This is a genomic window from Alcanivorax hongdengensis A-11-3, assembly GCF_000300995.1.
Lineage (GTDB): Bacteria > Pseudomonadota > Gammaproteobacteria > Pseudomonadales > Alcanivoracaceae > Alcanivorax > Alcanivorax hongdengensis.
This window is the reverse complement of record NZ_AMRJ01000001.1, coordinates 280956-337298: the sequence shown is the minus strand read 5'-3', so window position 1 is coordinate 337298 and position 56343 is coordinate 280956. Positions and strand designations below refer to the sequence as shown.

The following is a 56343-nucleotide window of genomic DNA, read 5'->3' as shown; positions in this document are numbered from 1 at the left end:
CATCCATCTTCCCCAACCAGGATGTGACGGCTGCCGACGTGATGACCCATATCAACCAGGTCATGCAGAAGGACAGCACCCTGTCCAAGTACGTCACCGCCTGAACCTGACAGGCTGACCCCCGGCCCCGCCTTCTGGCGGGGCCTTCTATTCAGGGCGCCCGTTGCGCCCGGTATTAACGGATTTTTCCTGATGCGCACTGGACTGCTGTGTGTGCTGCTGGGCTGGTGTTTGCCGGTTATTGCTGCTGCCTCTTCGACGCCTTCCATTCAGGATATGGCCGCCATGCCGCGCTGGCAGGCGTTGTTGCATATCAACCCCGGCGCCACCCTGCGCGATCGTCACAAAAGCTATGTGGACGATAAGCATTTTTTCTTTGCCGATAACGGTGCCAGCGACCCGCAGGCGGAACTGCAGGCCAGCATCAAGGCGCTCAAGCCGGCCGACAGTCCGGCCCGCTGCCGTTTCCCCGCCCGCTATCGGTTTATTGCCGGCCAGCTCGGCTGGCAGGACCCGGCTCCGTTTGCGCAGTGCCCTGATTACCTGCAATGGCGCCAGGCCGTGCATGCCAAACGGGCGGTGCTGGTGTTCCCGGCCTCCTATCTGAACAGCCCGTCGTCCATGTTCGGTCATACCCTGCTGCGCCTGGACCAGGGCGATGATGATGCGGTCTGGCTGTCCTGGGCGGTCAACTTCGGGGCCGTGACCACCGGCAAGGACAATTCCCTGCTGTATATCTACCGGGGGCTGGCCGGTGGCTATCCCGGCCGTTTCAACCTGGTGCCCTACGTCAAGAAAATCCAGGAATACTCCCACATGGAAAATCGGGACATGTGGGAATACACCCTGGATCTGACCCCGCAGCAGATCGACTGGATGATCGATCATCTCTGGGAACTGAAAGACATCAATTTCGATTACTACTTCTTTGATGAAAACTGTTCCTTCCGCCTGCTGGAACTGGTGGAGGTGGCCCGGCCGGGCGCGGATCTGCTGGACGGCTTGCGGCTGGCGGAAGTGCCGGTCAATACCGTGCGCACCCTGGATCAGAAAGGCTTTGTCACGGCACGCCATTACCGGCCCTCCAAGGCGGTGGAAATGGATGTGCTGCGTCGGCGGTTGAGCCGCGACCAGCAGGCCCTGGCGCGCCGGCTTGCCGATGACCCGTCACTGGCGAACGGTGATGCTTTCACGTCGGCCAGCCAGGGTGAACAGGCGATCATGGCGGAGCTGGCCTACCGCTACCTGCGTCTGATACATCGCAAGGAAGCACGCACCGAGGAGGTGGCCGGGCGCTCCTTCGCGTTGCTGACCCTGATGAACAAACTGCCGGCCACCGAGCCGCCGGTGCCGGCCCACGTGGAAGCACCGGAAAAGGGCCATGGCACCCAGATGCGGGCGGTGGCCGGTGGCCAGCACGAGAGCGATGATTTCGGCGAACTGACCTACCGCTTCACCTACCACGACCTGCTCGATAATGCCTATGGATTCCTGCGCGGCGCGCAGATCGAGGGCCTGGGCATGACCCTGCGCAGCACCGAATCCGGGGCCGCCAAGCTGCAGGATCTGGATGTGGTCAGCATTCGTTCGCTGGCGCCCCGTGACCGCTTTATCAAGCCGATCAGCTGGGACGTGAAAGGCGGTATTGAACGGGCCTGGGCCGGCCGTTATCGCCTGGCCCGCTATGTGCAGGGTGGCGCCGGCGCCAGCTGGCGACTGGGGGCGCTGCAACCCTATCTGCTGGGCAGCCTGCGGGTGGAAAACAACAGCGAGTTCTCCAGTTTTGTCACACCGGGAGCCGGTGTGGAGAGCGGAATCCTGTATCATCGCGGAGCCTGGCAAGGACAGCTCGGCACAATCGGGCATTACTTTACCAATGGTGAATACCGCTACACCTCTCAGCTGGCCGTGCAATGGGCACTGACCCGCCAGCAGGGGTTGCGCGCCGTCTTCGAACGAGATGACTGGCAAGGTGGCGGTGAAGACGAGTTCAAACTGCAATGGCGATGGTATATCGATTAGCGCTGGCGGCCCTGCTTGTGACGGGGCTGGCCGGCTGCAGCAGCCTGTTTTTCTACCCCATGAAACCCTGGGTACAGAACCCGGAAAACCAGGGGCTCAGCTATGAGGACGTGGTGCTGATCCACCCCAAGGGGCTGCGTCTGGATGGCTGGTGGCTGCCGGCCCAGGGGCCGGTGAAAGGCACCGTGTATTTCCTGCATGGCAATGCCCAGAACATCAGCACCCATCTGGGCAATGTGCAGTGGCTGCCGGCACGGGGCTATAACGTTTTCCTGCTCGATTACCGGGGCTATGGCCTGTCCGAGGGCAAACCTAAGCTGCCGGAAGTGTTTGATGATATCCAGCTGGGCCTGGACTGGTTGCGTCATGCCGATCGCACCCAGGGCAAGCCGCTGATTGTGTTTGCCCAGAGCCTGGGGGCGGCCATGGCCACCCGGGTCTTGGGAGAAGACGCCAATGACGGGGCGGCCGACTGCGTGGTGCTGGAGGCCTCCTTCGCCAGCTACAAGGATATTACCTCTGATGTGATGAAGCGCAGCTGGTTGCTGTGGCCGCTGCGCTGGCTGGTGGTGCCGGCCATGCCGTCCCGGGAACTGGACCCGGTCAATCAGGTAGCCGGTATTGCGCCGACGCCGTTATTGGTAATGCATAGCGAGGATGACCCGGTGGTGCCCTTCCGTCAGGGGCAGGAATTGTTCGCCGCCGCCGGGCAGCCCAAGGTCTTCCAGCGGTTACGGGGCGGCCATATCCAGGCCACCCGTGACCCGGCTGTACAGCAGCGCATCATCGATTTTCTGGATCGCCATAACTGCGCCGCCGCGCCGCCGGCACCGTCGTCGAGCCCGCCGCCGGCCAATCCGGTACCGGATGCTACCGCGGAACCGGGTGCGGCAACCGACGCCTACCGCTTCTGAATAAAAAAAAGGCCGCTTTATGCGGCCTTTTTTATTCCTGCAGATCCTGTCCATCCGCTTCTTCTGCGGGTGGCCTGCGCACCAGCCGGGCCGCCAGCAGACCGGCCTCGAACAGTAACCACATGGGCACTGCCAACAGGGTCTGGCTGATCACGTCCGGGGGGGTCAGCAGCATGCCGATCACGAAGCAGCCGACCACCACATAGGCCCGGGCGCTGCCCAGTTTTTCCACCGTGGTGATGCCGGTGGCCACCAGCAGCACAATGGCAATGGGGAGCTCGAAGGCGAAACCGAAGGCCAGGAACAGGGCCAGAACGAAGTCCAGGTAGCTGCTGATGTCGGTGGACACCGCCACGCCTTCCGGGGCAATGGTGGTGAAGAACTTGAACATCAGCGGGAAGACCACGAAGTAGGCAAAGGCGGTGCCAGCATAGAAGAGCACCACGCTGCTGGTCAGTAGCGGCACGGCCAGGCGTTTTTCATGGCGGTACAGGCCCGGCGCGATAAAGGCCCAGGCCTGATGCAGGATCACCGGCATGGACACAAAGATGCTCAGATAGAGGGTTAACTTGAACGGCGCCAGAAACGGCGAGGCCACGCCGGTGGCAATCATGTGGGTGCCGGCGGGCATGGCGTCCATCAGTGGTTTGGCCACCAGGGTGTAAAGCTCGCGGGAAAAATAGAACAGGCACAGGAAGATCACGAAGATCGCCAGTACCGAACGCAGCAGCCGATTGCGCAGCTCCAGCAGGTGGGCCATCAGGGGCTGGCCGTTATCGTTGTGGGCGTCAGTCATGGCTGGACGTGTCCCGTTTGGCATCCTGCTTCGTCGAGTCCGGTTTTTCAGGCAGGATACTGTGCTCGCCGGCGGTGTCGGGTTTGCTCAGGCTGTCCTTGGCCTGGCGGATGCTGTCTTCATCCAGGCCCATTTCGCGCATCTGCTTTTCCATGCGCTCGCGCATGTCCTGGGTCAGGGCTTCGCGTTCCAGCTCGTTGCGCAGGTGGTTGAATGTGGCGCGGGCACGGCCCATCCACAGGCCCAGCGTGCGTGCGACCTGGGGCAGACGTTCGGGGCCCAGTACCACCAGGCCGATAACAAAAATCAGCGCCAGCTCGGCAAAGCCGATATCAAACATGGAAACCTCCCGAGGGGGTGGGCGTCAGGCCTGATCCTTGTTCTTGTCGCTTTGCGTCTGGCTGGCCTTGCCGTCTTGCTCGTCGTCGGCCAGGCGTTTTTGTTCCTGCTCCTGCTCGCCTTCCTTCATGGCGCTCTTGAAGCCTTTGACGGCGCCACCGAGATCACCACCGATATTGCGCAGCTTCTTGGTGCCAAACAGCAGGACGACAATGGCCAGGAGGATCAGTAACTGCCAGATGCTGATGCCGGATAACATGGGCTCTCTCCGATAGTGTTTGAATGCCGTGCTCAGTGGCGTGACTGGCGGGCGGCTTTTTCGTCATGGCCGGACAGGCCAAAGCGGCGTTCCAGCTCTGCCAGAACCTTGTCCGGGTGTTCCCCCAGTTTGGCCAACATCACCAGGCTATGGAACCACAAATCCGCGGTTTCACTGATCAGGGCCTGGTGATCGCCGCTCACTTCCGCATCGCGGGCGGCAAGAATGGTTTCCACCGCTTCCTCGCCGACCTTTTCCAGGATCTTGTTGAGGCCCTTGGCATAGAGGCTGGCCACGTAGGAGCTGTCCGGGTCGGCGCCCTTGCGTGATTCCAGTACCTGGTGCAGCTCGCTGAGAATATCTGACATAGTTTATCGGTTTGTTGGTGGTCGGCGGTGGTGTCTGCGTCTATCGGGCACCTGTGTTTGCAGGCCCCTGTAGCAGCCCTGTCAGGCCACACAGTCTAGCGCCGCCAGCTCCAACCCACCAGTAGCACGGCCGCGCCGGCCAGTGGCCAGCTGGCCGGGCTGGCCAGCCACAGGGCGGCCCCGGCGGTGGCCAGCCCGGCAAGGCCGGCCAGCAGCTTGTGGCGATGACGAATTAGCGTTTGTTCCAGTCGGGCTTCCAGTCGATCCTGCTGGTAGGGCAGGTCGCGCAGGCTTTCCAGACCGTCGCGCAGCAGGTCGGGCATGTCTGGCAGTTGCGCCGTCCATTCGGGCAGCCGATTCTGCAGTTTCTTGAGGGTGGCGGACGGGCCGTATTCAGCCAGCATCCAGGCTTCCAGCAACGGCCGGCCGGTATTCCAGATATCCAGCTGCGGGTAGATGCTGCGGCCCAGCCCCTCGATATGCACCAGTGTCTTCATCAGCAGGATGTACTGCACCGGCATTTCGATATGGTGGGTGCGGGCCAGGTCGAACAGTTTCATCACCAGCGGGGCAAACTCCAGCTGGTCGAGCTGGGCCGAGCGCACCGGTTCCACCAGGTCCACCACGGCCCGTTCGAAGCGTGGCCGGTCGATGGGGCTGGTGTTCCAGCCGGCGCGGATCACGGCGTCCACCAGGGCGCTGTAATCCTCGCGCATCACCGCCAGCACCATGCGGCCGAGCACGTTCAGATCGTCCTTTGACAACCGCCCGGCGATGGCGGCGTCCACGGCCATGTACTGGGGTGACTCGGGGTGCTCAGGGTTGACGAAAATGTTGCCCGGGTGCATGTCCGCATGGAACAGGTTGAAGCGGAATACCTGGGAGAAAAAGATCTCCACACCCCGTTCCGCCAGCACTTTCGGGTCGATGCCAGCGGCCCGGATGCGCTCGATATCATTGACCGGGATACCGTAGATGCGGTCCATGATGATCAGTCTGGAGGTGGACAGCGAGGTGTGAATGGCCGGGATATACAGCAATGGGCTAAACAGGAAGTGACGGCGCATGGCCTCGCTGTTGCGTGCCTCGGCGGCCAGGTCCAGTTCGCCGAGAATAATATCCTGGTAATCGCGCACCACCTGGGCCGGGCGGAAATAGCGGGCATCCGCCCACAGTCTTTCCAGCCAACGGGCACCAAAAGCCATCACCTTCAGGTCCCTTTCCACGGTGGGGCGGATATCCGGGCGCAGTACCTTGGCGACCACCTCCTGGCCGTTGTGAAGCGTGGCCGCATGGACCTGGGCCACGGAGGCGGAGGCCAGCGGCACATTATCAAAGTGGCTGAATACCTGGTCGAAGGGTTCCGGTAGCTCCGACTCCACAATGGCGCGGGCCTGTTCGCCATCGAACGGTGCCACCTGGTCCTGCAGACGGGCCAGGGCGGCGGTCCATTCCGGGGGCAGCATGTCCTGGCGGGTGGCCAGCAACTGGCCGAACTTGATGAAAATCGGGCCCAGCCTTTCCAGGGCCAGCTGCAGCCGTTCCCCCTCGCTGAGCTTGCCGGTGCCCGGCCAGCTGGAAGGCACCAGAAACTGCAGGATCAGCAACAGGCCACGGGCCGGGTGTGGCGGAAGCAGGGAAATCAGGCGGTAACGGCACACCACATGGGTGACTACCAGTATGCGGGTCAGAGGCAGCATCAGTGGCGGGGGCCTTCTTCGGTGGGGGTCATGCGATTTCGCAACTGGCGGATGCGGGCTTCCAGGCGGTCCACGTCCATGCGCAGCTCATCCACATCCTGGCCGAATTCATAGACATCACGGCGGCTTGGTGTCAGGCCGGATTCATTGGCCATGTAGTCACCCAGCTGTTCGCCCAGGCGGCTGGCGGCCTGGCGGGCCCAGCCGAACAGCCGGCGGGCGCCGCTGTCCAGTTGCTGGGCCAGCTCCGAGCCGGTGATCGGCTCAAGCAGTGCCCCCCAGTCTATTTGCAGCTCGCGGGCCAGTTCCTGCAGGTCCTGCAGCAGTTCCCGGTTGCCGTTGATGGCCACCGGCCCGCCAATCAGACCCGGGCGGGTGCGCCAATCCAGCAGGACCGCGGCCAGGTCCACCGGGTTGCCGCTGACACTCACGTCAGCCTGGGCATCGCTGCGGTGATAGAGCTCCACGCCGTCTTCCACGATCAGGGCAAATACCGCCAGCGGCGGCAGCGTCACCTCGATGGCCACCAGTCGGCCGGCATGCACGGCCAGCCTCTCCGCGGTGGCCGGGTCCGAGCGCAGGGCGGTGTTGATGGCGCGCTCCACCGTGGCCAGGGCGGTGGTGGAAATCAGGCCGGGAGAGCGGGATTGATCCTTGAGGCTCAAAATTTGAATCCCCTGTGCAGGGCGACAATGCCGCCGAGCATATTGAAGTATTCACTGCGGGCAAAGCCGGCGTTGTCCATCATGCCCTTGAGGGTGTCCTGGTCCGGATGCATGCGGATGGACTCGGCCAGGTACTGGTAGCTGTCGGCATCGTTGACGATCAGTTTGCCGAGCTTCGGCCAGACCGCGAAGGAATAGGCATCGTAGGCTTTGGCCAGGTGCTTGTTGACCGGCGTGGAGAACTCCAGCACCAGCAGGCGGCCACCGGGCTTGAGTACGCGCAGCATGGAACGAAGGGCCGCGTCCTTGTCGGTAATGTTGCGCAGACCGAAGGCAATGGTCACGCAGTGGAAGCTGTTGTCCTCGAACGGCAGGCACTCGCCGTTGACCTGGGTCACCTGGGTATTATGGCTGCAGCCGGCGTCGAACAGCCGGTCACGGCCCACCGCCAGCATGGCGTCATTGATGTCGGCCAGCACCACCTGGCCGTTTTCGCCCACCAGCCGGGAGAACTTGATTGCCAGGTCGCCGGTACCGCCGGCCAGATCCAGCACCTTGTGGCCCGGCCGCACGCCGGCCAGCTCGATGGTCATGCGTTTGAGCAGGCGGTGGCTGCCCATGGAGATCAGGTCGTTCATGACGTCGTACTTGCCCGCCACAGAACGGAATACCCCGGCCACCTTCTGCTGCTTTTCCTGCCAGGGTACCTGCTGGTAACCGAAGTGCGTGACCTTGTTGTCGTCGTTCATGTTAGTCCTCAAACGGGGCGGGGTGATGGGCGAAGACCTTGTCCATGATGGCCTCTTCGCGGGCGGCCAGCTGCTCCAGCAGCAGGCCCACGCTGGGCACCGGCTTCATCACCCGGAAACTGCGATCCATGAAATCATACAGGTTCGCAAAGCCCGCCGCATGGGCCGGTTTGCGCACCATTTTGAAGGTCGTTTGCAGCATGCGCGAGCGGATGTAACGGTCCAGCCGGTGGCCCAGTTCGGCCACCAGTTGCAGCTGGCGTTGGCGGTCGGCGCGGTGGCCTTCCTGCCGGAAGGCAGCCAGGTAGCTGGCCTCGTCCAGGGGCTGCTCCAGGCGCTCGCCCAGGTGGGTGGTGATCGCCTCGTCCAGTTCCTGGGTGAGGATGGCCGCTTCCAGGGCACTGGCGGAGGTGGCCATGACCTTGTCGGGCAGCAGTCTCATGGCCTTGGGCAGGGCGCGGCGGATATCGCGGGCCACGGGCAGCAGATCACGGCCGCCGTAGACATCCACCAGCAGAAAGTCGATGCCCGGTGCGGTGGCGGTATCGTCAAGCAGATGGCGGTGGGTGTGGCGCAGACGCTGGCTCTGCCAGTCCTGCAGACGCCGCAGCCGGGCCAGGAAGACGGCATCGTCGTCGTGCTGGCGCAGGGCAAAGAAGCGTTCCAGATAGTGCTGAAGTTGTTCGCCGGCGGTCATGGTGTTTCCTCCGGCGCAGGATGATAGCAGGAAAGCGCCCGGACGTCGGAAGTCTGACGTCCGGGCAGGCCCGGGCCCTAGAGAATGTAGCGGCTCAGGTCCTCGTCGTCCGCCAGTTCACCCAGGTAGCGGTCCACGGCTTGCGCATCCAGTACCAGAGGCTTGTCGTGGTACTGGGTGGCCAGGGAGTCGGCGTCGAAGCTGATCTCTTCCAGCAGTTTCTCCAGCACCGTATGCAGGCGACGGGCACCGATGTTTTCGGTGCGTTCGTTGACCTGCCAGGCCACTTCGGCAATGCGGCGAATGCAGTCGTCGGTGATTTCCAGATTGAGGCCTTCGGTTTCCAGCAGCGCCTTGTACTGCTCGGTGAGCGAGCACTTGGGTTCGGTGAGAATGCGCTGGAAGTCTTCCGGGCTCAGGGCGCTCAGTTCCACACGAATCGGCAGGCGGCCCTGAAGCTCGGGGATCAGGTCGCTGGGTTTGGCCAGGTGGAAGGCCCCGGAGGCAATGAAGAGGATATGATCGGTCTTCACCATGCCGTACTTGGTGGTCACGGTGGAGCCCTCGATCAGTGGCAGCAGGTCGCGCTGCACGCCTTCGCGGGAGACATCGGTGCCACCGCCCTCGCCACGCTTGGCGACCTTGTCGATTTCATCCAGGAACACGATGCCGCTGTTTTCCACCGCGTCGATGGCCTGCACCTTGAGTTCGTCTTCGTTGACGAAGCGGGCCGCTTCCTCGTCGCGGATCAGCCGATAGGCTTCGCGCACTTTCAGCTTCTGGGTCTTGCGGCGCTGGTTGCCTCCCATCTTGGAGAACATCTGCTGCAGCTGGCTGGTCATTTCTTCCATGCCCGGAGGGGCCATGATGTCGATGCCGCTACCCTGGCTGAGCAGGTCCACTTCGATTTCCTTGTCGTCCAGCTCGCCCTCGCGCAGTTTCTTGCGAAAGATCTGGCGGGTCTTGCTGTCAGTGCTGTCCGCCGGGTTGCCGTCGTCGCCGCGGGCGGCGGGCAACAGGGCGTCGAGGATGCGGTCTTCGGCGGCGTCATCGGCCTGGGAGCCGACCCGGGCGATTTCCTTCTCGCGCAGCATCTTGATGGCCATTTCCACCAGATCACGGATGATCGATTCCACGTCGCGGCCCACATAGCCCACCTCGGTGAATTTGGTGGCCTCGACCTTGATGAAGGGTGCGTCGGCCAGTTTGGCCAGGCGGCGGGCGATTTCGGTCTTGCCCACGCCGGTGGGGCCGATCATGAGGATGTTCTTGGGGGAGACTTCGGCACGCATTTCCGCCGGCAGCTGCATACGGCGCCAGCGGGTACGCAGCGCCAGGGCGACGGCTTTCTTGGCGGCATCCTGGCCGACGATATGGCGATTGAGTTCGGAAACAATATCTTTGGGGGTCAGCGTGGCCATATTAACCGTCCAGCTCCTCGAAGGTGTGGTTGTGGTTGGTGTAGATGCAGATATCACCGGCGATGGTCAGTGCCTTTTCCACGATTTCGCGGGCGGACAGGTCAGTGCTTTCCAGCAGGGCGGTGGCGGCCGACTGGGCGAAGGGGCCGCCGGAGCCAATGGCAATCAGGCCGTGTTTTTCCGGCTCGATCACATCACCGTTACCGGTGATGACCAGGGAGTTGTCCTTGTCGGCCACGGCCAGAAGGGCTTCCAGGCGGCGCAGGGCCCGGTCGGTGCGCCAGTCCTTGGCCAGCTCCACGGCGGCCCGTACCAGGTGCCCCTGGTGTTTTTCCAGTTGTGCTTCAAAGCGTTCGAACAGGGTGAAGGCGTCGGCGGTGCCGCCGGCAAAACCGGCAATCACCTTGCCGTGATAGAGGCGGCGCACCTTGCGGGCGTTGCCTTTCATGACGGTGTTGCCCAGGGATACCTGGCCATCGCCACCGATGACCACGTTGTTGCCCCGGCGAACGGAAACGATCGTCGTACCGCGATACTGCTCCACGGGAGTTCTCCTTTTATCTCGTAGAGAGGGAGGTAGGGGCGGGGGAGAGCGTATTCAAGGGAAGAGGGGGAATTGATAATGGATAATTGACAGTTCGCGAGCCGGCTTGCTGTCAGGCAAGTGCAGGGCGCCACGGCCATGGCCCTGTCGGGGACGTTACCCGCAGAGGGCCAAGGCAGGTCATGGCGCCGTTATCAATTACCCATAGCCGCACCGTCGCCTGATGAGCCCCTCAGCAGGGGCGCCATCACTTCTTGATCTTGATCGGCAGGGTCTCCACGCCGTTGGCGGCCAGTTTGTCCTGGGCGCTGTGCATGGCGTTGACGCTGTTGTAGGGCCCGATCATCACGCGATGCCAGGTGTCGCCGCTTTCCAGGCTCACCGCCTGAACGCTGGCCTCGAAACCCTTGAGGATCAGCTCGGCGCGGCGACGGTCGGCGTCATCTTCCCCGCGGAAGCTGCCGGCCTGCAGCATGTAGCGATCGCCGTTGCTGCTGGTCTTGTCGCTGGTGCGGTTGGACGCCGTGTTCTGACTCTTGCCGGTGTCTGCGGGTTTGCTGGCGGTCTTGTTGCTGTTGCGCTCTTCATCCCGCTCGTTCTGCGGCACGATCACTTCCATCTTCGGTAGCACCGCATAGAAGTCGAACTTGGGCTCGTCCTTGCCCTTGGCGGTCTTGCTGTCGGCGTCGGGTTTTGTGTCGTTTTTCGGGGCCGCTTTCGGATGGTCCACGGGGATCTTCACGGCTTGCGGGTGTTCCAGCTGGGTTTTGCCCAGATGAAACAGAAAGGCCACAAACAGGCCGACCATCAGGCCGGTGAACAGCCAGACCCAGCCGGGTACCTGGCGCTGACTGGATTTCTTTGCGGCCGGGCGGCGGCCGCTGCGGCTGGCGCCGCGGCGGGTGTTCTTGGCCATTACATGCGCTCCAGCGGGCTCAGGCCCAGCAATTCCATGCCTTGCTTGAGAGTCCGTGCGGTCAGGGCGGCCAGCTTCAGGCGGCTCTGTTTGAGCGCCGGGTCATCGATGCTGAGAATCGGGCAGTGCTCGTAGAAGCTGGAGAACAGCCCTGCCACATCGTAGAGGTAGGCGCACAGCAGGTGCGGCTGGCCCTTGTCGGCCACACTTTGCAGGACTTCACCGAACTGTACCAGCCGGGCGGCCAGAGCCTGTTCGGCGTCGTCGTTGAGCTGGAAGTCACCGCTCACCGCATCCATGGCCAGGCCGGCCTTGCGGAATACGCTGGCCACCCGGGTGTAGGCGTACAGCAGGTAGGGCGCGGTGTTGCCCTCGAAGCTGAGCATCTGGTCGAAATTGAAGATGTAGTCGCTGCTGCGGTTCTTGGACAGGTCGGCATATTTTACCGCGCCGATGCCCACGGCCCGGGCGATGCTGCGCAGTTCGTCCTCGTCCAGCTCGCCGCTCTTTTCGCTGACCAGGGCGTAGGCCCGTTGTTCGGCCTCGTCGAGCAGGTCGATCAGTTTCACGGTGCCGCCGTCACGGGTCTTGAAGGGCCGTCCATCCGGGCCGTTCATGGTGCCAAAGCCCATGTGTGCCAGTTCGGTGGCCTCGGGTACGAAGCCGGCCAGCTTGGCCAGGGCAAACATCTGCTGGAAGTGCAGGGCCTGGCGCTGATCGACGAAGTAGAGCATGCGATCGGCGCCCAGGGTGCCTGCCCGGTAACGCAGGGCGGCCAGGTCGGTGGTGGCATACAGGTAGCCGCCATCGGCCTTCTGCACGATCACCGGCAGCGGGTCGCCGTCCTTGTTCTTGAACTGGTCCATGAACACGCACTGGGCGCCCTGGTCTTCGCTGAGCAGGCCTTTGGCCGTGAGGTCGGCGACCACCTGGGCCAGGTCATCGTTGTAGGCGCTTTCGCCGCGCACGTCGCTCGGCGTCAGGCTGACACCAAGTCGGTCGTAGACCGCCTGGCAATGGCTCAGGGAAACGTCATTGAACTCGCGCCACAATTTCAGGCAATCGGCATCGCCGGCCTGCAGTTTGACCACCAGACCGCGGGCGCGGGTGGCGAAGTCTTCGGATTCGTCAAAGCGTTGCTTGGCGGCGCGGTAGAAGCCTTCCAGATCGCCCAGTTCACGGGACAGCTCGGCGGCGCTTTCTTCGTGTTTCTGCTCGTCCAGGTAGGCCAGCAGCATGCCGAACTGGGTGCCCCAGTCGCCCACGTGGTTCTGGCGGACCACCTGGTGACCGAGGAACTCCAGGGTGCGTACCACCGCATCGCCGATGATGGTGGAGCGCAGATGGCCCACGTGCATTTCCTTGGCCAGGTTGGGGGAGGAGTAGTCCACCACCACCGTCTGTGGCGCGCCGCGCGGCACCGCCAGGTGGGCGTCGGCCAGGGCCGCGTCCAGCTGGCTGTTGAGGAAGTCCTCCGCCTGGAAGAAGTTGATGAAGCCGGGCCCGGCGATGTCCACCTTTGCCACCGCGCTGTCCGCTGGCAGGGCGGCAATCAGCGCCTCGGCCAGGTCGCGGGGCTTCATGCCGGCGGGCTTGGCCAGCATCAGCGCGATGTTGGTGGCGAAGTCTCCGTGGCTCTTGTCCTTGGTGCGGTCAATCTGCACCGGGCGCTTGGCGTCCGCCGGCAGTGTGCCGGCGGCAATCAGGGAATCCAGGGCGGATTCGATCAGGGCGATCAGGCGTTCTTTCATGGCGTTCTTTCGTGGTGGGCGTCTGGCCGTTCAATTGGCCGGCGATTGTACGGGAAAAGGGGCGAAAATGCTTGCCCCGGTCGGTGGGTATGAGGCTGTGGTCTGACTGGCTGCGACGCAGACAGGGGCGTCGGTCTTCCGACATCGGACGTCAGACTTTCACAGCATGTCGATCGGGTCCACGTCGATGTGCCAGCGACACTGGCGGCCGGCGGGCAGGGCACGGGCCTGCTCCAGCAGGGCGTCGATGGCGCCGTGCAGGGGCGGGCGCTGGTCGGCCTGTAACAGTAGCTGGGCGCGAAAGCGCCCGGCGCGTTTTTCCATGGGCGCCGGTACCGGCCCCAGCAGGTGTACGCCCTCCGGCATTGTCATGTTGCTGAGTTGCTGCAGGAAGTCCATGGCCTTGCCCAGGGTCATGGCCTCGCAGCGCATCAGTGCCAGGTGGCCGAAGGGCGGCAGGCCGGCCAGCTGCCGGTCGGCCAGCAGGGTGGTGGCCAGGGCGCCGTAATCGCCGCTGGCGGCCTGTTGCAGTAGCGGGTGGTCCGGATGGCGGCTTTGCAGCAGCACCCGGCCGGCGCCTTCCCGACCGCTGCGCCCGGCGACCTGCAGCAGCAGCTGGGCGGCCTGCTCCGGGCCGCGGAAGTCGGCGCTGAGAAAGCCGGCATCCATATCCAGAATCACCACCAGCGCCAGCTTCGGGAAGTGGTGGCCCTTGGCCAGCATCTGCGTGCCTACCAGCACCGCCGGGTCACCGGCCTGGATGCGTGCCAGCTGGGCGTCCAGGGCGCCCTTGCGGCGGGTGGCATCGCGGTCAATTCGGATCACCGGCACCTCCAGGGCATCGTTGAGCAGGCTTTCCAGCTTTTCCGTGCCGCTGCCGGCCTCCTGAATCGCCGCCGAGCCGCAGTCCGGGCAGCGGCTGGGTACCCGCCGATGGCTGTCGCAGTGGTGGCAGCGCAGGCTGTTGTCGCTGCGGTGCCAGGTAAAGAAGCTGTCGCAGCGCGGGCATTCCGCCTGCCAGCCGCAATCCTGGCAGAGAATCATGGGCGCATAGCCGCGCCGGTTAATGAACACCAGCGCCTGCTTGCCGGCGGCCACGCAGTCCCTGAGGGCCTGCAGGGAGGTGGGCAGCAGGGGCTGGGCCGGGCTGGCGCTGCGCGCATCCAGCACCTCGATGGCCGGGCGGCGGCTGTCACTGGCCTGGTGGCTCAGGCGCAGTTCCCGGTAGCGGCCGGTGCGGGCCAGATGCAGGGTTTCCAGCGCCGGGGTGGCGCTGCCATGAATCACCGGAATGGCCAGCTGCTGGGCGCGCCAGGTGGCCAGGTCGCGGGCATGGTAGCGAAAGCCGTCCTGCTGCTTCAGGGAGCCGTCGTGGGCCTCGTCAACAATGATCAGGCCCGGGTTGGCCAGCGGCGTGAAGATCGCCGAGCGGGTGCCGATCAGGATGCGCGCCTGGCCGTCGCGGGCGGCCAGCCAGTTATCCAGCCGCTCCCGGTCGGTGAGGCCGGAGTGCAGGGTGATTACCGGCACCGTGAAGCGCTGGCGGAAGCGCTGCACGGTCTGCGGGGTCAGACCGATTTCCGGCACCAGTACCAGTACCTGCTTGCCGGCTTCCAGTACCGGCGCCATGGCCTGCAGGTAGACCTCGGTCTTGCCGCTGCCGGTGATGCCATCCAGCAGGAAGGGCACAAAACCGTCGGCGTCGCGAATGGCGGCGATGGCGCGGCGCTGTTCCGCATTGGCGGGCAGGTGGGTCTCTGCCAGCAGCTCCCTGGGGGAGGAGGGGGCGGTTTGTTCTTCGCGTTGCTCCGCCCAGCCCTTGTCGCGCAGGGCGGCCAGCGCCTGGCTGGACACGTCCAGGGCGGCGAGCATGGGCGGGCTCAGGCCTTTGGGGTGTTCGCGCAGTACGGTTAACGCCTCGAGCTGGCGTGGCGCCCGACCGAGCTGGTCGTCACTGACATGCTGGCCCCGCTCGGTGAGGTGCCAGCGCAGGGCCTGGCGGGCCTGGGCGTCCTGGCCCTGGCGCAGCAGGCCGGGCAAGGCGTAGTTGAGCACTTCGCCAAGTGGATGGTGATAGTAGCGGGCGGCCCGTTCGCACAGGGCGTACAGCTCGGCGGGAATCACCGGCTCGATATCCAGCACCGCCTTGACGGCCTTCAGTTTCGGGTAATCGCTCTGTCCGTGGCCGTGCACCACGCCGATCAGGGTGCGCCGGCCGAAGGGTACCTGCACGCGGCTGCCCTGTGCCGGCGGTATGTCGCCGGCATACAGGTAATCAAAGCAGCCTGGCAGGGGAACCGGCAGGGCAATTTGCAGGGTCGATTTGGTCGGCACGGAGTTTCCTGGGTCTGCGGTACGTGTCGAAGACAGTGATGGTCAGGCTTGCCGGGCTTAATGGCGCTTGCGCATTGGTGTCAAGCTGTTATGATTCGCCTTCTTTTTACCAGGCGCAAGCCGTGTGGTGCCCGTCGCAGAGCCGGGTAGCGACACAAGCAGGAGCTTAGCAATGAAACCAGAGATCCATCCCGAATACCAGGCAGTCACGTACACCTGCAGCTGTGGCAACGTGATTGAAACCCAGTCCACCCGCAGTGGCGACATGGCCCTGGACGTTTGTTCCGCCTGCCATCCTTTCTATACTGGCAAGCAGAAGCAGGCCGACAGCGGTGGCCAGATCGACAAGTTCAAGCAGCGCTTCGGCATGATGCGCAGCAAGAAGGGCTGATAGCCTCTTCAACCGGCATTATGAAGACTTGTGAAAAGCACCCTGCCGGGTGCTTTTTGCTTTAAGACCTTGCGTACACAGTGTATATCCCGACCAGGGAGCAGTGGAGACCACCATGTCCGAGGATTTGAAAACGGCGGCTCTGGAGTACCACGCCAAGCCGCGTCCCGGGAAAATCAGTGTTGAGGTGACCAAGCCGGCCGCGACCAGCCGTGACCTGAGTCTGGCCTACAGCCCGGGTGTGGCAGAGCCGGTGCGTGAAATCGCGCGTGAGCCGGAGCTGGCATACCGTTTTACCTCCAAGGGCAACCTGGTGGCGGTGATCAGTGACGGCACCGCGATCCTCGGTCTGGGCAATCTGGGTGCGCTGGCCTCCAAGCCGGTGATGGAAGGCAAGGGGATCCTGTTCAAGCTGTTTGCCGGTATCGACGTGTTTGATATCGAGGTGGACGCGGAAGATAGCCAGGCCTTCATCGATACGGTGATGCGTATTCATCGCACCTTCGGGGGCATCAATCTGGAAGACATCCGTGCGCCGGAATGCTTCGAGATCGAGCGCATTCTCAAGGAGCAGTGCGATGTGCCGGTATTCCATGATGACCAGCACGGTACCGCCATTGTGGTCGGCGCCGGCCTGCTCAATGCGCTGGAGATCCAGAAGAAGCGCATCGAGGACATCAAGGTAGTGTGCGTGGGTGCCGGTGCCGCCGGGGTGGCCTCCGTGCGGCTGCTGATCGAAATGGGCGCACGCAAGGAAAATATCCTGGTGCTGGATCGCAAGGGCGTGATCCACAGCCGTCGCGATGACCTGAACCAGTACAAGGCGGCGCTGGCCAACGATACCGACAAGCGCACTCTGGACGATGCGGTGGAAGGCGCTGACGTGTTCATCGGTGTGTCCGGCCCGGATATGCTGACGCCGGAAATGGTCAAGACCATGGCCGACAAGCCAATCATCTTCGCGCTGGCCAACCCGGACCCGGAAATCCGCCCGGAGGTGGCCAAGGAAGCGCGCCCGGATGCCATCGTCGCCACCGGTCGTTCCGACTTCCCCAACCAGGTAAACAATGTGCTGTGCTTCCCGTACATGTTCCGTGGGGCCCTGGACGTGCGCTCTACCTCCATTAACGAGGAAATGAAGATCGCCGCGGTGCACGCCATTGCCGAGCTGGTGCGTGAGGCGCCGCCCCAGGAGGTGCTGGACGCCTATGGTGGCGAGCCGCTGACCTTCGGGGCCGACTATATTATTCCCAAGCCCAATGACCCGCGACTGCTGGGTCGGGTGTCGGCGGCCGTGGCCAGGGCTGCGGTGGATTCCGGCGTGGCTCGCAAGGGCTACCCGTCCCACTACCCGCTCAATTCGCTGGACGAGATCTTTCCGGCGCTGTAAACCGGCGCGGACGGAATGCAAAAAAGCCACCTTCGGGTGGCTTTTTTTATGGTGCTGGATCGCCCAGAAAAGCATTGTCACCGACGCCGGCCGGGCCGGCGCCGGTGAGCCGGATCAGAAGATCTGTTCCGGCGAGCTGTGCTTGCCATTGGGGCCCAGCGGAGGCTCCAGATCGGGTACATCGTCGTTGCGGAAGTACTCCAGGATGGCATTGGGGTTGTTGGCCCGGGCGCGCAGGCCGCTGTCCGGGTCGATGCGAACGGCGGTAATCCCTTCAGGCTGCGGCAGGTCGTGCTCGGGCACCCCTTTGAGGGCCGGGCCCATGTAGTCGATCCAGATGGGCAGGGCGGCACGGCCGCCGTACTCGCCCCAGCCCAGGGTCGACGGTGTGTCAAAGCCGACCCAGACGGTGGCGACCAGATCCGGTGAGAAGCCCGAGAACCAGGCATCCACCTGATCATTGGTGGTGCCGGTCTTGCCGGCCAGGTCGTCACGACCCAGTACCCGGGCGCGGGTGCCGGTGCCGCGTTTGATCACATCCTTCATGATCGAATCCATCAGCCAGACAATACGGGCATCGACCACCCGTGGTGCGACCACCGGTGGCGGCTGGATGGTGGGCGGGGGGGTGTTGTCCGCTTTTTCAGCGTGAGGCATTTCCTCTTTCTGCAGCAGGCTGGTGAGGCTGGGTGCGCTGCTTTTCTCAGGCTTGATATCTGCCACTTCCGGTGCCTTTTCCGCCTCGGCGGTGGGCTCGCAATCCTGGTCGCAGAAGGTCACTTCCGGTGCTTTCCACAGCACATGGCCGTTGCCGTCTTCGATGCGGCTGATGTACCAGGGTTTAATCCGGTAGCCGCCGTTGGCGAGGATGCTGTAGGCCGTGGCAATTTCCATGGGGCTGACGCTGGCACTGCCCAGGGCCAGGGACAGATCCCGCTGGAACCGGTCGGTGGGCAGGCCGAAGCGCTTGAGGGTGTCCATGGCCTGGCTGATGCCGATCTGACGCAGGATACGGATGGAAACCAGGTTCAGGGACCGATACAGCGCTTCACGCATGCGCACCGGGCCGTAGAACTTGCCGCTGGCGCCGGTGGGGCGCCAGGCGGTTTCCAGCTTGTCATCATCGAACACCACGGGGGCATCATTAATGATGGAGGCCGGCGTGAAGCCGTTTTCCATGGCCGAGGTGTAGATGAAGGGCTTGAACACGGAGCCGGCCTGGCGCTCGCTCTGGATAGCCCGATTGAACTTGGAAACGGCGAAGCTGTAACCGCCCTGCAGGGCCTGCACCGCGCCGGTTTGCGGGTCCAGCGAGACCAGCGCGGACTGGGCCTTGGGCAGCTCGGCCAGACGCCAGCGGCGCTCTTGGCCCTTGCCCACCGGGCGTACGTAGATGATATCGCCGGGTTTCATGACATCAGCGGTCTGGCTGGGGGCATCGCCCACATACTTGTCATTGATCTGTGGCTTGGCCCAGTTGATGTCGTCCCAGGCCAGCTGTGCCCGCTTGCCGTCCCGGAACAGGATGTCGGCCTGCTGGTCGCTGATGGTGGTGACCAGCACCGGGCGCAGTGGGCCCACCTGCTTGTAGTCCTGCAGCAGGGCGGTCCATTTGGCCACACGCGGATCCTGGCCGGTAATGGTCAGCTCCGGCGCCGGCTCACGGGCGGCTTCTTCGGCGGGCAGTGGTTTGTCATCCGGTTCCGGCAGGGCCTTGTCGTCCGCGTCGGTGGCGGCAGGCAGGTCGGGCAGCTGGCTGATGTCCACCTGGGCCAGAGGGCCGCGATAGCCGTGACGCTCGTCATATTCATGCAATCCCTGGCGCAGGGCATGAACCGCTTCCTGCTGGCGTTTGCTGTCCAGGGTGGTGATGATGCGGATGCCGTCGGTGTAGATGTCGCCGGGCACCAGCTTGCTGGCCTGGATACGGGCCATCTCGCCCAGATAGGCCGCTTCCACTTCCGGCCTGGCCGTGTGGTAACGGGCGGTCACCGGTGCTGCCTGGGCCGCCTGCCGCTGCTCGGCGGTAATGGCGCCCAGCTTTTCCATGCGCTGGAGAATCCAGTTGCGACGGATGCGGGCCCGCTGGGGATTGGTGATCGGATTATAGGCGGATGGCGCCTTGGGCAGGCCGGCAATCATGGCCCACTGGGGCAGGTCCAGGTCGCCAATGTCCTTGCCGTAGTAGACGCGGGCGGCGGCCTCGGCACCGTAGGCCCGGTGGCCCAGGTAGATCTTGTTCAGGTAGAGCTCGAGGATTTCTTCCTTGCTGAGCAGGCGCTCGATCTGGATCGCCAGTACAATCTCGTTAAACTTGCGCAGGAAGCGCTGGTCGCGGCTGAGGAAGAAGTTACGAGCTACCTGCATGGTGATGGTGGAGCCGCCGGAGCGGATCTCACGGTAGCGCACCAGTTCCACGGCAGCCCGTACCAGGCCCTTGAAGTCCACCCCGTGGTGGCTGAAGAAATGTTCGTCTTCGGCGGCGAGCACCGCGGAGATGAAGGGTTTCGGTAATTCGTCGTAGGATACCGGCTGTCGGCGTTTTTCGCCGTATTCAGCAACAAGCTTCATATCCTGGGTGTAGATCCGCAGTGGAATCTGGTATTCCACTTCCCGGATCTGGCCTGCCGGCGGGAGTTGCGGCGCCAGATACAGGTAACAGGCCGCCAGTACGGCCAGGCCGCCGCCGGCGCCGGCGAGGATGAGCATGAAGAGGTAGCGAATCCAGGGGGGTAATGACATAGCAATGGCAACTACTGGCTGGGATCGGTAAAAAGGCCTACTGGGCCCGTGAAGTGGGTCATTATATGGCGGAAAGGTTATTGTGATCTAATATCTGTTCTGTTATTACTAACTCCTAAAGTGATTCGACATAAAAAACACGTAAGTGTATCTTTCTCAACAAAAAACACTTTAATAACAACCAAACGGGACGACGACAGTGCTGCCTTTCCTCAGAAAAAAGGCCCAGACACTACTGGGGATCGACATCAGCTCCACGGCCGTCAAGCTGCTGGAACTGTCCAAATCAGGGAACCGCTACAAGGTGGAGAGCTACGGTGTTGAGCCCCTGCCTGCCAATGCGGTTGTCGAGAAGAATATCAGTGATGTGGAAGGGGTGGGAGATGCGATTGCCCGCCTTGTGAGCCGTGCCCGTCCCGGAGTCAAAACCGCGGCGGTGGCCGTATCCGGGTCCGCCGTCATCACCAAGCTGATCGAAATGGAAGCCTCACTCACCGAAGACGAGATGGAGGCCCAGCTCAAGAACGAAGCCGATCAGTACATTCCCTATCCCATGGATGAAGTGCGCATGGACTTCCAGGTGGTCGGCCCGGTGGAGGGTAACGACGAGCGCGTGGAAGTGCTGGTGGCGGCTTCGCGTACCGAGAATGTGGAAATGCGCACCGATGCCCTGGAAATCGGTGGTCTGCAAACCAAGGTGGTGGATGTGGAGGCCTATGCGATGGAGCGGGCCTACCAGCTGGTGCTACCGACCCTGCCCAATGCCGAAGAGCTGGAGACCGTGGCGGTATTCGATATCGGTGCCACTATGACTACCCTCAACGTGTTTCATCAGGGCCGCAGTGTTTATACCCGAGAGCAGCTGTTCGGCGGCAAGCAGCTCACCGAGGAAATCCAGCGTCGTTACGGGATTTCCATGGAAGAGGCAGGGCTTGCCAAGAAAACCGGCGAATTGCCCGATGATTACCAGAGCGAAGTGCTTGGGCCTTTCAAGGATGCCATTGTTCAGCAGGTGAATCGTTCCCTGCAGTTTTTCTATGGCTCCACCCAGTTCAATGAAGTCGACTATATCCTCCTGGCCGGTGGTTCGGCGTCCATTGCCGACCTGGCGGACCTGATTCAGGAGAAAGTGGGGGCCGGCTGTTCGGTGGCCAATCCGTTCACCGATATGGCGCTGGGGAGCAAGGTAAGCGCTTCGGCCATTGCCAATGACGCGCCGGCGCTGATGATCGCCTGCGGCCTGGCGTTGAGGAGCTTTGAGCAATGACAACAACAATTAACCTGCTGCCCTGGCGGGAAGAGCGGCGTCAACAACAGCAGCAGGAATTTATTGCGTTGCTGGTACTGGCGGTTATTGTCGGGGGGCTGATTTTCTGGTTGTGGAAGGGGCATGTAGAGCAGCAGGTGGCTGACCAGCGTGCGCGCAACAATTTTATTGAACAAAAGACATCGGAGCTTGATAAGAAAATCTCCGAGATCAAGGACCTCAAGGCGCGCCGCGATGAGCTGGTGGCTCGAATGAAGGTAATCCAGGATCTGCAGGGTAATCGCCCCACTATCGTCTATGTGTTTGACCAGTTGGCTCGCACGCTACCTGATGGGGTTTATTACACCTCGGTTGAGCGAAAGGGCGACCTTTACACTATTCAAGGGGTTGCCGAGTCCAATAATCGAATTTCTCGTCTGATGCGGAATCTGAGCAATTCTGCCTGGTTTGAAGATCCTGCACTGCAGAAGGTGGAAGCCCAGGATGAAGGCAGTCAGGCCAATACCTTTAGTCTGACCGTCAAGCAATCATCTCCTAACAGCAAAAAAGAGGAAAAAGAACAATGAAAGCCTCTGAGCTGAAAAATCTGGACCTGCGGGAGTTGATGGATGAGCTCAACAGTCTCGATTTCGAGAATGTGGGCGGTTGGCCGACTCCAGTAAAAATCGGTGCTGCTGTTCTGGTGCTGGTGCTAGTGGTCGTGCTGGGCTATTTCTTGTCTATCAGTGATGCCAAGGATCGTCTGGCTTCCGAGCAGCGCGAAGAGCAGAGTCTTCTCAAGAGTTTTGAATCAAAGGCTTTTGAAGCTCATAACCTGGATCAATATCGCGCACAGTTGGCAGAAATGGAGCAAACCTTCGGAACACTCCTGCAGCAGCTTCCGAAAGATACCGAGGTGCCTGGCTTGCTGGAGGATATTACTCATACCGGTCTGGGTAGTGGCCTTGAGTTCGAAACAATTGAACTGAAAAACGAAGCGAAAAAGGAGTTCTACACCGAGCTTCCCATCGATATCAAGGTAGTTGGGGACTATCACGGTTTCGGTTCCTTTGTGTCCGGAGTGGCTGCGTTGCCGAGGATCGTGACGCTCCACGATTTCCATATCGGTTACAAGGAAAGGCAGAAAAAAGGGCTGATCAGAGACCCCAGTAACCTGGAAATGGAAATTACTGCCAAGACTTATCGCTATGCCTCTGGCAATGATGACAAGAAAGACAACAAAAAATCCGGGGGGCGCAAATGAACATGATGTGCAAAGCTTTTTTGTGCGCCTTCCTGGCTCTATCGTCATTGATGATGACCGGGTGTAGTTCCGGTGCCAACCTTAACGAGCTTGACGCTAGGTTGAAGGAGATCGAGGTCAGGCCGCGCGGTCGTATTGAGCCGCCGCCGGAGTTCAAGCCGATCGCGACCTTTGCCTATTCAGCGCATCAGTTGCGCTCACCCTTTAGCCCCCCCAAGGATCAGAAGGTTCTTGCCGCGCCGGAAGGACGCAAGGTCGAGCCCGATCTGGATCGGCCAAAGGAATATCTTGAGCGCTTTTCTCTGGATACACTGAAAATGGTGGGCACCATTACCAAGCCGAATCAGCCCTTGCAGGCACTGATTGAGGACCCGTCCGGGGCGGTAACACGCGTTAAGCCGGGCAGTTATCTTGGCAAGAATTTTGGCAAGGTGACCAGTGTCTCTGATGTGAAGATCGGTTTGACTGAAATTGTACCGGATGGACGGGATGGCTGGGTGGAACGCACCAGTAGTCTCTCCATTTCCGAATAACAGCCGCTGGGGATCCAGTTATGAAACAAGCAACATTGACAATAAAAAAGACCGCTTCCCGGCGTCTGGCAGGTCTTCTGCTGGGAAGCTTCCTTGCCTGTTTGTCGTTGGCCGTTCAGGCCGGCACCCTGAAATCTATTGAGGCAAATGCTCTTTCAGGGGACGGTATGGAGGTCCGCCTATCCTTCGATGGCGAAGTGCCCAAGGTAAAAGGCTATAGCATTGAGAAGCCCGCGCGTATTGCACTGGACTTGCTGGGGGCGGACAGTGCTGTAAAGGAAAAGCGTCAGAACCTTGGCTCCGGTAATGTTCGAAGCGTCACTGTTGTGGAAGCCAAGGATCGCACTCGCCTGATTTTCAATCTTGATGATCTTACCGGTTATTCAACGTCTGAGGATGGTAATGATCTGGTGATTCGTCTGGGGCATGACCAGGTGGCCAGTGAAGATGCGTCACAGCAGAAAGCCGCTGCTCCTGCCCAGGCAGCGATCAATAACGTGGACTTTCGCCGCGGCGATAATGGTGAGGGGCGAGTGGTTGTGAGCTTGTCCAGCCCTTCTATTCCTGTTGACGTACAGGAAGAGGGTGGTCGTATTGTTGCCAGGTTTGTTGGTGCAGGTGTTCCTAATAAGTTGCTGCGGAAGCTTGATGTTACCGACTTTGCCACGCCGGTGAAGATGGTCGATACCAAGGTCAGCGATGGAAGCACTATCATTACGATCGAGCCGACGGGTACCTGGGAGTATCTGGCATACCAGGCCGACAACGAGTTCAGCATCAATGTGAAGCCAATTAGCAAGTCCGAGGCAGCACAAAAGAAAAAAGATAATTTCGAATATACCGGTGAAAAGCTGTCCCTGAATTTCCAGGACATCGAAGTGCGTTCCGTATTGCAGTTGATCGCTGATTTTACCGGACTGAACCTGGTGGCTTCCGACGCCGTGCAGGGGCGTATCACTTTGCGTCTGCAAAATGTGCCCTGGGATCAGGCGCTTGACCTGATTCTTAAAACCAAGGGGCTGGACAAGCGCAAGGTGGGTAATGTGTTAATGGTCGGTCCGGCGGATGAAATCGCGGCCCGTGAACAGCTGGAACTGGAAAGCCAAAAGAAAATTGAAGCTCTTGCGCCCTTGCGTACCCAGTATTTCAAGATCAACTACGCCAATGCAGAGGATTTGAAAAACCTTCTTGCCAGTGCAGGTGGCAAGGCGGCGTCACTGACCACCGAGCGCGGTTCTGTGGTGGTCGATAAGCGAACTAACACGCTGATTGTTCAGGATACCCAAGCCAAGCTTGCGGAAATTCAGGGCCTGATTAAACAGCTGGATGTGCCTGTCAAGCAGGTGTTGATCGAGGCGCGTGTAGTTGTGGCCAGTAATGACCTTTCCAATGAGTTCGGTGTGCGTTGGGGTGGGCTCGGTTATGATGGCAACAGTCTTGCTAACAAAGGGGAGACGGCGGCTTTTTCTGGCCGACTCACATCATTGCGTGAGCTGCATTATGCCAATGTAGACCGACAGAATGATGGCTCTTTGGGTACGATGAAAAAGTTTGATAAGAACACCAATAATGATTTGGTTGTCGACCTGGGTGTGGATTCTTCAAACGCATCCCGCTTTGCGGTGGGCTTCACGTCATTGTCTTCCGGTCTGATTGAGCTCGAACTCTCCGCCCTCGAAGCTGAGGGGCATGGCGAATTGGTTGCCACACCTAAAGTGCTCACTGCTGACCAGCAGCCGGCGGTTATTGCTTCCGGTCAGCAGGTGCCTTTTGAGGTTGCAACGTCATCAGGTGCAACGTCTATCGACTTTGTTAATGCAGAATTGCGGCTGGAGGTGACGCCTCATATCACCCCTGATGGTAATATCGTTATGACGCTGAAGGTTAATAATGACTCTTTTGCTGCGGATGGTTCCCAGGCGATTAATACCAACCGTGTCGAAACCTCCGTGCTTGTTAATGATGGCGAAACGGTGGTGCTTGGTGGTATCTTCCAACAGCAAAAGACCAATGCGGTGACGAAAACCCCGTTCCTCGGGGATTTGCCCTGGATTGGTACTCTTTTCCGCAAGACCGTCAAGCGCGATAATAAGCAGGAACTGCTGATCTTTATCACGCCGCGGGTAATGAAGGACGCTGTGGCAAATCGGTGAATCAGAAAGACTTACCCTCCCTTTTCCTGGTGGGGCCCATGGGTGCTGGCAAAAGCACCCTGGGCCGGCACCTGGCTCAACAACTGGATTTCCCTTTCTACGACTCCGACCGGGTGATTGAAGAAAAGACCGGCGCGGACATCCCGTGGATTTTCGACATGGAAGGTGAGGCCGGCTTTCGCCGCCGCGAGGCGGAGGTGATTGACGAGCTGACCCGGCTGCCCGGTATCGTGCTGGCCACCGGCGGTGGTGCGGTAACCACACCCGAGAACCTCGGCTATCTGCACCAGCGCGGTTGCGTGGTCTACCTGTGGACGCCGGTGGAGGTGCAGCTGGCCCGCACCCGTAACGACAAAAACCGCCCCCTGTTGCAAACCGAGGATCCCGAGGCCCGCCTCCGTGCCCTGTTTGCCGAGCGGGACCCGCTCTACCGCAAGGTGGCTCACCATGTGGTGTCCACTGCCTCCGGCAACCTCAAGAAAGTCAGCGATGATGTGCTTGCCTGTTTGACCTCTCACCCGGCCCGCGGATAATACCGTTACTCAAGGGGCGCGGTCGTGCGCCAGCAATCCGGGCTTTCAGGAGTAGTAATGCGAACATTGCAGGTGGCGTTGGCCGAGCGCAGTTATGACATCCATATTGGTGCCGGCCTGCTGTCGACCTTTCCGCTGGCGGACAAGGTGCGTGGCAACCAGGTCATGGTGGTGACCAATGAAACCATTGCCCCCCTGTATCTTGAGGCGGTGACCTCGCGCCTCTCCCATCTGCAGTGCGATACCCTGGTATTGCCCGACGGCGAGAAATTCAAGACGTTGGAAACCCTGGAGCGCATTTTTGATGCCCTGATGGCCCGGGGGCATTCGCGAACCACGACCCTGATTGCCCTGGGCGGCGGGGTGGTGGGTGATATGGTCGGCTTCGCGGCGGCCTGCTATCAGAGAGGGGTGGATTTCATTCAGGTGCCGACAACGTTGCTGGCCCAGGTGGACTCCTCGGTGGGGGGTAAAACGGCGGTCAATCACCCCCGTGGCAAGAACATGATTGGTGCCTTCCATCAGCCCAGTCTGGTGCTGATTGATACCGACGTGCTGGATACCCTGCCAGAGCGGGAGTTGGCGGCGGGCCTGGCGGAGGTGGTCAAGTATGGTCTGATTCGCGACCCGGCATTTTATGCCTGGCTGGAAACCCGCAGCGCAAAACTGTTGTCCAGAGACAGGGAGGCCCTGTCCGAAGCCATCTACCGCAGCTGCCTCAACAAGGCCGAGGTGGTTGCCGATGATGAGACCGAACAGGGTAATCGCGCACTGCTGAATCTGGGCCACACCTTTGGCCATGCCATTGAAACGGCCACCGGTTACAGTGAGTGGCTCCATGGTGAGGCCGTAGCCACCGGCATGTTGATGGCTGTGCATCTTTCCGCTGAGCTGGGTTGGGTCGAGAGTGACCTGATCGGCCGATTGCGCGATCAGCTGCACGCCTGGAAGCTGCCAACGGCGGTGCCTTCGTCCATGACGCCGGCCCGCTTCATGGAGTTGATGGCGCTGGACAAGAAAGTACAGAACGGGCGCCTGCGCCTGGTGTTGCTGCGGGCGCTGGGTGAGGCGGTGGTCACCGCCGACTATGACCCGCAGGCATTGCAGCGAACGCTGGAGGCTTTTTGTGAGCGATGATACGGAGATTTTCTACAGTGGTGCCTCCCGGGGAGATTTCCTCGAGGCGCTGACTGCCCATGCCCTGCAAGGCTCCACCGTGGTGCTGGAAGGGGATGAGGGGAGTGGCGTGTCCACCTTGCTGGGGCAGTCGGTGATGGCCCTGCTCGACGACATGGAAGTGGTCCGTGTGGATGGCGGTGAGCCCCATGACGGTTCCCTGGTGGTCAATGCATTGCTCCAGCATTTCGATATCGAGCGTGACCAGCTTGCCGAGACCTTGCGTAATGCCCTGGCCCATGGCCGTCTGGTGGTGATTGCCGACAACGCCCAGGATCTTTCCGATGATGCCCTGATGACCATGGGCTCGCTCAAGCAGAAGCTGTCCGGTCGCCTGGCCTATGTGTTTGGCGGCATGCCGGGCACCGCCGAGCGGGTCAAAGGGGCAGATCTGCTGGTCGATGACATCCTCGATCTGCCGGAACTGAATGCCGCCCAGGTCAGCGACTTTGCCGCGCTAATGGGCTTTGGTCCCCAGGATGACGAGCGCGCCGAAGCCCTGCGTGAGGCGAGCGCAGGCCTGCCCGGGCCGTTACTGGAGCAGCTCCAGCATGCGCCGGTGGCGGAAGCCATCGCCGTGGACCCGGAAGACCGGCGCCCGCCCCCCATGGGCAAACAGGAAGACAAGGCGCTGCCCTGGCGGCATATGGCGGCGGTGGCCGGGTTGCTGGTACTGGTGATCATTATCTGGGGCGCGCTCAGCGACAACGATAGCGACACGGTTGCCACCAACACCACCAAGGCCGTGGCGCTGCCGGTGCCCAAAGAACCGGAAACGTCGCCGGAAGACATTACTCCGATGAAACCGAGCATGAAGCCGGTGGCCAGGCTGGAAGACCTGGAGGCCCGCGAGGAGCAGGCTGCTGAGGCAGCGTCGGCCCGCGAGTCTGATCAGACGGCGGTGGCGGATCAGGAGCCGGTGCAAACGGACACCGGCGTCACCGTGGCCGCGGTGAAAGACCCGGTGATGCAGCGTCCGCCGGCGCAGCAACAGCGGCCCGTCGAGGTGAAGCCCGAGCCCGAGCCCGAGTCGGCGCCGGCGGCGGTGAGCAAGCCGGCACCGGCCGACAAGCCGGCGGATACCGTGGCGGCCAGCAAGCCGCAGCTGAAGGGGCTGGATGCGGACCTGGGCTACCGGCAGGAAGATTGGCTGGCAACCCTGGACGACGGTCGCTGGTTCTTGCAGATCACTGTCACCAGCAAGGAAGCCAATGCCCGTGGTGTGCTTGATCGGCTGGATCGCAAAGGCGCCTACTACCGGGCTAAACGTAATGGCAAGTCGGTCTACCTGGTGCTGGCCGGTGACTATGCCAGCCGTCAGGCGGCGCTGGATGCCAAGGCCGGGTTGCCGGAAAACCTGCGGGCGGCCGGGCCGTTTCCCCGCAAGATGGCGGATATTCGCAAAGAACTTTAGGTTATGACGGGAATGCCGAATTTCGCGTTAAATCTCGGTTGATTGGCGAAATTCGGCGAAAATGGGTGGCTTTTTCAGGCTGAGTCGGCATAAAAACCGCCCTCGGGCCGGTGTTTTTTCGCGTTCAATTTGTCGCCTAACCTCGCAATGTGTAGAATGCATATCCCTTTTTTGCCGTCACCGCTTTCCTGACGCCATTAGCCTTCTGTAAGTCTCTGAATTTCAAGAGGAAAGGTTTTGATGCAGCAGAACTCAACGCTGGTGCGGGGGCTCACTGAGCCCGGAGAATTCCGGGACAACTGTGGTTTTGGTCTGATTGCCCATATGGAGGGCAACGCCAGCCACGAGCTTTTGCAAACCGCCATCGAAGCACTGACATGTATGACTCACCGGGGCGGCATTAATGCCGACGGAAAAACCGGTGATGGCTGCGGTCTGTTGCTCAAGAAACCCGATTCTTTCTTCCGCAAGGTCGCGGAAGCGCAATCCATTACGCTGCCGGACAACTACGGCGTGGGGATGATCTTCACCCACCCGGACGCGGACCAGGCCGCGCAGCAGAAAGCCGCCATTGATGCGGCCCTGGACGCCCAGGGCGTGCAGGTGCTGGGCTGGCGCGAAGTGCCCACCGATGATGCCTGTCTCGGTGATCTGGCCCGCGCCTCCCTGCCGGGCTTCTGGCAGGTGCTGGTGGCTGCGGAGGGCAACTCCGAGCAGGAATTGAACCGTCGCCTGTTCTTTGCCCGCCGCCACGCGGAAAAGGCCATCGACAGCGATGGCTACTTCTATGTGTGTTCCCTGTCCGCCTCGGTGATCTCCTATAAAGGGCTGATGATGCCGGTGGATCTGCCGGCCTTCTTCCCGGATCTGGGTGATGAGGCCATGGAAACCGCCATCGTGGTCTTCCATCAGCGCTTCTCCACCAACACCCTGCCGCAGTGGCCGCTGGCCCAGCCGTTCCGTTACCTGGCCCACAACGGTGAAATCAATACCGTTCAGGGCAACCGTAACTGGGCGCTGGCCCGGGAAAACAAGTTCCAGAACGATCTGCTGCCGGGGCTTGAAGAGCTCAGCCCGCTGGTCAACCGCACCGGTTCCGACTCCTCCAGCATGGATAACATGCTGGAGGTGCTGCTCGCCGGTGGCATGGACCTGTTCCGCGCCGTGCGCATGATGATTCCGCCGGCCTGGCAGAACGTGGAAACCATGGACGCGGACCTGCGCGCCTTCTACGAATACAACTCCATGCACATGGAGCCGTGGGATGGTCCCGCCGGCCTGGTAATGACCGATGGCCGCTACGCCGTGTGTATGCTCGACCGTAACGGTCTGCGCCCGGCTCGCTGGGTGGTGACCAAGAACGGCTTTATTACCCTGGCCTCCGAAATCGGCGTCTACGGCTACAAGCCGGAAGACGTGGTGGCCAAGGGCCGTGTCGGACCGGGCCAGATTCTGGCCGTGGATACCGAAACCGGTGAGGTACTGCACACCAAGGACATCGATAACCGTCTGAAAGTGCGCCACCCCTACCGCGACTGGCTGAAGCGCAATGCCCTGCGCATCGAAGCGGATTACGACCACGAAGTGGAGCGTACCGACGAGGTGGACCCGCAGGATCTGCTCAGCTACCAGAAATTCTTCCAGATCAGCTTTGAAGAGCGCGATCAGGTGCTGCGCCCGCTGGCCGAATCCGGCCAGGAAGCCACCGGCTCCATGGGGGACGATACGCCCATGGCGGTGCTGTCCAAGCGTGAGCGCCCGCTGTACGACTACTTCCGCCAGCAATTTGCCCAGGTGACCAACCCGCCCATCGACCCGCTGCGTGAAGCGATCGTCATGAGCCTGGAAACCTGCGTGGGCGCCGAGCGCAATGTGTTCGAGGAAACCGCGGACCACGCCGACCGGGCGATTCTGTCCACCCCGGTGCTGTCCCACTCCAAGTTCACCAACCTGCTGAACATTGACCGGCCGGGCTACGATGTGGCCAAGCTGAGCCTGCACTATGCGCCGGAAAAAGGCCTCAAGCAGGCGGTGCTGGACCTGTGCCAGCAGGCCGAGACGGCGGTTCGTGACGGCAAGGTGGTGCTGGTGCTGTCCGACCACGGCATTGCCCAGAACCAGCTGACCATCCATGCGCTGATGGCCACCGGTGCGGTGCACCATTACCTCACCGAGAAAGGCCTGCGCTCGGACGCCAACATCATCGTGGAAACCGCCACCGCGCGCGATTCCCACCACTTTGCCGTGCTGTTCGGCTTTGGTGCCACCGCGGTCTACCCGTACCTGGCCTACGACGTGATCGCCGATATGGTGCGCTCCGGCGAGCTGCTGGGCGACGCGGTGGAGCTGCAGAAGAACTTCCGCAAGGGCATCAACAAGGGCCTGATGAAGATCCTCTCCAAGATGGGGATTTCCACCATTACCTCCTACCGCGGTGCCCAGCTGTTCGAAGCAGTGGGTATCGACCGCGAGGTGGTGGACCTGTGCTTCCGTGGCGTGCAGAGCCGTATCCAGGGCGCCGGCTTCGTCGATTTCGAAGCCGACCAGCAGAGCCTGGCCAAGGATGCCTGGAAACAGCGCAAGCCCATCGATGCCGGCGGCATTCTCAAGTACATCCATGGCAAGGAATATCACGCCTTCAACCCGGACGTGATTCATGCCCTGCATTGCGCCACCCAAGACAACGACTACACCGCGTACAAGGAGTACGCGGAGCTGGTCAACAAGCGTCCGGTGGCCACCCTGCGTGACCTGTTTGCGCTGCGCGATGACGTGCAGGGCATCAGCGTGGACGAGGTGGAACCCATCGAGGCGATCCTGCCGCGTTTCGACTCCGCTGGCATGTCCCTGGGGGCCCTGAGCCCGGAAGCCCACGAGGCCATCGCCACCGCCATGAACCGTCTGGGCGGTCGCTCCAACTCCGGTGAGGGCGGTGAAGACCCGGCCCGTTACGGCACCGAGCGTGTCTCCAAGATCAAGCAGATCGCCTCCGGGCGTTTCGGCGTGACCCCGCATTACCTGGTCAACGCCGAAGTGCTGCAGATCAAGGTGGCCCAGGGCGCCAAGCCCGGCGAGGGTGGCCAGCTGCCCGGTGGCAAGGTCAACGCGCTGATCGCGCGCCTGCGTCACTCGGTGCCCGGCGTGACCCTGATTTCTCCGCCGCCGCACCACGACATCTATTCCATTGAGGATCTGGCCCAGCTGATCTTTGACCTCAAGCAGGTCAACCCGGCGGCCCAGGTGTCCGTGAAACTGGTCTCCGAGCCCGGCGTCGGCACCGTGGCCTCCGGTGTGGCCAAAGCCTACGCGGACCTGATCACCATTTCCGGCTACGACGGCGGTACCGCGGCCAGCCCGCTGACCTCCATCCGCTACGCCGGCTCCCCCTGGGAGCTGGGCCTGGCGGAAGCGCACCAGGCGCTGCGTGGCAACGACCTGCGTGACAAGATCCGTCTGCAGACCGACGGTGGCCTGAAGACCGGCCTGGACGTGATCAAGGCCGCCATCCTGGGCGCCGAATCCTTCGGCTTCGGTACCGTGCCCATGGTGGTGCTGGGCTGTAAATACCTGCGTATCTGTCACCTGAACAACTGCGCCACCGGCGTTGCCACCCAGCGTGAGGATCTGCGCAAGGAGCACTTCATTGGTGCCCCGGATCTGCTGATCAACTACTTCACCTTCGTGGCCCAGGAAGTCCGTGAGCTGCTGGCCATGCTCGGCGTGAAGAGCATCCCCGAGCTGATCGGCCGTACCGATCTGCTCAAGGTGCTGGAAGGCGAAACCGCGCGCCAGGGCAAGCTGGATCTCACTCCGATCCTGCGCAACGACCTGGTGCCGGCGGACAAGCCCACCCACTGCCAGGTGAGCCGCAACGAACCGTTCGACAAGGCGGTGCTGAGCCAGAAGATGGTGGACGACATGCTCACTGCCATCGACAGCAAGTCCGGTGGTTCCTTCCACTACGAGATCACCAACTGTGATCGCTCCGTGGGGGCCCGCGTGTCCGGCGAGATTGCCAAGCGCCACGGCAACCTGGACATGGAAAGCGCGCCCATCAAGGTCCGCTTTACCGGTACCGCGGGCCAGAGCTTCGGTGTGTTCAACGCCGGCGGCCTGCACATGTACATCGAAGGCGATGCCAACGATTACGTGGGCAAGGGCATGGCCGGCGGCAAGCTGGTGATTCGTCCGCCCCAGGGCAGCCCGTTCAAGAGCCAGGAAACCGCCATTATCGGTAACACCTGTCTGTACGGTGCCACCGGCGGCAAGCTGTATGCGGCCGGCACCGCCGGCGAGCGTTTTGGCGTGCGTAACTCCGGCTGTCATGCCGTGGTGGAAGGCGCCGGCGATCACTGCTGTGAGTACATGACCGGCGGCAGCGTCACCGTGCTGGGCCGCACCGGCCACAACTTCGGTGCCGGCATGACCGGGGGCTTTGCCTTTGTACTGGACGAAGACAACGACTTCTTCGACCGCATCAATCCGGAGCTGATCGAACTGCATCGCATCAGTTCCGAAGCCACCGAGTCTCACCGCAGCCACCTGCGTGGTGTGATCAGCGATTACGTCAACGAGACCGGCAGCGAGTGGGGCCAGTACATTCTGGATAACTTTGATGCCATGAGCCGCAAGTTCTGGCTGGTGAAACCCAAGGCCGCAAGCCTGGAAAACCTGCTCAAGAGCACGCGTGCCAATCCGGCATAACGGGGGAGACCATGGCTGAACGTTTGAGTAACAACTTCCAGTTCCTGGATGTGCCCCGGCACGATCCGAAGAAAAAGGACATCGAAGACCGCAAGCACAAGTACGAGGAAATCTACCACCCGTTTGAAACCCGGGAAGTAGAGCACCAGGCGCACCGCTGCCTGCACTGCGGCAACCCGTACTGTGAATGGAAGTGCCCGGTCCACAACTACATTCCCAACTGGCTGAAACTGATCAGCGAAGGGAATCTGATGGAAGCGGTGGAGCTGTCTCACCAGACCAACTCCCTGCCGGAAGTCTGTGGCCGTGTCTGTCCGCAGGACCGTCTTTGTGAAGGCGCCTGTACCCTGAATGACGGCTTCGGCGCGGTCACCATCGGGGCCACCGAGAAGTACATCACCGACACGGCCCTGGCCATGGGCTGGCGTCCGGACATGTCCAAGGTGGTATGGACCGACAAGAAGGTCGCCGTGATCGGGGCCGGCCCGGCGGGTATCGGCTGTGCCGACGTGCTGGTGCGCAACGGCGTCAAGCCGGTGGTGTTCGATCGTTACCCGGAAATCGGTGGCCTGCTGACCTTCGGTATCCCCGAGTTCAAGCTGGAAAAGCCGGTCATGGCCAAGCGCCGTGAAGTGTTCGAAGGCATGGGCATCGAATTCCGCCTCAACACCGAGGTGGGCAAGGACATCACCATTGATGAACTGCTCAGCGAGTTCGACGCGGTCTTCATGGGCATGGGTACCTACACCTACATGAAGGGCGGCTTCCCCGGTGAAGATCTGGACGGCGTGCACGAAGCGCTGCCGTTCCTGGTGGCCAACGCCAACCGTAACCTGGGCTTCGAGAAGGACGCCGCTGACTTCATCGACATGAAAGGCAAGCGTGTGGTGGTGCTCGGTGGTGGTGATACCGCCATGGACTGTAACCGCACCTCCATTCGTCAGGGCGCCGACACCGTGATCTGTGCCTACCGCCGTGACGAAGAGAACATGCCGGGTTCGCGCAAGGAAGTGGCCAACGCCAAGGAAGAGGGCGTGCAGTTCCTGTTCAACCGTCAGCCCATCGAAGTGGTCGGCGAAGACGGCAAGGTGGTCGGCGTCAAGGTGGTGGAAACCAAACTGGGCGAGCCGGACAACAATGGCCGTCGTCGTCCCGAGCCGATTCCGGGCAGCGAGGAAATCCTGCCGGCGGACGCGGTGATCATCGCCTTCGGGTTCCGTCCCAGCCCGGCGGACTGGTTCGGTGCGCAGAACATCGGCACCGACGAAGCCGGCCGTGTACAGGCGCTGGAAGAGCAGGACTTCCCGTTCCAGACCAGCAACGAGAAGATCTTTGCCGGTGGCGACATGGTACGCGGCTCCGACCTGGTGGTAACCGCCATCTGGGAAGGGCGGGAAGCGGCCAAGGGCATCCTCGATTATCTGGATGTATAAACCCGGTCGGACGCCCAACGTCTGACGTCGCATGCAAAAAGGCCCGCAGCTGCGGGCCTTTTTGTTATGCGCTCCTCGGTACGAATAAGGTAAAGTTCAGGACTGTGTTATTTTTCAGGGCGCCAGACGTTGGGCGCCCGGCGTCAGACCTCAAGGATCAGCATGACTTTCGCGCCCCTGCAGAACGACCGTTTCCTCAAGGCCCTCAATCGCGAGGCCGTCGACCGCACCCCGGTATGGATGATGCGCCAGGCCGGGCGTTACCTGCCCGAGTACCGTGCCAGCCGGGAGAAGGCCGGCTCCTTCATGGACCTGTGTCAGAACGCGGAGCTGGCCTGCGAGGTGACTCTGCAGCCGCTGGAGCGTTATCCGATGGATGCCGCCATCCTGTTTTCCGACATTCTCACCATTCCCGATGCCATGGGCCTGGGGCTGTATTTTGAAACCGGTGAAGGGCCGAAATTCCGCAAGGTGGTGCGCACCGAGGCGGACGTGGCTGCCCTGCCGATTCCGGATGCGGAAACCGACCTGGGCTATGTGATGAAGGCGGTGAGTACCATTCGCGGCGCCCTCAATGGCCGGGTGCCGCTGATCGGCTTTTCCGGCAGCCCCTGGACCCTGGCGACCTACATGGTGGAAGGCGGCTCGAGCAAGGATTTCCGCCACCTCAAGGCGATGGTCTACAGCCAGCCGGAGCTGGCCCATGCGCTGCTCGACAAGCTGGCGCAGTCGGTCACGGCCTATCTCAATGCCCAGATTCGCCACGGCGCCCAGGCAGTACAGATCTTCGATACCTGGGGTGGCGCCCTGTCCGCCGAGGCGTATCGGGAATTTTCGCTGAAATACATGCAGCAGATCGTCGATGGTCTGATCCGTGATCACGAGGGGCGCAAGGTGCCGGTGATCCTGTTCACCAAGAACGGCGGTCTGTGGCTGGAAACCATGGCTGACAGCGGCTGCGATGCCCTGGGGCTGGACTGGACCATCAACATCGGTGAAGCCCGTCGCCGGGTAGGGGACCGGGTCGCCCTGCAGGGCAACATGGATCCGGCGGTCCTGTATGCCTCGCCCCGGGCGATTCGGGCCGAGGTCAAGCGGATACTGGATGACTTCGGTGATCACCCGGGGCACGTCTTCAATCTGGGGCACGGCATTACGCCCCAGGTGGACCCGGCCCATGCCGGTGTGTTTATCGACGCGGTGCAGGAGTTCAGTCAGCGCTAGGTCGTCAGCACGGGTGAAATCTCAGGGGGAAGGGATGCGCGTTGTCATTTTTATGCTGCTGCTGGTGCTGGGGGCGCCGTTGGCGGCCATGTCCCTGGGCATGGCCAAGGTGGAGCAGGCTGCCCCCGGGGAGAGCCAGCAGCAGGTTTGTGAGCGGGCCATGGCCGCCATGACCGAGGAATTACATAACAGCCTGCTCAGCGTGATTGCCGCCACCGGCGCCTATCAGGCCCGCCTGGAGGCCTACCGCAAACTGCATCGCAGCGAAGACGCGCTGCGCGATGCCTATCTCAGTGTGCTGCAGGATCAGAAGCCGGAACTGGAAGGGCGTCGCTGGAATGGGCAACGCTGCGTGCTGCGTGCCGATTATGACGGCGATATCGACCAACTGGCAGCACGTATCCCGGTCCCGGCGGTGAGTGAAGCCGCTGTGGTCAAAGACCGGGATGCCCCACCTCCGGGCGTGGATTCGCGCACCTGGGAGTTGTTCAGCACCTCCCGGGATCGCTCCGAGCTGGCCCGGGTGATGGGGGTGGTCAGCGGTATACGCATACGCATGGCCGAATTTTATATGCAGACCGGTAACTGGCCGGAGGATCTGCAGCAACTGGGCGTTGCCCCCGAGCAGCTGGTGGGGCCGGGGATCAAGCAGGCCGCCCTGTGGCGCGAGGGCATGTTGAAAGTGGACCTGGCGGGCCGGCTGGCGGGGCATCACCTCAATACCTGGCCGGTGGACTCGGGCGTGCGCGGTATCGAGTGGAAGTGTTCCACCGATGTGGAGCAGGGGCCGCAGCCCTTCTGCGAACCGCTCCACTAGCCGGCGCTTGTTACAGCGGTTCAGGCAGGTTCATGCCGGCGTTCAACTGCCGATCTTGCGCATCTGATAGACGTTGTGGGAAATGGCCACCACCTCGCCGTTGCTATCCTTCAGCTCCACATCCCACTCGAAATCACACTTGCCCTGTTCCTCGGTGGTCTTTTCGATACGGGCAATTTCTTCCTCGCTGAGCGTGATTTCCACGGTCACATCCGTGGTGGCCGGGCGACGGAAGCGGATCGACATGTCCTTGACGATGGGATAGAACTTCGAGGTATCGAAGGACGTCAGGTAAATGACGCCACCGGGTAGCTCGGCAATGGTGTACAGCGCGCCGGCATACATGATGCCCACATGGTTGATGTTGGGCTTGAACGGCATCAGCATCTTGCAGTAACCGCGGTCCACATCCAGGGTCTGGACTTCACAGCGCTCTACAAACGGGAAGGTCTTGTCGCTGGCGTTCTTGATCAGTGTCTTCTGTTGTTCTGTCAGTGCCATGGGCGTCTCCTTGATTTGCCAATGATGCTAGCAAAGGCTGGCCGCCGGGCTGCTGGCCGTTTCAATCAGTAGGCTGGTGCAATTGGTCATCAAGGTCGGCCGTCGCGCCGGCAACATCCCGGAACAGGGCGTCGCCGGCGCGTCACGATGATGATCAGTCGGTTTCGTTACCCTGGAAAATCTGGTCGGTCTTGGCCGCGCAGATGAAGTCGTTGCGGTGAAGTCCGTGGATCTTGTGGGTCCACCAGGTGACGGTGGTCTTGCCATATTCCGTGAGCAGGGCCGGGTGGTGGCCCTCCTCTTCGGCCAGTTCGCCAATCCGGTTGCTGAAGGCCAGGGCATCGACAAAGTTGCCGAACGGGAAGGCCCGTTGCAGCTTTTCGACGCCGTCTTCCTCCACAAGAATCCAGTCGGGGATGGCCTGACGCAGATCAGCCAGTTCCTGCTCGGTGACCCGCGGGGCATCCGCCCGGCAGGCCTCGCAGTGTTGTTGGTTCAGTTCAGTCATGGTCATCGTCCTGTCCGGCCTGGCGGCACTTATCAGGCTGTTTTCAACAGCCTGTTATTGCGCCGGCTCGCAAAGGCGAACCGGGTCGCCGCTGGTGCCGCCCGGCGCCATTTTCTTGAGAATGCGGCGCAGTTTCTCCAGATCCGTATCGTCGCGCACGTGGCCGGGGATTTCCATGCCATCAGCCATGCGCAGCAGTACCGCCTTCATCTTCTCGGGCATCAGTACCGGCTGGCGGTGTTGCAGCACGTAAATCAGGTCGCCGCGCTTGAACAGCAGGAAACCGTAGTAGTAGGTGCCATCGTCCACCTCGTTGTTGCCGGCCTGACTGGCGTCCACATTGATGCCGATGATGGCAAACAGGGCCCGGGGGTCGGCATCATCAAGAAACTCCCGGTAGGAGGCCTCGGCACTGGTAATCATCGGTGACTTGGCCACCACATCCCGCAGATAACTGTTGAGAGTCAGGTTCAGCAGGGTCAGGTCCGAGGCAAAGCGTGGCGCCTGCACCATGGGGCTGCTTTCGATCTGCAGGTAGTCAATACGGAACAGGCGGCCATTGCCGTCCCAGAAGGTGGTGGAGCCGCCATCGCGGTCACAGCGCTCATCGAGCACCACATGGCCCCGGAAGGTATTGATGCTCAGATCCAGCGCATAGGCGCCGGCCGGTGAGTAGTAATAGTCGCCCTTGCGTTCACCCTGCAGGCTCTGGCAGGCGGCCAGCAGCACGGCAACAATGAGCATCGCGGCAGGTTTGATTGTTTTCATTATTCGCCCCGGTTTTAAATTGCATACCGATCATAGCACACCGCAGCGCTGGCGCAGCTGTTGCCGCAGGGCCTCGTGATTATTTGAGAACCGGGGTGCCGCTGACCATGATGACGGTCTTGTGAGGCCGCTCTTTCTTGCTGTGCTGGTAGTGCCAGCTGGCCTTGCCGGGCTGGTTGTAGACCTTGGCCTGCAGCTCGGTGATCGGCTGGGTACAGGCCTTGCCCCTTGAGGCGGCCTGGTTGAAGGTCTGCAGCAGCTCGGCATTGACCGGCGCCTGCTTTTGCGCCACTGCCTCGCTGCACTGCTGGCCTTCGGCGCTGTTAAGGTAATTCACCGCCGGGGAAATCAGTACGGTCTGCTGGAACTCTCTCTGGCTGGCATCGGTGACATCAATGCACTGGGCCACCCAGTAGTAATAGCAGTCGTCGCTGAAGGCCGGCAGCGACAGGCATGCCAGCCAGGCAATCAGCAGGGGGCGTATCATGGGGAACACTCCTGTTGCTGGCGCTGCTGGCGGCCCGGTTCCCACTGCAGCAGGATGTTGTCGGTGATCAGGTGGTCGGGAATCCGGTGGCGGATCTGTGCGTGCAGGGTCGGCAGCTTGCTCCAGTGCAGCCCTGGCAGCATGTGGTGGGCGGTGTGATAACCCAGGTTCCAGGACGGCAGGTTATAGCGCTTGAGTTCCACATTGCGTGAGGCCTGGAAGTGGTCCTCGAAACCGGTGCCGGCATGCTGGCCATAGGTGTTGTCCAGCAGCATGAACAGCATGGCTACCATCGGCAGTACAAACAGGATCAGTGCATTGCGCGGGTCATGGAGCAGGGCCGCCACCAGTGGAATGTTAGCAAGCACCAACAAACGCAGGAAGCGTTGATAAAGAAGGCGATGCTGCTGGCCGATGCGGTGAATTTCCGGGTAGACCATCAATGTGTTGACCAGCACATAGCGCCAGCGCGGCATCAGGCTGCCGTCGGCCATCTGCCAGGGCGACGGGTCCTTGTGCGGGTCCAGGTAGAGTTTGTGGTGGCCGATATTGTGATGCAGCGTCCAGCTCAGCGGGCTGGTCCCGGTCTGCAGGTAAAGCACCACTTCGAACAGCCGGTTCAGCGGCCGGCGCACGAAGGTGTTGACGTGATGATGGTTGTGGCAGATGGCGCCACAGGAAACCTGCACCGGCAGCAGTGCCAGCATGGCCAGCCAGGTGGTCAGCCCGCTGGAAAAGAAATAGAGCCCGAGTTGAACGGCGAACACCGCTAACACCAGGGCGACGGCCGGTAAGTCCGCCCTATAGCGAAGTAATCTCATCGTCTCAGTCTACTACGAACAAAGGTTGAGTGTACGACGTAGGTAGATTGTGACGTAGACCACAAAAACCACTACGCCGGGCGCAGTGGTCAATTTCCTACAGCTTTTAGGGCGAAAAGCTTACAAGAGGGGCCGGGCGGGGCCCCTTTGAGGGGGCTAGGCCGAGCGGCCCAGCAGGTCCCGGGCAATGGCGATCACCTGCATTTCATCGGTGCCGGCATAGATCTGTAAAATCTTGGCGTCGCGCATCAACTGCTCCACCCGCGATTCACGCATGTAGCCGTAACCGCCGTGGATTTGTACCGCTTCGGTGGCTACCTCCATGGCCGCCTGGGCGGCATAGAGCTTCATGGCCGACGCTTCCGCCAGGGTCATTTGCTTGCCCTCGGCGGTCATCTCGATATAGCGAAATACCATGTTCTGCAGGTTGCTGCGTGCCACTTCCATTTTGGCCAGCTTCAGCTGGATCAGCTGGTTCTGACCGATGGCGCGCCCGAACTGCACCCGGTCATTGGCATACTGGATGCTCAGTTCCATGGCCCGCTCCACCATGCCCAGGGCCATGGCGGCCACGCCCGCGCGCTCCTGCATGAAGGTGCCCTTGGCGCCGCTGCGGCCATAGCTGTCCTCACTGCCGCCCAGCAGGCGGTCGGCGCCGACTTTGACATCGGACAGGAACAACTCGCCGGTGGGCGACGAGCCGATGCCCATTTTCTTGAACGGTTTGGATTGCTCCAGACCTTCCATGCCGCTGTCGAGGATAAAGGAGATGATCTTGCGCTGCTCCGGCGCCACACCGTCTTCATCCAGCTTGCAGATCAGGATGATGGTATCGGCGAAGGGGCCGTTGGTGATCCAGGTCTTGCTGCCATTGATGATATAGCCGCCGTTGCCGTCACGCCGGGCCAGGGTTTTCATCTGGCCAAAGGCATCGGAGCCGGCATTGGGTTCGGAGATGGCCCAGGCCCCCACTTTCTCCAGGGTCAGCAGTGGCAGGGCCCAGCGTTCCTTCTGCTCAATGGTGCCCTTGCTCATGATGGCGCCGCCGGCCAGGCCCATGGAGACGCCCATGGCGGTCACCAGGCCCTGGGCATGCCGGCAGATTTCGATGATGGGGATCATGCGCATGGCGGCTTCCTCTCCGGCCATGGCGGAGGGGCCGTCTTTCTTCCGGTCCGCCACCGTCTCGCCGGCGGCGATGGCCTTTTCCCGGGCCAGCTGCTTGTCGAAATTCTGTTTGGCCATCACATCCATGCCGAAGGTCTTGATCAGCTTGCGCAGAATGTCGTACGGCGGCACACCGTTATATTCAATGTCATCCAGCTGCGGCACGATTTCCTTGCTGACAAAATCGCGCACCATCGTCTGGATCATCTGTTGTTGTTCGGACCACTGGATCATGGCTTGCCTCTTTAAAGGGGAAAGGATCCCTCAACCCTAGCAACCGACCGGTTGGGGGTCATTGATCAAAACAAGCGTTTGAATTGACCGTGGCGGTCAGCGTGGCAGCGGGCGGATGCAGGGCCGAGGCTCGAAACTGACCGCCATCACCAGGGCGTTGTCGCCGCCGTCGCTGGCCGCCGCCTCGATGTCCTGGGCCCGCAGGCGCGGGTGCCGGCCGTCATAGAACTTCCGGGCCGCGCGGGCATTCAGGGTGCGCTGGCGGGCCGCGTCATAGGAGATGCCGTCGCCGCCCAGCAGGCCGCGAATATATTCCGCGCAGGCCACGTCCTCGTCGCCGGTGGGGTGCGAGGCCACCAGCACCACACAGGGCGGGTTCTGTTCCCGCAGGTAATGGGCGGTGGCGCGGGCATTGACCAGCCCCGCCACCAGCACCTGCTGGCTATCGCGGGCACGCAGGGTGGCGGCCACGCCATTGGTGGTGCGCAGGATCATTTCCCGGCCCTGCAGCTCGGCCTGGTCGATCTCCCAGGGGGAATTGCCGAAATCGAAGCCATCGATGGGTAGTGCTTCCACCTCGCCGGCCAGCAGGGCCTCGGGGCAGTGTTCATCGCGCAGGGCAAAGGCCTGCTCGGCGGTGGCCACCGGCCAGATACAGCGCAAGCCGCCCCGGAAGGCGTGATGACTGGTGGTGAAGGCGCGGATCACGTCGATCACCACGGTGATGCCGTGGATGTTGTGGGGCGGGTTATGGCCCTGGGCAATATGAATCTGCATTGTCCATCCTTCCCCGGGCCATGGGCTGCAATGAGGTGCCGGTGTTGCCGGGCTCAGAACAGCAGGCCAATGCCCCAGGTGGTGTTGTTGAAAATATCCTCGTCGCCGTCCAGATAGCGTTCGGCGGCAATGGTGAAGGTCAGCCGGTCCCCCAGGGTCATGCGGTCCTTGGGCGTGTGATGGCCGCTGAGAAAATCCACCACCGAGCGGAAGTTGAAATCGGAGCGGAAGCGCAGCAGGTCCTTGTGGTTACCGTAGCCGTACTGGATCTGCACGATGCGCCCGAAGCCGATACCGGCGTAGACGTTGTTGACCCTTTCATCGTTGGCTTCGGACTGGGCATCGGAGCGTTGCTCCGGGCGCAGTGGCGACTCGCCGAACTTCTTGGTGGCGACACCGGCATTGACGGCCACACTGGAGTAGTTGGCGTCCACGAAAAAACCGGTATCGATGTCTTCGGTGGGGTCCACGCGGCCGGCGGAAATTACCGTACCGCGAATCAGGGTAACGCCACTGTAGCGACCGGAATCGGTGTCCGCATTGGCGGCGCCGGCAGTGGCAAGCATAAGCAGGATGGCAAACAGCCTTGTTGTCATTGGTATTCCTCCATGCAAGTAAGCGCATTATGCCTAACGGGCTGTTGAAAAACAGCCCGTGTCTTCCCTTTGCGTACGCCGGCCGCAGGTTGTTTTTTTCAGAGGCGGCCTAACGGCCCGCCGGCGTGCGTGCCAGCGTCCAGACACTGACCCGCCGGGCACCGGCATCCAGCAAACAACGGGCAGCGGCCCGGGCGCTGCTGCCGGTGGTCATGACATCATCCACCAGTACCAGATGCAGACCGGTCACAGGCTGCACACAGCGAAATGCCCGGCGCAGGTTGTGCCGTCGTTGCGAGGCGCGCAGGCCCTGCTGATGGGGGGTGGGGCGTTGTCGTTGCAGAGCGGGCAGTAGCGGGCGTTGCCACTGTTTTGCCAGCCGTGCGGTGAGGCGAGCACTCTGGTCAAAGCCGCGCAGCCAGCGCCGGCGCCAGTGTGCCGGTAACGGGCAGAGCGCATCCGCATCCGGCCAGGGTAGCACCTGGCGCTGCAGCAGTTGCTGACAGGCGCGTTCCGCGGTCAGGTCGCCGCGGGACTTGTAGCGGGTGATCAGCCGGTCCACGGGAAAACCGTAGAGCACCGCCGAACGGGCGGCGCTGAACGGTGGCGGGCGGCGTATGCAGCGGCCGCACAAGGGTGGGTCGGGGCTGTCGACCGTGGTAACCGGTGTGATCTGTGGTAGGCCGCAACGGCACGGATTGGCTGGCAGCGCGCTGATTAGCGCCGTACAGGGGGCGCACAGCGCGCGGCCCGGCTGCCCACAAAGCAGGCAATCGGACAGGTCAAAAAATAACCTGCAGTAAACTTTTTGCAATGCTTTCAGGTTGACAGGCATGGGGGCGGCTTCTAGTCTGCGTTTGTAACTCACAGGAGAAAAGCATGCCCGCCACCGCCAGCACCGCCCAAGCCGCCCGCGCTGATAATGTTGTACGCCATGACTGGAAACGCAGTGAGATCGATGCCCTGTTCGCGTTGCCGTTCAACGATCTGCTGTTCCGGGCGGCCAGCATCCACCGGGCTCACTTCGACGCCAACGCGGTGCAGGTGAGTACGCTGCTGTCGATCAAGACCGGCGCCTGCCCGGAAGACTGCAAGTACTGCTCCCAGTCCGGCCACTACAACACCGAGCTGGAGAAGGAAAAGCTGCTGGAAGTGGCCCGCGTGGTGGAAGAGGCGAAGGCGGCACAACAGAAGGGCGCCTCCCGGTTCTGCATGGGTGCCGCCTGGCGCAGCCCCCGCGACAGGGACATGCCCTACGTGCTGGACATGATCCGTCAGGTCAAGGGCCTGGGCATGGAAACCTGCATGACCCTGGGCATGCTCAACGAAGAACAGGCCGGTGCGTTGGCGGAGGCGGGCCTGGACTACTACAACCACAACCTGGACACCTCGCCGGAATACTACGGCCAGGTGATTACCACCCGTACCTATAACGATCGCCTCAGCACCCTGGCCAATGTCCGCGACGCCGGCATGAAGGTCTGCTGTGGTGGCATCGTCGGCATGGGCGAGCAGCGCGATGACCGCGTGGGCCTGCTGCAGCAGCTGGCCAATCTGCCGCATCATCCCGAGTCCGTGCCCATCAACATGCTGGTGAAAATCGAAGGCACGCCGCTGGCGGACGTGGACGACCTGGACCCGTTCGAGTTCGTGCGTACCGTGGCGGTGGCCCGCATCCTGATGCCGCAATCCTATGTGCGGCTGTCCGCCGGGCGCCAGGAAATGAATGACGAGGCCCAGGCGTTGTGCTTCCTGGCCGGCGCCAATTCCATCTTCTACGGCGAGCGTCTGCTGACCACCGATAACCCGGAGGCCACCCACGACCGCCAGCTGTTCAGCCGGCTTGGTATCCACCCGCTGGACCCGCGCCATGAAGCCTCCGACGAGGCCCACGAGGAAGCCATCAAGGCCCGGGTGGCCGAGCAGCAGGCCGAAGAGGCCGGCCTTTTCTATAACGCCATGGACGCCAAGCGGTCGCCCAAGCATGTGCTGGACAAGGACACCGGGCGGCCGGCCACTGGCCACTGATGCCGGGCGTGTAGGGCGGAAATCGGCGTTAGCCGATCTCCGCCGAATCGCGCGGATGGAGCAGATGTTTCTCCAGACATGGATTGGTGCTTACGCCGTGGCGGAGATTGGCTCACGCCAATTTCCGCCCTACGGGGCTTCGAAATGACCTTTGATCTTTCTGCCGACCTTGAAGAGCGTCACCGCCAGCATCGTTATCGCCAACCGCAAATCATGGAGAGCCCCTGTGGTCGCCATGCGGTGGTGAATGGCCAGCGTTACCTGAATTTCTGCAGCAACGACTATCTGGGCCTGGCCAATGACCCCGAGGTGATTGCCGCCTTTCAGAATGCGGCCGGTGAATGGGGCGTTGGCAGCGGCGCCTCCCATCTGGTGTGCGGCCATCAACGCCCCCATCAGGACCTGGAAGAGGCGTTGGCCGCGCATACCGGGCGCGAGCGGGCCTTGCTGTTTTCCACCGGCTACATGGCCAACCTGGGTGTCATGACCGCCTTGCTGGGCAAGGCCGATGCGGTGTTTGAAGATCGCCTCAATCATGCCTCCCTGCTGGATGGCGGTTTGCTGAGCGGCGCCCGTTTCCGGCGTTTTGCCCACAACGATGCCGATGCCCTGAATCGTCTGCTGCAACGCAGCGAGGCCCGTCGCAAGCTGGTGGTGGTGGATGGGGTCTTCAGCATGGATGGCGATGAAGCGCCGCTGGCAGCACTTGCGGACGTGTGCGAACACAACGGTGCCTGTCTGATGGTGGATGATGCCCATGGCCTCGGTGTGCTGGATGAAAAGGGCCGCGGCTCCCTGTTTGCCCAGGGCGTGAATGAGCGCACCCAGATTCTCATGGGGACCCTGGGCAAGGGGCTGGGCACCGGCGGTGCCTTTGTGGCCGGTAGCGCCGAACTGATTGAAACCCTGATACAGTTCGCCCGCACCTATATCTACACCACCGCCATGCCGGCGGCGGTGGCCGCCGCCACCCAGGTCAGCCTGGCCAAGGCCCGCCGGGAATCGCACCGCCGCGAAAAGCTGGCGACCCTGATTGCCCGTTTTCGTGACGGTGCCCGCCAGCTGGGGCTGACCCTGATGGGCTCGACCACCCCGATCCAGCCGATTCTGGTGGGCAGTGACGAGCAGGCGCTGGCGCTGAGCCAGGCCCTCAGGGAGCAGGGGCTGCTGGTCACCGCCATCCGCCCGCCCACCGTGCCGGAGGGGCAGGCACGCCTGCGGGTGACCCTGTCCGCGGCCCACGACACGGCCGACGTGGATGCGTTGCTGGCGGCGCTGTCGCAATATCAAGAAACTGATTAGTTAACCACCGAGCTCACGGAGAACACCGAGTAAACGCAGACATGCCTTGAACCCCGTTTGCCTGCGACCGCCTTGCAGTGTGGTTGACTCTGTGTGCTCTGTGCCCTCTGTGGTGAAAATGAAAGGACGTCCAATGCCCAAGCTGATTCCGTTCCACAACACCTACAAGGCCACTGGAGTCGACGATGCCCAGGCCGAGGATATTGTGCTGATCCATGGCTGGGGCCTGCATGCCATTGTCTTTGACGACATCGTGCCGGCGCTGCTGGCGCATTTCCGGGTCACCGTGGTGGACCTGCCCGGCATGGGCCAGAGCCCGTTGCCCAACGCGGATTACACGCTGGATTTTCTGGCTGACCAGGTGCTCGACATCATGCCGGAAAAGGCCCATCTGCTGGGCTGGTCCCTGGGCGGGCTGGTGGCGCTGGCCATGGCCGGCAAGGCGCCGCAGCGAGTGCAGTCGGTGGTGACCGTGGCCACCTCGCCGCGTTTCACCACGGGGCCGGGCTGGGAGGCGGCCATGAAGCCGGAAATCCTGGCCAAGTTCGCCGAAATGTTCGATGAGGACCAGGAGGGCACCCTGGTGCGTTTTCTGGCGCTGAACTGCAAGGGCAGTGCCGCCATGCGTGAGGACACCGCCCGGTTGAAGGAGATTCTCTATTTCTGCGGGTTGCCGGCGCCCAGGGCCCTGCGTGGCGGCCTGGATATTCTTCGTGATGCGGACCTTCGGGATGTGTTGCCCGGCCTGCCCATGCCGGTGCTGATGATGTTCGGCGAGAACGATCATATCGTGCCCGCCGCGGCCATGGCCGACAGTGCCGCCCTGATTCGCAACGGCACCACGGCCCTGATCGAGCAGGTGGCCCATGTGCCGTTCCTGTCCGCCCCCGAGACTTTCTCCCGAGCCGTCTATGACTTCTATCGTGAACACCGACTGGTTGGCTGAGCCGGTAGTGCGTTACCCGGACAAAAGCGCCGTCAACGAGCACTTCAGCCGGGCGGCGCGAAGCTACGATGCCCATGCCATCTTGCAGCTGGCCGTGGGGCGCGCCCTGGTACAGCGCCTGCCCGGCGAGTTGCCGGTGCCAACGGCCCTGGATCTGGGGTGTGCCACCGCGCCCTTTGCCCGCGCCCAGCAGCAGGCCCTGCCACAGGTGCAGTGGCAGGCGGTGGATCTGTCCCGGGTGATGCTGGCGGAGGCCGCGGAGCGGGGCCGGCTCAATGACCACTATCGCCCGCTGTGCGCGGACGCGGAGACCTTGCCACTGGCGGATGCCAGCCAGGGACTGGTGTTCAGTTGCTTTGCCCTGCAATGGTGTGATCCGCAACGGGTGATGACGGAAATCCACCGGGTGCTGGCCCCCGGTGGCCGGCTATTACTGGCCCTGCCGCTGGCCGGCTCCCTGCGCGAATTGCGCGATAGCTGGCAGGCGGTCAATGGCCGCCCCCATGTGAATCGCCTGCCGGCCCTGGCCGACTGGCAGGCGGCGACACAGCAGGCCGGGTTCGCCGATGCCCAGTTGCAGCAACAGGTGATGGTGGAGTCTTACCACTCGGTCAAACAGATCGCCCGCCGCCTCAAGGCCACCGGCGCCGACCATGTCAGCGGCGCCACCGGCCTCACCGGCAAGAACGCCTGGCTGGCGATGGTCAAAGAGTACGAGAGCAAACGCACGGAACAGGGCTTGCCGCTAACGTGGAATGTACTGTTTCTGGATGCGGAAAAAATCGGTTAACCACACAGAGGTCACTCACAGCACAGAGAAACAGGATGTAGCGTTCTGCCCTCTGTGGTGAAGCAAGCATATGGAAAACCAGAAACCCCTTCTCCCCGCCCTCAAGGGCATCTTCTTTGTTACCGGTACCGACACGGAAGTGGGCAAGACCTGGGTCAGCTGCCGCCTGCTGGAGCGGGCCCGTGAGGCCGGGCTGAGCTGCTACGGGCTCAAACCGGTGGCCGCCGGCTGTGAGCAGACCGGCGAAGGCTGGCGCAACGACGATGCCCTGCAGTTGATGGCGGCCAGCTCCGTGAAGCTGCCCTACGAGACGGTCAACCCGGTGGCGCTGAAGGCGCCCATCGCGCCGCATATCGCCGCCCAGCAGGAAGGCAGGGTGATTACCCTGGCACGCCTGGCCGGCTATGTGCGGGGCGCGCTGAACGCCCACAAGGCGGACCTGATTCTGATCGAGGGCGCCGGTGGCTGGCGGGTGCCGCTTAATGATCGGGAGATGCTGGCGGGCCTGGCCAGGGAGCTGGAGCTGCCGGTCATTCAGGTGGTGGGCATGAAACTCGGCTGCATCAACCATGCCCTGTTGACCGCCGAGGCCATCGAAAAGGACGGCCTGCGCTATGCCGGCACCATGGCCAATACCTTCGATGGCAATATGGCCGTACAGGAAGAGAATCTGCTGACCCTGCGCCAGCATCTGCCCGGCGCCTTTGCCATCGTTTAGTGCTGATTTTTCATGGTCTTGCCGTGCCGCTGTCATGCCCTGTTCATGGGTAACTGGGCGGTTACAGCCGACAACATAGCACTACAGTGCCACCACTCAAGGCAAACAGCCTTAATGCAACTTCCTGCCTAATCTCCCTGATATCAAAAGGGGGATTTTTTCATGGATCGTAAACGACGCCGCCTGGTGGCGGCACTGGGGGCGGGTACCGCCCTGTCCGTTACCGGTTGTGGCGGCTCCGGGGGTAGCAGTGCCGGCCCGGTCAACACACCCACACCCAATCAGCCGGGCCCGGTAACACCGCCGCCCGAGGAGGCGCCCAGGGTTCGTTTCGAGCATGGGGTTGCTTCCGGCGACCCTCTGGCCGACCGGGTAATACTGTGGACCCGCGTCACCCCGCAGGGCGAGGACAGCGACATCGCGGTGACCGTCACCGTGGCCAGCGACCCGGCCCTCAACAGTGTGGTGGCCCGTTATGACGTCCGCGCCAGTGCCGCGCACGATTTCTGCGTCAAGGTGGATGCCACTGGCCTGCAGGCGGATCGCTGGTACTACTACCGATTTGCAGTGGGTGACCAGCTTTCGCCCATCGGCCGCACGCGAACCTTCCCGGCGGCGGGTGACTTCATCGACCGGGCCCGCTTCGCGGTGGTGTCCTGCGCCAACTATCCCTACGGTTTCTTCTCCGTGTACCGGGCGGTGGCCAACCATAGCGATCTGGATTTCGTACTGCACCTGGGCGATTACGTTTACGAATACGGCCCCGGCGAGTACGGCGACTTCCCCGAGCGCGACCCCAACCCGCCCTATGAGATGATCAGCCTGGCCGACTACCGGGCCCGCCATGCCCAGTACAAGACCGACGAGGATCTGCAGGCGGTGCATCTGCAGTTCCCCATGATCGCCGTCTGGGATGATCACGAAAGCGCCGACAACAGCTGGCGCGACGGTGCCGCCAACCATGACCCGCTCACCGAGGGGGACTGGCGCACGCGCAAGCAGGCCTCCGAGCAGGCCTACTTCGAGTGGATGCCGATCCGCCCCCGTCAGAGCGGCGACACCAGCACCATCTACCGCCGCTTCCAGTTCGGTGACCTGATGGACCTGATCATGCTCGATACCCGCCTGGAAGGGCGCGACGAGCAGCTGGATCTGCCGCTGGATCCGGCCCGCAACAGCGAAGACCGGCACCTGATCAGCGCCACACAGATGGATTTCCTGCTCGACCATCTCAGCCAGTCTTCCAGCCAGTGGCGCTTCATCGGCCAGCAGGTCATGTTCGCCCAGCTCAATATCGCCGAGCTGCCCAGCCTGGACGAGCGCAGCGCCCAGCTGCGGGGCAACCTGTCCGCCATCAACATGGACCAGTGGGATGGCTACGCCGCCGACCGGCTGACCATCCTCAATCACCTGGATGACAATCGCATCGACAATGTGGTGATTCTCACCGGTGACATCCATACCTCCTGGGCCAGTGAGATCTACCGCAATCCGTCCAGCCTGCTGGGTGACCTGTTCGAGAAACCGCTGGCGGCGGAATTCGTTACCCCCGCAGTGACCAGCCCGGGTTTCCCGGAAGGCGCGGCGGAAGTGGCCGGAGCCCTGATCCCGGTGGTCAACCCGCACATCCGCTATGTGGAAGCCAAAACCCGCGGCTTCATCCTGGTGGACCTGACCCGAGAACGCGCCCAGGGCGAGTTCTACTACGCGCAGAGCATCGAGTCCTATGACCTGCGTGGCCAGATCGACAGCAGCAAGACCAAGGTGGTCACCGTCAACAGCGGCAGCAGCCGCATCATTGAAGACCGCCCGGTATCGCGCCCGCGCACCCTGCGCACCGCGCTGCTGCATCCAAGAATCAATGACGAGGTGGTGTCATGAACAATCAGACGGAGGGCGGTATGGCCCGCTTTTGTGTTAAGTGGCTGCCGCTGGTAGCGGCCCTGGCCCTGGCCGGTTGTGGTGGCGGGGGCGGCGGTGCCAGCCCGGCGGATAACCCCGGTGGTAACAACAGTGCCACCCCCAACGAACCGGAGCTGCCCGACGAGCAGCCGGTCACCGAAGCACCGGCCCAGGCCCGGGTCAGCTTTGTGGTGATCGGCGATTCCGGCGAAGGCTCCGACGGCCAGTACGCGGTGGGCAAGGCCATCGCCGATGTCTGTAACGCCAAGGGCGGCATGGCCGAGGCGATGACCGATAGCGACGCCCGGCCCGGTTGTGACCTGGTGGTGGGGCTGGGGGACAACATCTACGAAGCCGGTGTCACCAGCGTTGATGACCCGCAATTCGCAGAGAAATTCGAAACACCCTTCGAGCCGGTCAAGCTGCCGTTCTACATGGTGCTCGGCAATCACGACAACACCGGCTATGTGGGCGGCGATGGCGCCGGCAATGCCCGGGGCGAATTCCAGGTGGACTACACCTTCTTTGACGGTCGCCTGTCGAACCGCTGGCACATGCCCGACCGTTACTACAAGCAAAGCGAAGGGCAGACCGCCGATGGCCGGCCGCTGGTGGATTTCTTCGGTCTGGACTCCAACCCCATCGCCGGCGGCTTTGCCGACCCGGACCTGACCTACTCGTACCACACCTACGGTCTGGCAGAGCGCAACTGGGCGGTTAACGCCCTGGCCGGCTCCGATGCGGTCTTCAAGATCGGCATGGCTCACCACCCGTACCTGTCCAACGGCGACCATGGCAACGCCGGTAATTATGACGGTGTTCCCAGCGCCATTCTGCCGGTGCTGGCGGGCAGCCGCTGGAAGGCCTTCATGGAAGAGGCGGTGTGCGACAAGACCGACTTCTTCCTGGCCGGCCATGACCATGACATGCAGGTGCTGGATGCGGTGCCGTCCTGTGGCCGCACCGAGTTCGTGGTCAGCGGCGCGGCCAGCAAGAGCCGTTCCCTGAAAGACCCGGAGCGCAACGCCGCCCTGTTCCAGCAGGGCGACACCTACGGGTTCTTCTGGATGCAGGCCAGGGAAGCCGACATGGCCACCCAGACCCCGGCTCGCATGTGTCTGGAGGCCTACGTGGTGGATGCCAGCGCCGAGGGCCTGGGCGTGATCAGCCAGGGGCAGCTGACGCCGGCCTTCACCCACTGCTACGACAAGCAGCCGATGACCGGCATGATGGCCGGCAACGATTTCTCCGGGGAGCCCATGGATGGCAGCGGCATTCCCACCGCGTTGCCCCTGCCGGATGGTTTTGATGCCGCCTTCACTGGCCCGCTGCAGCAATTCCGCGAGGCGCTGATTGCCGGCTTCAACCAGGCCAGCACCTCCCTGCCCGAGGGCCCGCAGCAGCAGGTGTTCGCACAGCTGGTCACCGCCACCGATACCCTGTTCAACGCGTTGGATGCGGCCACCGCCGCCATCCTCAGCGGAGACGACAGTGATATCACCCAGTCCTTCCAGGCGGTGCTGGCGGCGTCCCAGCAGCTGGATGCCATTGATACCGCTTCCCTGCCGGCACCCTTTGATCAGCTGGGTGGCGCCTTTGAGGCCCTGGCGCAAGGCTTTGGCAACGGTAACACCGAGGCCGGAGGCAGCACCGTGGACGACGTGGCCTTTATCGCTGGTCCACTGGTGGAGCTGTCGCGCAACCTGAACAATATCCTTGATGGGATCGAGGAGCAGGTGCCCGCCGAGGTGCCAGTTTTTGCCGGGCTGACATCGGTGCTGTCCACCGTCTCCCTGGGGCTTGCCAATACCCTGGAGCAGGTGGTGCTGCTGGATACCAGTGCCACGGGGGAGGAGCTGGTGGGCACCGTGCAGGCGACCCTGGAGAATGTGGTCAACGACGTGCTCTGGCTCAACCGGATTCCCGGTGCCGAGGACTACACCACCTTGCCCGGTGATGCCCTGTCCTCGGTGCTGTTGACCGTAGTGCGCGAGGTTACCGAACAGCTGGATGAGCGCCTGCTCAGCCCGCTGGCACCGCTGCTCAACCTGCTGTCACCGTTGACCAATCTGCTCAAGGGGTTGCTGGGTAACCTCTAGTCACGGCGGTTCTCTCCCTCCCCGAGGCGTTGTCAGAGGGGTCATCGTTGACCTAACCCCACCCGACCTCCCCTTGAAAAGGGGGGGCTTGGTCGCTGGTGGCGCTTGGTTACTTGCCCAAATGGGGGTTGGCTAACTGACCGGTTCTCCCCCTCTTTGAGGGGGAGTCAGAGGGGGTGCGGCCCCAGTCTATCCAGCTCCACCTGACCTCCCCTTTAAACGGGGGGCTCAGGTTGCCTTGCTTTTCTTCTCTGCCTGCTTTGCCTCGAACGCCTGCAGCTGCTCTTGCGTGGCCGGTGTCTGGTATTTGGCTTTCCACTGCTCGAAGGGCATGCCGTAGACCTGCTCGCGGGCCGCGTCGTAATCCAGTGACAGGCCGCGCTCTTCGGCGGCGGCCATCAGCCACTTGGACAGACAGTTACGGCAGAAGTCCGCCAGGATCATCAGGTCAATGTTCTGCACGTCCTTGTGTTCATCAAGGTGCTGAAGCAGCCGGCGAAAGGCGGCGGCTTCCAGCTCGGTCTGGGTGGCGCTATCAAAGGAGGTCATAACAGGCTCCGGGTCTGCCTACGGATCGCGGGGTGGGTTATGGTGGGCAGAGTGGGGGCGAATAACAAGAGGCAACCATGGCACGCAATCGCCGCATCGGCTGGGTGAGCCGATTCACCAGGCATGTTCTGATGGCCGCGTTGTTAATGATGCTGGCCGCCTGCGGCATGACCAGCGAAGAGCGGCGCGTGGCCTGTTACCTGCAGGGCTGGTTGCAAGCGCGCATGCCAGGCCACTGGCAGGTGGAGCGGGTGGTAATGATCGAGCGCGAAGGGCGCATCGGCACGCCCAGCCAGTATCGTTACCGGCTGCGGGTATCGCTGAGGATGCTGCAGCCCCAGGCCGATGTCCGTTACCGGGACCCGCAGCGCAAGCTACTGGTCACCGACGTGGCCCTGCCGGCGGGGACCGTGGTGACGCTGCCGGCGACCATGACGGTCACGGGCCGCGACGGGCAGCAGGTATCGGTGACCATGAACCCGCGGGTGCTGCCGCGCACCCTGTCCCGCCAGGCGTTGGCCCACCGTTATCCCGGTTGGCAGGCCATCACCACCGGCAGCCCGGCCTGGCAAACGCTGGTCGACGACATCCGGGCACAACTGGCCGCATTGAAGCAGCAACAGCAGCAGGCGGATACAGTGCTGGCCGAGCTGGCCCAACGCCAAGACAGTCTGGCCGCCGACCTGACCGAGCTGGAGAGCGATAACGGCCTGGAGCCGGGCATGGCCGAGCCGGTGGAGCGGCTCACCGATACCCTGCGTCAACTGCAGCGTCGCCAGGCAAAGGCGCAGGCGCAGCAGCAGGCCCGGCAAACACAGCGCCGGGCGCTGGAGCAAAAACTGGAGGCGCTGGACGCGCCGGCCGGCGAATAGCTGTCTGTTGATCACCGGCTCCGGTATCATCGCCTTGCCGATTTGCAGTCCGGAATAAGTCCATGTTTGAAATGACCGTCAGCCCCCGTTTTTATGAAACCGACGCCTTTGGCCACGTCAACAACACGGTGATTACCGGCTGGTTCGAAACCGGTCGCGAGCCGTTGTTCCAGCTGTTCAGCCAGGGCAATGAGGACCCGGCCTCGCTACCGTTGATCCTGGCCCGGGTGGAAGTGGATTTCGTGGCCCAGACCTACTATGGCCAGCCGGTGACCCTTCGGGCGGCTATCGAGCGCATCGGCAATGCCTCCTTCGTGGTCAGTCAGCAGGCCTGGCAGCAGGGCAAGCTGGTGGCCCGGGGCAAGGCAGTGCAGGTCTACTTCAATCATGATACCCAGGCCTCGCAACCCTTGCCGTCGCACTTTCGCGAGGCCCTGCAGGCTCACCGGGAGACCCTGCCGGAAACCTTCTCGCCGGCGTGACAGGGCGGCGGCCATGATGGCCGCCGACATGGGCAGCATGCGGCCGTAAAGCCGTATGCTGCCGGCACGGCAGGCACAGCAAAAGGACGCCTTATGGCCTTCAAGGGAACGCAACACTACGACCATCAGCGCCCGCAACGCATCGGTGTGCTTATCACCAACCTGGGAACGCCGGATGCGCCCACCAGCGCAGCCTTGCGTCGCTATCTGAAAGAATTTCTGTCCGATCCGCGGGTGGTGGAGGTGCCGCGCCTGCTGTGGTTCTTCATTCTGCGGCTGGTGATTCTGGTGATCCGCCCGCCCCGCTCCGCGGCGGCCTATCGCAAGGTCTGGACCGAGCAGGGCTCGCCTCTGCTACTGCACACCCGCGACCAGGCCGAGGGTCTGAGTGAGCGGCTGCGCGCCCATTATGGTGACGACCTGGTGGTGGAGTTCGCCATGCGCTATGGCCAGCCCTCCATCAGTGCGGCGCTGCAAAAACTGGAAGACCAGGGCGTGCGTCGGCTGCTGGTGCTGCCGCTGTACCCGCAGTATTCCGCCTCCACCAACGCCTCCACCTTCGATGCGCTGGCGGCGGACTTTGCTGGTCGGCGCTGGTTGCCGGACCTGCGTTTCATCAGCCACTACCCGGACTACTGGCCCTACATCGATGCCATGGCCCGGCATATCGAGGCCTACTGGCAGAGCCACGGTCGCGCCGGCAAGTTGCTGTTCTCCTTCCATGGCGTGCCCAAACGCTACCTGCTTAATGGCGACCCCTATTTCTGCGAGTGCCATCAGAGTGCCCGCCTGCTGGCCGAGCGTCTCGGGCTGCAGGACGATGACTGGCAGGTAACTTTTCAGTCCCGTTTTGGTCGCGAGGAATGGCTGCAGCCCTACACCGATCACACCCTCAAGGCGCTACCCGGCCAGGGCGTGAAATCCGTGCAGGTATTCTGCCCGGGGTTCAGTGCCGACTGCCTGGAAACCCTGGAAGAAATCGATGAGGAAAACCGTGGCTATTTTCTTGCCGCCGGTGGTGAACAGTTCGCTTATATCCCCGCACTCAATGCCGAGCCGGTGCACCTGGATGCCCTGGCGCAACTGGTGGAAGATAATCTGCAAGGATGGGAGCGGCCGGACAACAGCCCGGCCGTGCGTCAGGCCCGCGCCAAACGGGCGTCTAAGGCAGGTTAAGCGCTGAGCTGACGAATCAGTTCGTCAGTGAACTCGGTGGTGCTGGCGCGCCCGCCCAGATCTGGAGTGACCACTTCCCCCTGGCCAACCACGTGGCGAATGGTGCGGCGTAGTTGTTTGGCCTTGTCGTGCATCTCGATGTAATCAAGCATCATCGCCCCGGCCAGCATGATGGCGGTGGGGTTGGCGATGCCCTTGCCGGCGATGTCCGGCGCGCTGCCGTGGACCGCCTCGAACAGGCCGCCGTGTTCACCGATGTTGGCCCCCGGTGCCACGCCAAGGCCGCCGATCAGCCCGGCGCACAGGTCGGAGAGGATATCCCCGAACAGGTTGGTGGTGACGATCACATCAAAGCGATGCGGGTTCATGGCCAGCTGCATGGCGCAGGCGTCCACGATCATCTCTTCGTGTTCCAGGTCCGGATAGTCTTCACGCACCTTGCGCGCCACATCCAGGAACAGCCCGGAGGTGGACTTCATGATGTTGGCCTTGTGCACCACGGTGACCTTCTTGCGGCCCTGCTTGGTGGCGGTCTCGTAGGCAAAGCGCAGCAGGCGCTCGGATTCGGTGCGGGTGATGCGGCTGCGCAGTTCTGCGGTTTCGCCGTCGTCGCTGACGGTCTGGCCCAGACCGGAGTAGATCCCTTCGATGTTTTCCCGCACGGTCATGATGTCCACGTTGTCATAACGGGATTTCACGCCGGGAATGGATAGTGCCGGGCGCACGTTGGCGAACAGGTCGAAGGTTTTGCGCAGGGTCACATTGACCGAGGTGAAGCCACCGCCTACCGGGGTGGTGATTGGCCCTTTCAGTGCCAGCGGGTGGCGGCGCAGGGTCGCCAGGGTTTCTTCCGGTACCAGGTCCAGCCCCTGATCCAGGGCGGTCTGCCCGGCGATGGCGTATTCAAACTTGAGCCCGCAGTCCAGTGCTTCCAGTACCCGTACAGTGGCATCCACGATGTCTGGCCCGATACCATCACCGGGAATGACCGTTACGGTGTTATCACTCATACCACTCTCTCCTGAACGCGTTGGGGGGAACACTATTGTGCGCCTCACAGGTTGCAAAATGAATGCCGACCAAGGTCGAGGTGATGGCGGAATGCGTCGTCAGTCGCCGTCTTCC

53 protein-coding genes (2 of these 53 running past the window's edge) are annotated in these 56343 nt (G+C 62.2%); 27 read left to right on the top strand and 26 right to left on the bottom strand.

All coding sequences use genetic code 11. The features are described 5' to 3' along the window. The 3 genes from A11A3_RS01520 to A11A3_RS01510 all read left to right on the top strand — a co-directional run. Positions 1-104: the 3' end of a DUF3015 domain-containing protein gene (locus A11A3_RS01520; protein WP_008927495.1), read on the top strand. It extends 382 nt beyond the left edge of the window; only the last 104 of its 486 coding nucleotides appear in the window; its start codon lies off the left edge, out of view; it ends in the stop codon at positions 102-104. Between the two features lie 88 nt (positions 105-192). Continuing rightward, positions 193-2022, top strand: a complete 1830-nt coding sequence (locus A11A3_RS01515) for an Lnb N-terminal periplasmic domain-containing protein (RefSeq protein WP_008927494.1) — start codon at positions 193-195, stop codon at positions 2020-2022. Further along, on the top strand, positions 2001-2936 hold the full coding sequence (locus A11A3_RS01510) for an alpha/beta hydrolase (RefSeq protein WP_237738803.1): 936 nt from the start codon (positions 2001-2003) through the stop codon (positions 2934-2936). Before A11A3_RS01515 ends, A11A3_RS01510 begins: the two co-directional genes overlap by 22 nt. A 31-nt stretch (positions 2937-2967) precedes the next feature. Here the strand turns inward: A11A3_RS01510 and tatC are convergent, their stop codons facing one another. From tatC to A11A3_RS01445, 13 genes are all read right to left on the bottom strand, one after another. Beyond that, positions 2968-3732: a twin-arginine translocase subunit TatC gene (gene tatC / locus A11A3_RS01505; protein ID WP_008927492.1), complete on the bottom strand. Its 765-nt coding sequence runs from the start codon at positions 3730-3732 to the stop codon at positions 2968-2970. Beyond that, positions 3725-4072: a Sec-independent protein translocase protein TatB gene (gene tatB, locus A11A3_RS01500; protein ID WP_008927491.1), complete on the bottom strand. Its 348-nt coding sequence runs from the start codon at positions 4070-4072 to the stop codon at positions 3725-3727. The genes tatC and tatB overlap by 8 nt, the downstream gene beginning before the upstream one ends. Before the next feature lie 24 nt (positions 4073-4096). Then, positions 4097-4330 carry a Sec-independent protein translocase subunit TatA gene (gene tatA, locus A11A3_RS01495; protein ID WP_008927490.1) on the bottom strand — a complete coding sequence of 78 codons (234 nt, stop codon included), beginning with the start codon at positions 4328-4330 and terminating at the stop codon, positions 4097-4099. A gap of 32 nt (positions 4331-4362) precedes the next feature. Further along, complete coding sequence (locus A11A3_RS01490) at positions 4363-4698, bottom strand: phosphoribosyl-ATP diphosphatase (protein WP_008927489.1); 336 nt, start codon at positions 4696-4698, stop codon at positions 4363-4365. Between the two features lie 95 nt (positions 4699-4793). Continuing rightward, positions 4794-6398 (bottom strand): AarF/UbiB family protein, encoded by a 1605-nt coding sequence (locus A11A3_RS01485; protein ID WP_008927488.1) that lies wholly within the window; start codon positions 6396-6398, stop codon positions 4794-4796. Continuing rightward, positions 6398-7063, bottom strand: coding sequence for a ubiquinone biosynthesis accessory factor UbiJ (locus tag A11A3_RS01480; protein ID WP_008927487.1), 666 nt, complete (start codon positions 7061-7063; stop codon positions 6398-6400). The genes A11A3_RS01485 and A11A3_RS01480 overlap by 1 nt, the downstream gene beginning before the upstream one ends. Continuing rightward, positions 7060-7812, bottom strand: a complete 753-nt coding sequence (gene ubiE / locus A11A3_RS01475; protein ID WP_008927486.1) for a bifunctional demethylmenaquinone methyltransferase/2-methoxy-6-polyprenyl-1,4-benzoquinol methylase UbiE — start codon at positions 7810-7812, stop codon at positions 7060-7062. The genes A11A3_RS01480 and ubiE overlap by 4 nt, the downstream gene beginning before the upstream one ends. A 1-nt stretch (position 7813) precedes the next feature. Then, on the bottom strand, positions 7814-8509 hold the full coding sequence (locus A11A3_RS01470) for a DUF8198 family protein (protein ID WP_008927485.1): 696 nt from the start codon (positions 8507-8509) through the stop codon (positions 7814-7816). Positions 8510-8586: 77 nt separating this feature from the next. Continuing rightward, the gene (hslU, locus tag A11A3_RS01465; RefSeq protein ID WP_008927484.1) at positions 8587-9930 is read right to left on the bottom strand and encodes an ATP-dependent protease ATPase subunit HslU; all 1344 of its coding nucleotides are present in this window, start codon (positions 9928-9930) and stop codon (positions 8587-8589) included. A 1-nt stretch (position 9931) separates the two neighbouring features. Continuing rightward, positions 9932-10474: an ATP-dependent protease subunit HslV gene (gene hslV / locus A11A3_RS01460; RefSeq protein WP_008927483.1), complete on the bottom strand. Its 543-nt coding sequence runs from the start codon at positions 10472-10474 to the stop codon at positions 9932-9934. Positions 10475-10721: 247 nt separating this feature from the next. After that, positions 10722-11390, bottom strand: a complete 669-nt coding sequence (locus tag A11A3_RS01455; RefSeq protein ID WP_008927482.1) for an SPOR domain-containing protein — start codon at positions 11388-11390, stop codon at positions 10722-10724. Beyond that, entirely contained in the window at positions 11390-13141 is a 1752-nt protein-coding gene (gene argS, locus A11A3_RS01450) for an arginine--tRNA ligase (protein ID WP_008927481.1), read from the bottom strand. Before argS ends, A11A3_RS01455 begins: the two co-directional genes overlap by 1 nt. 159 nt (positions 13142-13300) lie before the next feature. After that, a complete protein-coding gene (locus tag A11A3_RS01445) occupies positions 13301-15475 on the bottom strand; it encodes a primosomal protein N' (protein ID WP_008927480.1) in 2175 nt (724 codons plus the stop codon). A 172-nt stretch (positions 15476-15647) separates the two neighbouring features. Here A11A3_RS01445 and rpmE point away from each other — a divergent pair, with 172 nt between their 5' ends. Continuing rightward, positions 15648-15866: a 50S ribosomal protein L31 gene (gene rpmE, locus A11A3_RS01440; RefSeq protein ID WP_008927479.1), complete on the top strand. Its 219-nt coding sequence runs from the start codon at positions 15648-15650 to the stop codon at positions 15864-15866. Between the two features lie 115 nt (positions 15867-15981). Further along, a complete protein-coding gene (locus A11A3_RS01435; RefSeq protein WP_008927478.1) occupies positions 15982-17256 on the top strand; it encodes a malic enzyme-like NAD(P)-binding protein in 1275 nt (424 codons plus the stop codon). Between the two features lie 114 nt (positions 17257-17370). Here the strand turns inward: A11A3_RS01435 and A11A3_RS01430 are convergent, their stop codons facing one another. Then, positions 17371-19998, bottom strand: a complete 2628-nt coding sequence (locus A11A3_RS01430; RefSeq protein WP_051011721.1) for a penicillin-binding protein 1A — start codon at positions 19996-19998, stop codon at positions 17371-17373. Positions 19999-20197: 199 nt separating this feature from the next. Here A11A3_RS01430 and A11A3_RS01425 point away from each other — a divergent pair, with 199 nt between their 5' ends. The 12 genes from A11A3_RS01425 (at position 20198) to A11A3_RS01370 (ending at position 36495) form a co-directional block, all read left to right on the top strand. Beyond that, the gene (locus tag A11A3_RS01425) at positions 20198-21265 is read left to right on the top strand and encodes a pilus assembly protein PilM (protein WP_008927476.1); all 1068 of its coding nucleotides are present in this window, start codon (positions 20198-20200) and stop codon (positions 21263-21265) included. Beyond that, positions 21262-21831: a PilN domain-containing protein gene (locus A11A3_RS01420; RefSeq protein WP_008927475.1), complete on the top strand. Its 570-nt coding sequence runs from the start codon at positions 21262-21264 to the stop codon at positions 21829-21831. Before A11A3_RS01425 ends, A11A3_RS01420 begins: the two co-directional genes overlap by 4 nt. Next, positions 21828-22508: a type IV pilus inner membrane component PilO gene (locus tag A11A3_RS01415; RefSeq protein ID WP_008927474.1), complete on the top strand. Its 681-nt coding sequence runs from the start codon at positions 21828-21830 to the stop codon at positions 22506-22508. Before A11A3_RS01420 ends, A11A3_RS01415 begins: the two co-directional genes overlap by 4 nt. Next, positions 22505-23041, top strand: a complete 537-nt coding sequence (locus tag A11A3_RS01410) for a pilus assembly protein PilP (protein WP_237738802.1) — start codon at positions 22505-22507, stop codon at positions 23039-23041. Before A11A3_RS01415 ends, A11A3_RS01410 begins: the two co-directional genes overlap by 4 nt. Before the next feature lie 20 nt (positions 23042-23061). After that, positions 23062-25194 carry a type IV pilus secretin PilQ gene (locus tag A11A3_RS01405; protein ID WP_040296557.1) on the top strand — a complete coding sequence of 711 codons (2133 nt, stop codon included), beginning with the start codon at positions 23062-23064 and terminating at the stop codon, positions 25192-25194. Beyond that, on the top strand, positions 25191-25727 hold the full coding sequence (gene aroK / locus A11A3_RS01400; RefSeq protein ID WP_040296556.1) for a shikimate kinase AroK: 537 nt from the start codon (positions 25191-25193) through the stop codon (positions 25725-25727). The genes A11A3_RS01405 and aroK overlap by 4 nt, the downstream gene beginning before the upstream one ends. Positions 25728-25784: 57 nt before the next feature. Continuing rightward, positions 25785-26864: a 3-dehydroquinate synthase gene (aroB, locus tag A11A3_RS01395; RefSeq protein WP_008927470.1), complete on the top strand. Its 1080-nt coding sequence runs from the start codon at positions 25785-25787 to the stop codon at positions 26862-26864. Then, positions 26854-28317 (top strand): SPOR domain-containing protein, encoded by a 1464-nt coding sequence (locus A11A3_RS01390; protein ID WP_008927469.1) that lies wholly within the window; start codon positions 26854-26856, stop codon positions 28315-28317. Before aroB ends, A11A3_RS01390 begins: the two co-directional genes overlap by 11 nt. A gap of 240 nt (positions 28318-28557) precedes the next feature. Beyond that, the gene (gltB, locus tag A11A3_RS01385; RefSeq protein WP_008927468.1) at positions 28558-33021 is read left to right on the top strand and encodes a glutamate synthase large subunit; all 4464 of its coding nucleotides are present in this window, start codon (positions 28558-28560) and stop codon (positions 33019-33021) included. A gap of 11 nt (positions 33022-33032) precedes the next feature. After that, positions 33033-34454 (top strand): glutamate synthase small subunit GltD family protein, encoded by a 1422-nt coding sequence (locus A11A3_RS01380; protein WP_008927467.1) that lies wholly within the window; start codon positions 33033-33035, stop codon positions 34452-34454. 162 nt (positions 34455-34616) lie between these two features. Next, positions 34617-35678: a uroporphyrinogen decarboxylase gene (gene hemE / locus A11A3_RS01375; protein ID WP_008927466.1), complete on the top strand. Its 1062-nt coding sequence runs from the start codon at positions 34617-34619 to the stop codon at positions 35676-35678. 34 nt (positions 35679-35712) lie between these two features. Further along, positions 35713-36495: a pilin gene (locus tag A11A3_RS01370; RefSeq protein WP_008927465.1), complete on the top strand. Its 783-nt coding sequence runs from the start codon at positions 35713-35715 to the stop codon at positions 36493-36495. A gap of 42 nt (positions 36496-36537) precedes the next feature. Here the strand turns inward: A11A3_RS01370 and A11A3_RS01365 are convergent, their stop codons facing one another. The 9 genes from A11A3_RS01365 to A11A3_RS17995 all read right to left on the bottom strand — a co-directional run bounded on the left by A11A3_RS01365 (position 36538) and on the right by A11A3_RS17995 (position 42916). After that, positions 36538-36996, bottom strand: a complete 459-nt coding sequence (locus A11A3_RS01365) for a PaaI family thioesterase (protein ID WP_008927464.1) — start codon at positions 36994-36996, stop codon at positions 36538-36540. A 154-nt stretch (positions 36997-37150) separates the two neighbouring features. Continuing rightward, a complete protein-coding gene (locus A11A3_RS01360) occupies positions 37151-37504 on the bottom strand; it encodes a 4a-hydroxytetrahydrobiopterin dehydratase (protein WP_008927463.1) in 354 nt (117 codons plus the stop codon). Between the two features lie 54 nt (positions 37505-37558). Next, complete coding sequence (locus tag A11A3_RS01355; RefSeq protein ID WP_008927462.1) at positions 37559-38272, bottom strand: hypothetical protein; 714 nt, start codon at positions 38270-38272, stop codon at positions 37559-37561. A gap of 79 nt (positions 38273-38351) precedes the next feature. Further along, a complete protein-coding gene (locus tag A11A3_RS01350) occupies positions 38352-38759 on the bottom strand; it encodes a hypothetical protein (protein ID WP_008927461.1) in 408 nt (135 codons plus the stop codon). Then, on the bottom strand, positions 38756-39526 hold the full coding sequence (locus tag A11A3_RS01345; protein ID WP_008927460.1) for a fatty acid desaturase family protein: 771 nt from the start codon (positions 39524-39526) through the stop codon (positions 38756-38758). The genes A11A3_RS01350 and A11A3_RS01345 overlap by 4 nt, the downstream gene beginning before the upstream one ends. 210 nt (positions 39527-39736) lie before the next feature. Next, positions 39737-40981, bottom strand: coding sequence for an acyl-CoA dehydrogenase family protein (locus A11A3_RS01340; protein ID WP_008927459.1), 1245 nt, complete (start codon positions 40979-40981; stop codon positions 39737-39739). Between the two features lie 96 nt (positions 40982-41077). After that, a complete protein-coding gene (locus A11A3_RS01335) occupies positions 41078-41758 on the bottom strand; it encodes a 2-phosphosulfolactate phosphatase (RefSeq protein ID WP_008927458.1) in 681 nt (226 codons plus the stop codon). 53 nt (positions 41759-41811) lie between these two features. Beyond that, positions 41812-42354 carry a hypothetical protein gene (locus A11A3_RS01330; RefSeq protein ID WP_008927457.1) on the bottom strand — a complete coding sequence of 181 codons (543 nt, stop codon included), beginning with the start codon at positions 42352-42354 and terminating at the stop codon, positions 41812-41814. A 109-nt stretch (positions 42355-42463) separates the two neighbouring features. Then, positions 42464-42916 carry a ComF family protein gene (locus A11A3_RS17995; protein WP_237738801.1) on the bottom strand — a complete coding sequence of 151 codons (453 nt, stop codon included), beginning with the start codon at positions 42914-42916 and terminating at the stop codon, positions 42464-42466. A 317-nt stretch (positions 42917-43233) separates the two neighbouring features. Between A11A3_RS17995 and bioB the strand changes: the two genes are divergently transcribed. The 7 genes from bioB to A11A3_RS01290 all read left to right on the top strand — a co-directional run bounded on the left by bioB (position 43234) and on the right by A11A3_RS01290 (position 52139). Then, positions 43234-44382 (top strand): biotin synthase BioB, encoded by a 1149-nt coding sequence (gene bioB, locus A11A3_RS01320; RefSeq protein ID WP_008927455.1) that lies wholly within the window; start codon positions 43234-43236, stop codon positions 44380-44382. 144 nt (positions 44383-44526) lie between these two features. Next, a complete protein-coding gene (gene bioF, locus A11A3_RS01315; RefSeq protein WP_008927454.1) occupies positions 44527-45684 on the top strand; it encodes an 8-amino-7-oxononanoate synthase in 1158 nt (385 codons plus the stop codon). 133 nt (positions 45685-45817) lie between these two features. Beyond that, a complete protein-coding gene (bioH, locus tag A11A3_RS01310) occupies positions 45818-46630 on the top strand; it encodes a pimeloyl-ACP methyl ester esterase BioH (RefSeq protein WP_008927453.1) in 813 nt (270 codons plus the stop codon). Further along, on the top strand, positions 46596-47420 hold the full coding sequence (gene bioC / locus A11A3_RS01305; protein ID WP_040296553.1) for a malonyl-ACP O-methyltransferase BioC: 825 nt from the start codon (positions 46596-46598) through the stop codon (positions 47418-47420). Before bioH ends, bioC begins: the two co-directional genes overlap by 35 nt. A gap of 70 nt (positions 47421-47490) precedes the next feature. Next, positions 47491-48138 carry a dethiobiotin synthase gene (gene bioD / locus A11A3_RS01300; protein WP_008927451.1) on the top strand — a complete coding sequence of 216 codons (648 nt, stop codon included), beginning with the start codon at positions 47491-47493 and terminating at the stop codon, positions 48136-48138. Positions 48139-48300: 162 nt separating this feature from the next. Beyond that, positions 48301-50019, top strand: coding sequence for an alkaline phosphatase D family protein (locus tag A11A3_RS01295; RefSeq protein WP_008927450.1), 1719 nt, complete (start codon positions 48301-48303; stop codon positions 50017-50019). Beyond that, on the top strand, positions 50016-52139 hold the full coding sequence (locus tag A11A3_RS01290) for a metallophosphoesterase (RefSeq protein WP_008927449.1): 2124 nt from the start codon (positions 50016-50018) through the stop codon (positions 52137-52139). Before A11A3_RS01295 ends, A11A3_RS01290 begins: the two co-directional genes overlap by 4 nt. A 228-nt stretch (positions 52140-52367) precedes the next feature. On the opposite strand, the gene A11A3_RS01285 is transcribed toward A11A3_RS01290, so the two are convergent. After that, entirely contained in the window at positions 52368-52688 is a 321-nt protein-coding gene (locus A11A3_RS01285; RefSeq protein ID WP_008927448.1) for a DUF1244 domain-containing protein, read from the bottom strand. Positions 52689-52765: 77 nt separating this feature from the next. Here A11A3_RS01285 and A11A3_RS01280 point away from each other — a divergent pair, with 77 nt between their 5' ends. The 3 genes from A11A3_RS01280 (at position 52766) to hemH (ending at position 55218) form a co-directional block, all read left to right on the top strand. Next, positions 52766-53560: a hypothetical protein gene (locus A11A3_RS01280; protein WP_008927447.1), complete on the top strand. Its 795-nt coding sequence runs from the start codon at positions 52766-52768 to the stop codon at positions 53558-53560. Between the two features lie 62 nt (positions 53561-53622). Beyond that, a complete protein-coding gene (locus A11A3_RS01275; protein ID WP_008927446.1) occupies positions 53623-54042 on the top strand; it encodes an acyl-CoA thioesterase in 420 nt (139 codons plus the stop codon). A gap of 93 nt (positions 54043-54135) precedes the next feature. Beyond that, on the top strand, positions 54136-55218 hold the full coding sequence (gene hemH, locus A11A3_RS01270) for a ferrochelatase (RefSeq protein WP_008927445.1): 1083 nt from the start codon (positions 54136-54138) through the stop codon (positions 55216-55218). Here the strand turns inward: hemH and A11A3_RS01265 are convergent. Continuing rightward, the gene (locus tag A11A3_RS01265; protein WP_008927444.1) at positions 55215-56228 is read right to left on the bottom strand and encodes an isocitrate dehydrogenase; all 1014 of its coding nucleotides are present in this window, start codon (positions 56226-56228) and stop codon (positions 55215-55217) included. The genes hemH and A11A3_RS01265 overlap by 4 nt on opposite strands. Before the next feature lie 99 nt (positions 56229-56327). Beyond that, positions 56328-56343, bottom strand: the final stretch of a protein-coding gene (soxR, locus tag A11A3_RS01260) for a redox-sensitive transcriptional activator SoxR (protein WP_008927443.1). 455 nt of this gene lie beyond the right edge of the window; the window shows 16 of its 471 coding nt (coding positions 456-471); the start codon falls outside the window, past its right edge; its stop codon occupies positions 56328-56330.

Excerpts from the sequence above, each read along its gene's own strand:
- A11A3_RS01365 (WP_008927464.1), bottom strand. The coding sequence starts at position 36,996 with ATGGCACTGACAGAACAACAGAAGACACTGATCAAGAACGCCAGCGAC.
- ubiE (WP_008927486.1), bottom strand. The coding sequence starts at position 7,812 with ATGAACGACGACAACAAGGTCACGCACTTCGGTTACCAGCAGGTACCC.
- A11A3_RS01510 (WP_237738803.1), top strand. The coding sequence starts at position 2,001 with ATGGCGATGGTATATCGATTAGCGCTGGCGGCCCTGCTTGTGACGGGG.
- A11A3_RS01515 (WP_008927494.1), top strand. The coding sequence starts at position 193 with ATGCGCACTGGACTGCTGTGTGTGCTGCTGGGCTGGTGTTTGCCGGTT.
- A11A3_RS01370 (WP_008927465.1), top strand. The coding sequence starts at position 35,713 with ATGCGCGTTGTCATTTTTATGCTGCTGCTGGTGCTGGGGGCGCCGTTG.
- A11A3_RS01290 (WP_008927449.1), top strand. The coding sequence starts at position 50,016 with ATGAACAATCAGACGGAGGGCGGTATGGCCCGCTTTTGTGTTAAGTGG.
- A11A3_RS01405 (WP_040296557.1), top strand. The coding sequence starts at position 23,062 with ATGAAACAAGCAACATTGACAATAAAAAAGACCGCTTCCCGGCGTCTG.
- A11A3_RS01330 (WP_008927457.1), bottom strand. The coding sequence starts at position 42,354 with ATGACAACAAGGCTGTTTGCCATCCTGCTTATGCTTGCCACTGCCGGC.
- A11A3_RS01355 (WP_008927462.1), bottom strand. The coding sequence starts at position 38,272 with ATGAAAACAATCAAACCTGCCGCGATGCTCATTGTTGCCGTGCTGCTG.
- hslU (WP_008927484.1), bottom strand. The coding sequence starts at position 9,930 with ATGGCCACGCTGACCCCCAAAGATATTGTTTCCGAACTCAATCGCCAT.
- A11A3_RS01340 (WP_008927459.1), bottom strand. The coding sequence starts at position 40,981 with ATGATCCAGTGGTCCGAACAACAACAGATGATCCAGACGATGGTGCGC.
- A11A3_RS01435 (WP_008927478.1), top strand. The coding sequence starts at position 15,982 with ATGTCCGAGGATTTGAAAACGGCGGCTCTGGAGTACCACGCCAAGCCG.
- A11A3_RS01280 (WP_008927447.1), top strand. The coding sequence starts at position 52,766 with ATGGCACGCAATCGCCGCATCGGCTGGGTGAGCCGATTCACCAGGCAT.
- bioB (WP_008927455.1), top strand. The coding sequence starts at position 43,234 with ATGCCCGCCACCGCCAGCACCGCCCAAGCCGCCCGCGCTGATAATGTT.
- tatB (WP_008927491.1), bottom strand. The coding sequence starts at position 4,072 with ATGTTTGATATCGGCTTTGCCGAGCTGGCGCTGATTTTTGTTATCGGC.
- A11A3_RS01295 (WP_008927450.1), top strand. The coding sequence starts at position 48,301 with ATGGATCGTAAACGACGCCGCCTGGTGGCGGCACTGGGGGCGGGTACC.
- tatC (WP_008927492.1), bottom strand. The coding sequence starts at position 3,732 with ATGACTGACGCCCACAACGATAACGGCCAGCCCCTGATGGCCCACCTG.
- A11A3_RS01275 (WP_008927446.1), top strand. The coding sequence starts at position 53,623 with ATGTTTGAAATGACCGTCAGCCCCCGTTTTTATGAAACCGACGCCTTT.
- aroB (WP_008927470.1), top strand. The coding sequence starts at position 25,785 with ATGCGAACATTGCAGGTGGCGTTGGCCGAGCGCAGTTATGACATCCAT.
- A11A3_RS01360 (WP_008927463.1), bottom strand. The coding sequence starts at position 37,504 with ATGACTGAACTGAACCAACAACACTGCGAGGCCTGCCGGGCGGATGCC.
- hemE (WP_008927466.1), top strand. The coding sequence starts at position 34,617 with ATGACTTTCGCGCCCCTGCAGAACGACCGTTTCCTCAAGGCCCTCAAT.
- A11A3_RS01455 (WP_008927482.1), bottom strand. The coding sequence starts at position 11,390 with ATGGCCAAGAACACCCGCCGCGGCGCCAGCCGCAGCGGCCGCCGCCCG.
- argS (WP_008927481.1), bottom strand. The coding sequence starts at position 13,141 with ATGAAAGAACGCCTGATCGCCCTGATCGAATCCGCCCTGGATTCCCTG.
- A11A3_RS01490 (WP_008927489.1), bottom strand. The coding sequence starts at position 4,698 with ATGTCAGATATTCTCAGCGAGCTGCACCAGGTACTGGAATCACGCAAG.
- A11A3_RS01265 (WP_008927444.1), bottom strand. The coding sequence starts at position 56,228 with ATGAGTGATAACACCGTAACGGTCATTCCCGGTGATGGTATCGGGCCA.
- hemH (WP_008927445.1), top strand. The coding sequence starts at position 54,136 with ATGGCCTTCAAGGGAACGCAACACTACGACCATCAGCGCCCGCAACGC.
- A11A3_RS01380 (WP_008927467.1), top strand. The coding sequence starts at position 33,033 with ATGGCTGAACGTTTGAGTAACAACTTCCAGTTCCTGGATGTGCCCCGG.
- bioH (WP_008927453.1), top strand. The coding sequence starts at position 45,818 with ATGCCCAAGCTGATTCCGTTCCACAACACCTACAAGGCCACTGGAGTC.
- tatA (WP_008927490.1), bottom strand. The coding sequence starts at position 4,330 with ATGTTATCCGGCATCAGCATCTGGCAGTTACTGATCCTCCTGGCCATT.
- bioC (WP_040296553.1), top strand. The coding sequence starts at position 46,596 with ATGACTTCTATCGTGAACACCGACTGGTTGGCTGAGCCGGTAGTGCGT.
- A11A3_RS01430 (WP_051011721.1), bottom strand. The coding sequence starts at position 19,998 with ATGTCATTACCCCCCTGGATTCGCTACCTCTTCATGCTCATCCTCGCC.
- A11A3_RS01285 (WP_008927448.1), bottom strand. The coding sequence starts at position 52,688 with ATGACCTCCTTTGATAGCGCCACCCAGACCGAGCTGGAAGCCGCCGCC.
- A11A3_RS01420 (WP_008927475.1), top strand. The coding sequence starts at position 21,262 with ATGACAACAACAATTAACCTGCTGCCCTGGCGGGAAGAGCGGCGTCAA.
- A11A3_RS01415 (WP_008927474.1), top strand. The coding sequence starts at position 21,828 with ATGAAAGCCTCTGAGCTGAAAAATCTGGACCTGCGGGAGTTGATGGAT.
- bioD (WP_008927451.1), top strand. The coding sequence starts at position 47,491 with ATGGAAAACCAGAAACCCCTTCTCCCCGCCCTCAAGGGCATCTTCTTT.
- bioF (WP_008927454.1), top strand. The coding sequence starts at position 44,527 with ATGACCTTTGATCTTTCTGCCGACCTTGAAGAGCGTCACCGCCAGCAT.
- A11A3_RS01350 (WP_008927461.1), bottom strand. The coding sequence starts at position 38,759 with ATGATACGCCCCCTGCTGATTGCCTGGCTGGCATGCCTGTCGCTGCCG.
- gltB (WP_008927468.1), top strand. The coding sequence starts at position 28,558 with ATGCAGCAGAACTCAACGCTGGTGCGGGGGCTCACTGAGCCCGGAGAA.
- A11A3_RS01470 (WP_008927485.1), bottom strand. The coding sequence starts at position 8,509 with ATGACCGCCGGCGAACAACTTCAGCACTATCTGGAACGCTTCTTTGCC.
- A11A3_RS01335 (WP_008927458.1), bottom strand. The coding sequence starts at position 41,758 with ATGCAGATTCATATTGCCCAGGGCCATAACCCGCCCCACAACATCCAC.
- A11A3_RS01485 (WP_008927488.1), bottom strand. The coding sequence starts at position 6,398 with ATGCTGCCTCTGACCCGCATACTGGTAGTCACCCATGTGGTGTGCCGT.
- A11A3_RS01410 (WP_237738802.1), top strand. The coding sequence starts at position 22,505 with ATGAACATGATGTGCAAAGCTTTTTTGTGCGCCTTCCTGGCTCTATCG.
- rpmE (WP_008927479.1), top strand. The coding sequence starts at position 15,648 with ATGAAACCAGAGATCCATCCCGAATACCAGGCAGTCACGTACACCTGC.